We start from the raw sequence: 44,949 nt of genomic DNA, 5'->3' as shown, positions 1-44,949 counted from the left end.
TGGCCGGGCAGATCACTGACGACCAGTGACGAACCCGCCCCGGACTATCGTCCCCGCCGGCCCTTCCCACCGTGACGCGACTCCGAGCACCTCGCCACGTGCACCGAACCCCGGCCCGACCGCGCGTGCGGGGCTTCCCCTGAACGAGTAGTGATCATCTACTGACAGTGAACACTGCCCCGGCAGGGGGCATGGAGGGCTTGGATCGAAAAACCCGTCGCTCCTGCCCAAGACCGGAAGGGGTCGAGATGACCAACTCCCACGACGCCGCCAACGCCGCCAACGCCGTCTCCGCCGATTTCAGCGAACTCTCAAGGACAGGCACGCGAGCGCTAACAACGCAGCTAGCTAGAAGGCGCCGGCTGCGCCCGCATCTTCACAGACAAACTGTCCGGGAAGAACGCCGAGCGGCCGGAGCTGTGGAAGGCCCTCGACTACGCCCGGCCCGGCGACACCCTCGTGGTGCCCTCCCTCGACCGGCTCGGCCGGTCCATCCAGGATCTGATCGCCATCGTCTCCGGCCTGCGCAAGCGCGGGGTGGGCTTCCACTCGCTGCACGAGTCCCTGGACACGCCCCCCCCCGGCGGCAGGCTCGTCTTCCACGTCTTCGCCGCGCTCGCCGAGTTGGCCCTGTTCTCGTATAGCTACCGCCAGGTGGCGTATAGCGCTGAGTAACTACACGGGGCTGAGGTCGCGCTGCTGAAGGGCGGCGAAGTCGGTGTGTGCCGTCTCGATGGCCTCCGGGTACGCCTGGGTCTTCTCGTGCTCGGCGAGCGCACGGTAGATGCTGGCCAGGCCGGGGTTCTGGCCCTTGCGCTTGCCGGTGGGGATGATCAGGTCGAGACGGATCTGCTCGACGGACTCGCCCGCTGCCCGGCGCCGCAGCACGGTGGGCGCGCTGGCGTCCCAGCTCGGCTCGGTCACCGTGTCCGCGGTGCCGGACGAACAGAGCGCGGAGGTCGGCGGCGTCCAGACCGCCGTGACCACCCTCTGTGCCTCGATCGGCACGGCGCTCGCCGGGTCGATCCTGATCGCCGCCATGACGGGGTCGTTCCTGACCAGCGTCGAGCAGAACCCGGCGGTCTCCGCCGAGGTCAAGACCCAGGCGTCCGTCGAACTCGCCAGCGGCGTGCCCTTCCTGTCGGACGCGCAGCTGAAGACGGCCCTCGACGAAGCGGGCACCAGCCCGGAGGTGGCCCAGGCCGCCCTCGACGCGAACGCCGCCGCCCGGATCTACGGCCTGCGCGCCGCCCTCGCCTTCGCCGCGACCGTCGCCCTGTTCTTCACCCTGCGGATCCCGGCCACCCAGCCCCGTGCGACGAAACCGCAGCCGTAGCCCTACGGCGATTCAGTGCTTGACCAGGACCTTCGCGCTCACCAGGGCCAGTCCCATCAGGAGGTTGACCACCGCGGTCACGGCGATCAGACGGCGCGTGGCGCCGGCTCTGACGAGGACCGCGGTGGCCCAGCCGATCTGCTGCGCGAGGGCGACGCACAGCGCGACCCATCCGGTGCCCTCGGGCCCGAGCCCCAGGGAAGGGCACACCAGCACGGCGATGGCCGGTGGGATCGCGACCCCGGCGATCGGCCATTCCTTGTGCGCTTCGCGGCGGACCAGCTCCCACGACAGCCCCTGGTGCGCCAGCCGGTCACCCACGACGTTGGCGTAGACGTGCGTGATCCAGAAGACCAGACCGGTGGTGAGCAGCATGACCACGAGCTGGAGCCGGGGGAAGGGACCGAGCGTTCCCGCCGTCGCGATGACCGAGGCGGCGAGGAGCGAGCCGTAGACCGCACCGGTGTAGTCCCGGGTCGGCGTCCTTGCCCCTTCGGAGCTGCTTTGATCCATGGCCTCAGCATGCCGAGCGGTCCGGGGCCCACGACGGCACCGCGCCGGGCGGGCCGGGCAGCAGTCAGCACCCCACCGGATCAGGGGCCTGCGGTCCCGGACGGCGAACGTAGCATTCACCAGCTTCCGCAGGGCCGCGCGCATGTTGGCGCGGTTGAGCTTGACTCTGTCGGGGATCTTGGCGTTCCCCGGTGCGGCAGCATGATCAACGGGCATGCTCGGGCTGTTCCAGTGACCGATGGAATCGTCGAGGTGCCCGTTGTCGCTCCGCCCCTGTTCCGGTGAGCAAGTCCCTTCTCTGACCGCGCAGATTGCGCGAGCGAGCAACTCGGGTGGCACGACGGCGATGTGGGTGAGAGACCGGCTGGACGGCTTGTGGCACGATGAGGATTTTGCTGATTGGTACCCGCGAGACGGGCGCCCGGGTCTGTCACCCGCCCAGTTGGCCACCGTCTGCGTGCTGCAGTTCCTGCTCGGCCTGTCGGACCGGCAGGCCGCCGAGGCGGTCCGCTGCCGCATCGACTTCAAATACGCCATGGCCCTGGAGCTGGACGACCCCGGATTCCACCACAGCGTGCTTGCCGATTTCCGCAACCGGCTCACCGAGGCCGACCGCGCGGACCGCCTCCTCGACCTCGCCCTGGTCCGCCTCCAAGATGCCGGCCTCGTGGGCCAACGCACCACGCAGCGCACCGACTCCACCCACGTCCTGGCTGCGGGTACGCGACCTGACTCGCCTGGAACTGATCACCGAAGCGGTACGTGCCACGTTGGAAGAGGTCGCTGGCTCCGCCGGGCACCTGCTGGACGGCCTGGTCGACGAGGAGTGGGGGCACCGATACGGGCGACCTGTCCGCCTGGGCAAGAACCCCACCAAGCCCAAGACCAGGATCCTCGCCACCGGAAACGACGCCTCCCGACTCCTGGAACACCTCTACCGGCATGGGACGGACCGTGCCTCCGGCCTCCGGCCTCCGAGTCCAGGCCCTGCGCCAGATCATGGTGCAGAACTACCACCGTGACGCCGAGGGCTGCCTGCGCTGGCGCACCGACGAGAACGACGGACCGGGGCTGCCGCCCTCCTCGCGGGCGATCGTCTCCCCGTACGACACCTCGGCCCGCTACGCACGCCACGGACACATCATCAGCTGGAGAGGGTTCGCCGCTCATCTGACCGAGACCTGCGCTCCGGACACCCCCAACGTGATCACGGATGTGGCCACTGCCGCGGCCACCACCCACGACAGCCAGCTCCTGCCCGGCATCCACACACGCCTGCGGCGCCGCGGCCTGCCGCCCGCCGAGCACCTGGTCGACAGCGGCTACACCTCCCTGGTCCACGTGGAGCAAGCCGCCCAGGACCACCAGGTCACCGTCACCGGACCACAGCCGGCAAACCCCACCCGGCAGCATCGCCAGGGCGCGGGCTTCGCCCGCGACGACTTCCACATCGACTACGACCGCCAGCAGGTCACCTGCCCCCAAGGACAGGTCAGCCACGGCTGGCACGGCCCCTACCCGACCTCCTCACCCACCGCGGCCCCACTGATCGTGGCGAAGTTCACCAAGAGCCAGTGCCAGTCATGCCCCGCCCACACCCAGTGCACCACCTCACGGGAAATCGTCCGCACCGTGTGCTTTCCCCCACGCTCACTCCGCGACCTGCAACTCCGAGTCCGCACCGAGCAGCAGACCCCCGAATGGAAGATCCGCTATGCCATGCGCTCCGGCGCGGAAGGCACGGTCAATGAGTTCGCCCACGGCCATGGCATACGACGGCTGCCGCTATCGAGGCCAGCGCAAAGCCCACATTCAGCACGTGCTGACCGCGATCGCCGTCAACATCGAGCGTCTCAGCGGACTACCGTCGACCGAAGAAAACTCTCCACCCCGAAAATCGACGGCCTTCCAGAATTACCTCGACCAGCGCAAGATCCCCCGGCTCACCTCCTGGCGAACCATCGGCAAATGAACTCGCAAGATCCCCGACAGAGTCAAGCTTACGGCGGGCAGATCCACGGCACGGGGACGGGCTGCGCATGATCGCCCTGCTTGTTGCCGCCGCTGACCCCTTCTGGCCCGGCGGGATGTGCGTCGAGGAGATCGAGAGCGGTATGCACCCCGCGCACATCGTGTTTGCCGCGTCGTTTGCGTGGCGGTGTGACGACCTGGCCGCAGGTCTGGGCGCCGAGGCCCTGATAGCCGGCATCGGCGAGTATCTGCAAATCGATGCTGTCGGCGAGGAGATCGACCAGGCCGGCGTCACGCGCTTGGGTGATGTCGGCGACTGAGCCGGCACGGACTTCGCCGCAGAACAGCAGCCGTCCCTGTTCGTTGGTGATGACCAGGGCCTTCATCGCGTTGATACGGCTCTTGCCGGAAATGAAGCGGCTGCGTCCGCCGCGGTGGGCCGAGGGCCTGCGGACCTGGATTTCGGTGGCGTCCATGAGTGCGGTCCGACCGGTGGCGCCGATGTGGGCGATGACATCGGCGAGGGTTCGGAGCCTGAGGCCGTGCTCGGTCCGGCAACCGCGGTCGGCGAGCAAGGGCCTGATCTCGGCGACCGCCCGGGTGATGGTGGAGCGGTCGACTTGGAACCAGCAGGCCAAGACGTCGTGCGTCACGCCGTGCCGCAGATGCACCAGCGTGGCCAGCAGCCGGTCGACGAAGACCAGCTTGTACTTGGCTCCCGCACCGACCGCCCGCCGGCGCGGCCGGTCAAGCAGCTCGGCATCTCTGCGGGACTGCCAGACCGGCCCCAACTCCACTACCAAGTCGGCGATCACGGATGTCGAGAGTCCCGTGATACGACGCTCAGCCATGATCAGTCTTCGTGCTGCGATCCCCACCACGAACAGCCCAACGACCCAGCCCAACCGCCGTCACGCCAACCATGCACGAGGTCGTTAGGGCTCGCAGAGAATCAAGGTGTTACTTCCCGTTGTTCGGCTCGTTGGTGTGATATGCGCATATCTGGCGAGGTCCGTGATCAACTCGTCCTGAAGTTTGCGGTGTTGTTCCCGCATCTGGACGAGCGGCAGCGTCATCTGCTGATGGGGGCCGAGGCCAGGATCCCGGGACACGGCGGGATCCGGGCGGTCCCGAGCGACCGAGGTCAGCGAGACGACCGTCCGTAAGGGCGTGGACGAGTTGGAAGCGGGAGTGGAACCGCTGGGCCGGGTTCGCCGCTCGGGCGGCGGTCGCAAGCGGGCGGCCGAGGTGGATCCAGGGCTGCGACCTGCACTGTTGGCGCTGGTCGAGCCAGGTGTGCGTGGGGATCCGATGTCGCCGCTGCGCTGGATGACGAAGTCAACACGCAAACTCGCCGCCGAGCTCACGAGGCAGGGGCACCGTATCTCGGCGGACACTGTCGCCGACCTTCTGCGGGAGGAAGGGTTCAGTCTCCAGGCCAACGCCAAGACCCTGGAGGGCGGGCAGCATCCCGACCGGGATGCCCAGTTCCGTTACATCAACGACCGGGCCAAGGAGCATATGGGTGCCGGTGATCCGGTGATCAGCGTGGATACGAAGAAGAAGGAACAGGTCGGCCCCTACAAGAATGGAGGCCGCGAGTGGGAGCCGAAGGGAGCTCCGGCCCAGGTCAAGACCCACGACTTCCTGGACCGGCAGGGACCCGGCAAGGCGATCCCGTACGGAATCTACGACGTCGCCGCGAACACCGGCTGGGTCAGCGTCGGCTCCGACCACGACACGGCAGCCTTCGCCGTTGCCTCCATCCGCCGCTGGTGGCAGGTCCGTGCCAGCCACGACTACGCGCACGCCACCCGGTTGCTGATCACCGCGGACGCGGGCGGCTCCAACGGATACCGCACCCGCGCCTGGAAGACCGAACTCGCCAACCTTGCCGCCGAGACGGGCTTGGAGATCACGGTCTGCCACATGCCGCCGGGCACCTCGAAGTGGAACAAGATCGAGCACCGGCTGTTCTCCCACATCTCCATGAACTGGCGTGGCAGGCCCCTGACCAGCCACGACGTCATTGTGAACAGCATCAAGGCGACCACTACCCACGCCGGGCTGAAGGTCCACGCCGAACTCGATTCGGGAACCATGACACAGGCATCAAGGTCACCGACACAGACATCGACGCCCTGCCCATGCACCGGCACCTCTTCCACGGCGATTGGAACTACACCCTCCACCCACGACACCACGAGACGGCCGGCGCCGCCGACGACCCGCGGCCGGCTGAGGATCTGTCACCGCAGTCCCGCGTTGACGGTCTGCGCAATCCGGAACTGACCGGCATGACCGAGTCGGCGCTGGACGCACTCGTCGACCAGCTGTCCCGGAGACTCGACGAGCTACGTGAAAACGGACGGTTTCAGCAGCGAGGAAGCGACCGCGTCCGTGCTCGCGGCGCCGGCGCCAAGGACAAGCTGACCACTGCCGACAGAGTCCTGGCCACCGTGCTCTACCGGCGCAAACTCGGAACCCGAGACCTGATCGCCCAGCTCTTCGGCGTCAACGGCAGCACCAGCACCAGGGCCGTTCAGCACGTCCAGCCCCTCCTTGCCGAGTACGGCCACACCATCCCACCCTCGACAGCCAGGTTCCGCACACCCGCCGACGTCACCGCGTTCGTCACCACCAACAGCCCCACGGAGATCAAGTCGGCATGTTGATTCTCTGCGAGCACTTAGGACCTGCCGTTGCCGCGGTGCCAGCCGCGAGTGACCGCCTCCGCGGTCGGCTACCTCACCCGCGACGGCCTGCTCGGCCGCCCGTCCGGGCAGCTTGTACGGCGCCGTTGCAGGCACGGGCAGCTCGGGTTCGATGGCCACCTCGGCCTCCCCGGGTCGCACGGACCTCCGCACCGCAGCGATGCGGAGTGCCCGCACCGGCGGGTCACCCAGAGCTGGAGCCGCCTTGCCGGAGGGCGGTCATGCAGGTGGAGGCGATGGCGGTGAGGCCTTCGTGGTGTGCACGATACGCGGGCAGATCCGGCAGGCATCTGCGCCGCCCTGGGCCCACCAGCGGCAGGTTGGGCGGATGACGCACGGCGGCGGTGCGATCGCAGCCTCCACGGCGTCGCCCTCGGCGCGGCCCAGGTCGGCCACCGCGTCGCCGAGGGAGCACCGGTCCTCTGCCCACTGACGGCATGCCGACTCGACACACGGACCGGCGAAGCGGAACCGAGCCTCGGGCGGGCGCAGCCCGGGGGCCGCCGCGCGCTCGGCGAACCGGGTACTCACCGGCAGCGGCGGGTGCAGCGCGGCGACGGTTCCGTCCGGCCGGACGATGCCGAGCAGCAGATGGCCAGCGGCACAGGAACTGCTGGGGCAGGTTGCTCCGCCCCCGGTGTCGGCCTGGTGACTTTTTTTGGCCACTACGCTTCCGGCTCGAGGATGATCCCCAGGAACGGAAAGTGCATCAGCACGTCGGCCGGCTGCCCCGGCTCAGGAGCCTGCTCGGCGGGGGGCACCTCACGCAGCGGGGGTGCAAGGTCGAGTTCGGCGACTTCGTCGAGCACCGTTCGCCGCACGGCGTCCGCGATCCGCTCCAGCGTCTTCGGTGGCAGGTCGCCCTCGACGGTGACCTGCAATCCTGCCTTGGGCATGTCCTTTTCCTCTCCCGGCCCCGTTCGCCAGTGCCGTTTCGCCCGGCTCCCGACGATGGTGTGTAGCTTCTGAGGTGCGGTGATACGGCGGCTGATCGTCTCTGGTCGTGTTCTGCGAGGGTCCACCGGGAGCCGCTTTCCCGCAGGTCGCCACGATCACTGTTCACCGCGAAGAGTCGACCAGGCATTACATCCCGCTGACCAGCGGGATCACGGCCCTGCAGCACGCTTCTCCCGTGCTCCGGCTGCCCCCTGCTAGAAGAGGTGGATGGAGATCTGCCCACAGTGGTCGTTGATGCAGACCTGGATGCCGAGGGGGCTCTTCTTGAAGAACTGCACATTCCACTCGGGCGGCAGTTGCAGTCCCTTGTCACTGAGGAACGTGCGGGGGTCCGCGTTCGCCGAAGACAGCTTGTCCGCATCGTTGTCCAACTCGTCCACGATGTCGGGTAGGCGGGGGTGGCTCACAATGTGTGCCATGGCCAGCTGGAGTTCCTGAACTGCTGCCGATGCATTCTCTGGCATAGGATCTTCCGATCTCTCGAGTTTTCCCTTGTCTTGATCTACAGGGCGTGCGGTTCCCGTTCGGTAATGCGGAGACCCTTTGACGTTCATCTGCTGCACCGAATAACCCCGCACCGGGGTTTTCGCGATCAGGCCGACGAACCTCTCGGCCAGGGTTTCCTTCGGCCAGGGTTTTTTGAAATCCGCCGTGGTGTCGGAGACGGGCATAACCGGAGGGTGCGAGCCAGACGCTTGTCGAAGGGGCTGGCGGCGGGCCATGGGTGTGGATCCCGTCCTCGATCATGGGGAACCCATCACGCACGTTAGTCGATCACCCCCGCTCCACTCAGGCATTTGATCCCTGTCGGCGTGGCCTTTCGGTGTCGGTGTCGGCACCAGCCGCCGGCCTCCCGCTGACCTGCATCGATCCGACCAGCGGCTTCGCGTACTTCTCCCTGCTCACTGGAAGAAAGATCATGCAGCTAAGGCGTCAAGCGGAGGTCGGTCCTCGGCGGAAGTCGGGTGCTCGCTGCGGACACGGCCTGCGAGGCTGTGGAAATGACTGCGACGACCCCGTATGACGCCGACCGTGCCCGATTCACCCGCCAGGCGCTGGCCCGCCTCGTTCTGTGCGATCACGCAGCGGACGTTGCGGATGGCGCATCCGGTCTGGTCTCCACCGAGAACGACCCTGACACCGGTTCCGGGGGCCGGGTAAGCCAGGCATTCCAGCTCATCGAACTTGCGGAGCGCGCTCTGGCCCCGGCTGTGATCTACGAGCGCGAGCGAGGCAGCTCCTGGGCAGAGATCGCCCCGTATCTGGGCATCAGTCCAGCAGAGGCGGAAGAGCGGTTTGCCGTGAACCCAGACGGCTGGAACACGGCCTTCGACGTCCCCTATCGGCTCGACGACACCGGTCGAAAGCGCGTACCGCAGCCGCCCACGGCAGCGTACGACCCGGCCTGGGCCTGCGACCGGCTCGATACCTGGGCCAGGAGCCAGCTCGTTCTTGTCAATGACGCGCGGCCCGTCAGCTCGGGTCTCGTCAAGGTGCCGGAGAAGGAGTTCCCGTCAGTGACCCCGTAGCGGCGTCTGCTGGAAGGCGATCGCCTCGTCGAACAGACTGCGCGCCTGAGGCGCAGGGCTGGTGGTAGGCCGATTCCTCGAGCAGGGTGCGGTGGAAGTGTTCGACCTTGCCGTTGGTCTGTGGTCGCCAGGGCCTGGTCCATCGTGGGCTGATGCCGAGGTCACGGCAGGTCTGTCGCCAGGTGTTTTTGCTGTAGGCCCAGGCGTTGTCGGTCAGGACGCGTTCGACGGTGATGCCGAGGGATGCGAACCAGGCGGTGGCCCGGGTCAGGAAGCCGGCGCAGGTCGGGGCGGTCTCGTGGGGGCGGTCTTCGGTGTTGGCGAGGCGGGTGTGGTCGTCGAGTGCGGTGTGGAGGTGGGCCCGGCCTGTCCCGGTCTTGTTGCGGCGGCCTTCGGCCCGGCCGAGGGTCTTGTGTTCGCCCGGGCGGGCGCGTTCGTAGTGGCGGACGGGCTCACCGGTGGCCCGGTCACAGGCAGCCAGCGGGGGCAGGCCGTGGCGGGTGAGGATGCGGTGGGCGGTCGAGGGTGCGATGCCGCATCCGGCGGCCAGTCGTAGCGGTCCGATCCGGTGTTCACGCTGCGGCCGCAGCACGTGTTCCTCGACCGCGGCCGCCGTTCGTCGCGGCTGGTGGTGGGGGCGGCTGGATCGGTCACTCATTCCGGCGACGCCCAGAAGCCGGTAGTGGGTGGCCCAGCGGGCCGCGGTGGTTATGGGTGACCTGGAAACGTTCCGCTGCCCACCGCAGCAGCCGACCGTCGTCCACGACACAGAGGGCCGGCCGCAGGCGGCCGGTATCGGTCAGCGGGGCACTGCGGTGGGGCACGAGGGTCTCCTGGAGTCGGTCGAGACGTCGCAAATCCCCACCGAGTCAGGAGGCCCTCACCCGTTCAAGCACCCAGCGCGCGTGTCACCAACTTCCCCGGACGACATGCCCAGGGGGCTACTGGGGTTCGTACCGGCGCTTCTCCACCACCAGCGGCAGCCCGTCGATCTCCGCTTGGCTCAGCTCGGGCGGAACCTCGGCGTCCGGGTCCACGTCGACCGCCAGGACCAGCCTGCCGGAGCGGAGCTTCACACCGACCCCGGTGACGGAGGGCAGCGCGAGGAGGCGGTCCTCGTGCCGGCGCTGCACCTCCCGTGCCTGCTCCTCGTTCATCTCCATGAGGTCATTGTGCCCGGGCGGCGGGGGATCACCCCGCTGCCCCGCTCCCCGGGCGCGCCCCGGAGCCTCGTGCGAGCGTGAAATCCACGACCGGGAGGAGACCGCAATGCCGTCAGTGAAAGAGCTCAACGCCGTCAAGCAACAGGTGGAAGAACGTTTTCTCGAACAGGCGAACGTCACGGGGATCGACGTCGGCTTCAAGGAAGTGGGCGGCGAGCTCACGGACCAGATCGCCGTACGGGTCCACGTGGTGCGCAAGACCGACGACGTACCGGACGCCGACCGGGTGCCCGCCGAACTCGACGGCTTCGTCACCGACGTGGTCGAGCGCATGTACGTACTCCAGGTGGCCTCACGCCCGGTGGGCATGACCCTGGAGGCCGACACCCGGCATCTGTCCACCCTCAAGGGCGGCATCAGCATGGGGCCCAGCCGGGACATCAACGGCAGCATCTTCGCCGGAACGCTGGGCGCCATCGTCGTCGACGACGCGACGCAGGCCAAGGCGGCCCTGACCAACTTCCACGTTGCGGCCGTCGACGACACGTTCTCGATCGGCGACCGCATGGTGCAGCCGAGCCTCATCGACACCGGTGTGGCCCCTCAGGGCGAGTTCGGGGCGCTCCTGCGCGCCACCCTCTCCTCGGCCGTCGACGGTGCCGTGATCTCGATCGACCCCGGCAAGGCCACCTCGTGCGAGATCGACCAGATCGGACCGGTGCGGGGCACCCGGAAGGCCAAGCTCGGCATGGCGGTGCGCAAACGCGGCCGTACGACCGGACTGACCCACGGCGCGGTCGACGGGGTCTCGGGCACCATCCAGGTGAACTACGGTGACGGGCTCGGCGTCCACACCCTGACCAACCAGGTGAGCATCACGGCGGACCCGGCCCGCAACGCCATCTTCTCCGACCATGGCGACTCCGGTTCCGTCATCGTCGACGACGAAGGATTCGTCGTGGCCCTGCTGTTCGCGGGTGCCGGATCGAGCACCTCGGCCAACCCCATCGCCGCCGTGCTGTCGGAGCTCGGCATCTCCCTGTGCACCTCCGGGCCGCAGGCGTCCGAGAGCGGGGTCCCGGCGGCGCACGGAAAGTCGCCGGTCAAGGACGCCACGGACCACAAGCCCTTCGTCAAGGACAAGGAACTCCTCAAGGAGATCACCAAGGACAAGGAAGTCAAGGAGTTCACCAAGGACAAGGAGGTCAAGGAGTTCATCAAGGACAAGGAGCTCAGCAAGGACTTCGTCCTGGACGGCAAGCAGCTGAAGGACATCGTGGACGTCCCCGTCCTCGAAAGGCCGCCCGTCGGTCCTCCCGGCCCCGTCGGCGGCCACTCCTCGCTCGAACAGCGACTGAGCGCCGTCGAGGCCCGGCTGGCCGGGCTGGGCAGCTTCATCGCGCCGGAACAGCGCCCCGACCTGCGCGGCGCGGCCTTCTCGGGAGCGTCGCAGCAGGCCGCGGACGAGACCTCGCAGCTGCGGGCGGAACTGGAACGCCGGGTCGCCGAGGCCGTTGCGGCGAAGACCGACTTCGACACGCCCCAGGCCTGAGCCGGCCGCCCGGGAAGATCTGAGGGGAACCGCCGTGCTCCTGGTGCTGTGTCCGTTGAACGACCCCCACGCCCTGTGGTTCGCCGAGCGGGCCCGCGCCGAAGGACGGCCCTGCACCGTGCTGCCCACCGAGATGCTCTCCTTCCCCCGGCGCCGCTCGCACCGGCTGGGCGGTCCCGGGGGAGGCCGGGCACGCACGGTCATCGAACTGACCGACGGAACGGTGGTCGACTGCGCCCGCGTCGGCGGCGTGCTCAACCGTACGGTCGCGCCGCCGGCCCACGCCTGGGAGTACGCCACCGAAGCGGAGCGCGCGTACGCGAACGCCGAACTTCACGCGTTCTCCCTCAGCTGGCTCTCCGCACTGCCCTGCCCCGTCCGCAACCGCCCCACCCCCCAGTGCCTGGCGGGCCCCGCCCCCGACCCGCTCCGGGCGTGGGCCGCCGCACGGGCCTGCGGACTCGACTGCGCTCCCGTGTATGCGGGCACCGGGTACCCGTGGCACCCGGCCGAGGCGGTACGTGCCGCCGCGCACCGCGCAGCGGGTCCGCACTCCCGGCCGGTGCACACGGTGTGCCTGGACGGAAGGGTCGTCACCCCGGATGTCCCGGCCCGGGTCGCGGCCGGGGTGTCCGCCCTGTGCAGGGCGGTCGGCGCGGACCGGTGCCTGTTCGGCGTCGAGTTCCTCGTGGACGGCGGCCGCTGGCACTACGCCGGCACCTCGCCGCTCCCCGGCCTCCGGGCGGGCGGGCACAGGCTGTACCGGCAGCTGCTCGGCGCCCTGGGGCAGCGATGACCGTCATGGTGTGGGGCGTGCCGTCCGAGCCCCCGACGGCCATGGTCACCGGCGCGCTCGCCGCCCGGGGCGCCGACGTGCTGGTGGTGGACCCGCAGGCCTTGGCCGGGGCCACCGTCAGCATGGAGCTGTCCGGCACGGATCGGGGCGGACCCGCCGGCCTGCTCGCCGGGACGATCCGTACCGGCGGGCGTTCGACCGGACTCGGGCACGTCACCGCCGCCTATCTGCGGCCCGTGGAGCCCGATGCGGTACCCGGGCTGACCCCCGAGGAGCGGACTCGGGCGAGGCGCGTGCACGACACCCTGCTGGGCTTCACCGAGGTCGCCGACGCCCTGGGCGGCTGCCGGCTGGCGAACCCCTTGTCGGCCATGGCCTCGAACATGTCCAAGCCGTACCAGGCGCAGCTCATCGCCCGCCACGGCTTCTACATCCCGGAAACCCTGGTCTCCGACGACCCCGACGAGGTCCTCGGCTTCGTCTACCAGCACCGGGGGGCCGTCTATAAGTCCACCAGCGGCATCAGGTCTGTGGTCGCGGCCTTCGATCTGGAGCGCGACGGCGGCCGACTGGAACGCCTGCGGTGGTGCCCCGTCCAGTTCCAGGAGCGCCTGTACGGCCCGGACGTACGGGTCCACGTCGTGGGCGAGCGGACGTTCGCCGTCCTCGTCGACTCCGCCGCGGTCGACTACCGTTACGCGCGCCTCCAGGTGGGGGCCGACGCCCGGCTGCGCCCCCATCGGCTGGACGAGGACGTCGCCGAGCGCTGCGTCGCCCTCGCCGCCGGTCTGGGACTGCCGTTCGCGGGCGTCGACCTCAAGCTCCTCCCGGACGGCCGGATCGCCTGTTTCGAGGTCAATCCGTCGCCCGGCTTCTCCTGGTACGAGACCGAGACCGGTCTGCCCATCGCGGCGGCGGTCGCCGACTGGCTGACGGGGGTCGGTATTCGGCCGGATGGCGGGTAGACGCCCGCCCGCCGGGGCGCCGGGCGGCAGAATCCACCCGTCGGTATGGAGTCGAGGGGGCGGCGGCCATGCGAGTCGGGACGGGTATGGCGACGGGTGCGGAGGTTCCGCGCCTGGAGGGGGTGCCGCTGCTCGGGTCGTGCCTCGACCCGAAGGCGGACTCCGGCCCGGCGGCGCCACGGTGACGTCGTACGGCTCGACGCGGGCCCGCCCGGGCTGCGCATCGAGCTGTACTGCGTCTTCTCCGCCGAGGGCGCCCAGCGGGTCCTGGCCTCCGAGTCGGCCAACTTCCGCAAGGACAACCCCTTCTACCAGGAGATCCGGGACTCCTTCGGCAACGGCCTGCTGACCAGCCAGGACGAGGACTACCTGCGCCAGCGCCGGCTTGTGCAGCCGCTGTTCACCCGCAAGCGGGTGGACGGCTACGCCCGGGCGGTCGCGGCCCAGACCGAGGGCACCCTCGCAGCCTGGACGCGGGCGCGGGACGGGATCCCAGCACAGCCGGACGACGACAGCGACGACTTCGACCACGTAGTCGAAGCCAGCCTCAACCTGGCCTCGGGACGACTCGTCGTGCTTGGCTGCACCGACTATCTCCCCGAGGCAGCGCGCTTTGACATGCCCGCCGGCTGGATTAGGATCCGGGCCTCTCGGCGGAACCTGGCTGCTGCCGTCGACGCAGACATCGACTCATCCGAGGCGCCCGAGACCACCGAGCAGCTTCGACTCCAAGCCATGTCGTCGCGCACCAAGCGCATCTCAGAACGCAGCCCCTTCGTGAGGCCGTCTCCACCCAGCGCCACGGCAATCCAGTGGTTCCTGCTCATACAGAGCGTCGCTCAACACCAAGCGGCTCAACACCAAGCGGCAGCTACAGCCTCCCATGTGCCCTTCCGCACCCGTTCAGTGCATAAATATTGGCACTCCCCTCTCTTGCCGAAATAATTTCTTATGTTCGTCCGGACCCTGAGCCCCGGACCTGATGGAGAGCGGTGAGAGACATGTGGCGAGTCCCATTTCGCAGGTGCCTGCTGGCACTCGCCGGCGGCCTGATCGCCAGCAGCGTTCTTCTGCCGTCTTCGGCTGAAGCTGCTGCGCTAGTGACTACGAGGTGGTCTTGCAACGGAGGGCCGGTGTTCACGGTCACCACGACCCCGCAGGCCACCTCCCTGCTCAGGCAGATCTACCCGCAGTACGGCTGCCAGCAGGTGGGGTAGTCCGCACCACCTCGAGCTGCACGTCGCAACCGTCCGACGGCCGAGGTGCCGGCCGACTTGGATCAAACCCACACCCCACCGTGACGCTGCTGCCTTCCGCATCCCCGGCCGCCTACCCGGCCAGCAGTACGCGTCTCGGCCGCGTAAGAGCCGCCCAGTACCTTGGCTGTCGGCGTACCAGGGGGCCACGTGTACGCCCGACACGGACACCCAGGACGGCACTTCCGATCACCCTCGGACCGGCGATCCTCTACTTCCTCAAGATCGTTTACGAACTCCGGTCAGAGCCTTCGCCCGGTCGGAATGGAGTAGTGGGAGGCGTCCGGCAGCCTGGCGACGGTGGCCTGCGGCAGAAGTCGACGGGCGCCGACGGCCACACGCCGCACATCGTGGCCCCGGCTGTGCTCGGCCAGCAACACCAGGTTCGGGACAGTCAAGTTCCTCAGATGCTCCGCCTTGGGGCGTCGCCTCATCACTACCTTCGACCGCGGGGTGCTGGCAGCATTTGCCCAGGAAGTCCTGCCACATGGGGTCTGCAGGAGCACGGCCGACTCCCACTGGGAAAAGGCACGTTCCCGCCGTGCGGTGCACTGGGTGGGCCGTTCAGGTCCCTGGCCAGTGGGGTCCAGAGTGTTGCCGGAGCGGGTCTTCTCGCGCTTCTCACACCCAAGGCGGTCGGTGATCTCGCCCTCGAGGGCAGACTCGAGGATCTTCTTCGTCAGCAGTTGCGGCAGGCCGCCCTCGCCGGTCAGCTTGATCCCGTCCGCCTGGGCCCGGTCCACCAGCTGACTGACCAGCTGGCCATCCAGAACCTCCGGTGCCAGCCTGGCCGGCTGCACTTCCACCACGGCCTCAGCCGAGACGATCACGTCTGTCATCAGGTGTCACTTCCTGTTCGAAGATCCACCGTTGACCGTGCAGACCCACAGTAGGGCACGGCGTGCCTGCGACGGCGTACGGGATTGGATGCCCACAATGCCCATGAATGTGCGATTAATGAGAAGAGTTCATGACACAGGAGTGTGTGCCGATGGATCTGGAGCTCACCGACAAAGTCGCCGTCGTCACCGGCGCCAGCAAGGGCATCGGCCTGGCCGTTGCCGAGGCGTTCCTGCGTGAGGGCGTGCGAGTGGTTGCCGGCAGCCGTTCCGAGACCCCTGAGCTGACAGCGTTGCGCGAGACGTATGGCGTGACCTTCGTCGCCGTCGATCTGGCTACCACCGAAGGCCCCGATGCACTGATCCGGGCGGCGATGGAACGCCATGGCAGGATCGACATCCTGGTCAACAACGTCGGAGCCACCAAGCCCCGCACCGACTTCCTCACCATCGACGACGCACAGTGGCAGCGGGGCTTCGACCTGAACTTCTTCAGCGCCGTCCGCACCAGCCGCGCCGCGCTGCCTCACCTGCTCGCTGACGGCGGAGGCGCGCTCGTCAACATCAGTTCCATCAACGCCCGGCTGCCCTTCCCCACGGTGGTGGACTACTCGGCGGCCAAGGCCGCATTGACCAGCCTTACCAAGGCGCTGTCGGAGGAGTTCGCGCCGCGCGGCGTACGGGTGAACGCCATCGCTCCGGGACCGGTCCGCACCCCGTTCTGGACCGCCCCCGGCGGCTTCGCCGAGGCCGTCGCGGCAGGTGCGGGTACCACGGCCCAAGAGGCCATGGACACGGTTGTGCCCCAGCAGATGGGCATCACCACGGGACGCTTCACCGAACCTCAGGAAGTCGCCGACCTCGCGCTCTTCCTGGCCTCGCCCCGCGCCGCGAACATCACGGGCGCCGAGTTCCTCATCGACGGTGGCCAGACCAAGACGACCTGAACCCTGGGCGACGGTGCCGCGAGGCATCCTGCTCGGAGGGCCTCAGGGCATGGCCACCAACCACTCAGACGGCACGGATCGACTTCAATATGGCCAGGCTCCAGCCGGCGATGTGGTCCTCGCCGAAGTACCCCGGTTACTGCGGACTGCGACCGGCACCCCCTCCCCGACGGTGTGAGCAGGAGCCGTGCGGCCCGGGAAGGTCCGCGGCGCAGGTACTGCGGTCCTACGCAGAAGGCGGCCAGAAAGGTGGCGGATCCGATGCGCAGAAGTGGCGGCGGGAGATGGCCTGAACGGGGCGCCGACTCCCGGAACGGCTCCGGGAGCCGGCGTTTCCGGGGTACGGTGCCGGGCTGGGCGGGAGATGTCAGCACTGTGTCAGCGGCGCCGGTCGAGCGTCATCGTGCGACGGGCGCTGGACGCCTGTTGGGGTGCACACGAGCGTCGAGTGGGCTGTGCAGGGCACGTGTTCGGGACTGGAGGTACGGGGGTGCGGTTCGACATTTTCTGCAGCCTGACGCAGGCTCAGCCGGACGGTGCGCTGCCGGCGCACGCGGTGGTCCTGCGCAACTTCCTCGAACAGGCCGAGGTCGCGGACCGGTTGGGTTTCCGGACGGTGTGGGTGGCGGGGAGCCATTTCAGCAGCGAGCTGCAAAGGACGCACCGGCGACCGGTGATCCCGAACTGGCGGGGCGAGATCGGGCTGAACACGGACTTCTGCCAACTGGCGGGCCAGGTCCTGGCCCGGACCCGGCGGATCGAGGTCGGTTCCGCGATCATGAACATCGTGGGCCAGGGCGGCCCGCTGGCCGCCGCCGAGCGCGTGGCCGCACTGCTGGGCTGGCACGGCCTCGACCCGGACGAGCGGCGGCGGATCCGTGTCGGTTTCGCGGGCGGGCGTTTCGACTACGTCAGCCGGCTGAGCGGCGTGACCCCGCGTGCCGCGTGGGAGGAGGAGGCCTGGCCGCAGGTGCGCTTGGCCGTCGCCGCCGAGGCGGCCGAGATCTTCGTACGGCTGCTGTCCGGTGAGACCCTCTCCAGCGACGACATCCCCGAAGCGCAGCTGGGCCCCGACCACTTCCAGGACCCGGACACCTATCAGCGAGCACGGAAGGCGAGCGGGGCGGCGGGCGAGCGGATCACGGTGCCCCGCCGGTGGGAGTTCGAACCGGTCCGGGCCATACCGGAGATCGCCCGCCCGGACCTCCTCGACCTCCTCGTAGGCACCCAGGACACGACCCTGCAGGCCCGCCTGAACCGGTTCCACCCGGTGAAGGTGTTCAACCTCAGCATCACCCCGCCCGAGGTCATCGAGGCCACCCACACCCGCCTCGAACGGGAGTACCACCCGGCCGGAGGCCCCTGGCGGCGCGGGCACATGCCCCGCACCGTGTTCGTCTTCCTCAACGACGGTCCCGGCCGGTCCGCCGACTTCAACCGGTGCGCCGCACGCACGGATGCCGAGGTGCGGCTGGCGGCGTACTGGCAGGCTCTGGAGGGCACACTGGACCCCGCACGCGTAGCCTCGGCGGCCGACAACGCCCTGATCGGAACCGCCGCCGACATCGCGGAACAGATCACCGGCCGGTTCCACCCCGAGGACCGGCTCATGCTCTGGTTCGACTTCTTCACGCACGACAGCCGACGGGTGTGCCGGCAGATGACCTCGTTCATGACCAGCGTCGTGCCCCGCCTCCCCGACCGTTACCGCAGTCCCCACGCAGCACGGTGCCCCACACCCGCGGCCCGCCCGGCACCGTGAAACCGTACGGCTGCCAAACTCACGTCGAGCGCACCACAGCGCAATGCTGACCGAGGTGTGCGCCTTTCTCGGCGAGAGCCACGACGACGCCATGCCTGGCAGGACCGCCTGGGCCCCGAGGAGCTGCGGCTCGCCGAGCACGTCCTCGGCAGCCGCCTGGAGGCGTACGGCTACGAGCTGACCGGCCAGAGCCGCCCGCCGGCCCGGCTGCTATCCCCCACTACCACCGGACCGCCCTTCCTCCGACGCCGCTTCACCACCCGCTGGTGACCGGCCGTTCGGGGCCGGAGGCCGGACGGGCCGCGGCTCAGACGACCAGGACCCGGCGCCCCCGGGTGTGGCCGGCGCGGCTGTCAGTGTGCGCCGCCGCTGCCTCGGTGAGCGAGTACGACCTCTCGACCGGGATGCGGAGCCTGCCCCGGGAGATGAGGTCGACGGCCTCGGCGAGCGCGTCCGGCACACTCCCGGCCACGCCGGAGAACCGGACGCCCAGCTGCGGCGCACCGAGGTCGGCGATGGAGACGACCTTGCGGGGGTCCCCCGTCAGCTCGACGAGTTCGCGGATCACGCCCGAGCCGGCCAGATCGAGGGCCGCGTCGACCCGGCCCAGGTGCCGCACCCGTTCGACCCAGCCCTCGTGGTAGGTCGTGGCGAGGGCGCCCAGGCCGCGCAGGTAGTCCTGGTTCGCAGCCCCGGCCGTGCCGATCACCGTGATGCCGCGCGCGCGGGCGATCTGCAGCACCGCCGACCCGACGCCGCCGGACGCGCCGCTGACCAGCAGCGTCTGCCCGGGCCGCACGCCGACCTCGCGGATGACGCGCAGCGCGGTCTCCACCACCGACGGGTACCCGGCCGCCTCCTCGAAGGCCAGTCCCTCGGGCATCCGGGCCCAGGCCGACAGCACGGCGAATTCGGCGTACGTGTCGGCGCCTTCGCCGAACACGCAGTCGCCGACCTCGACCCCTTCGACGCCCTCCCCGACCTCATCCACCACCCCGGCGGCGTCGAGTCCGACCCCGGCCGGCAGCTCGACCGGATGGGCTCCCAGGACCTGGCCCTCCCGGATCCTCCAGTCGACGGGGTTGACACCCGCCGCCCGTACGGCGATTCGTATCCGACCGGGGCTCGCGTGGGGCTCCTCGGCTTCCACCAGTTGCAGGACCTCGGGACCGCCGAACTCGGCGAAGCCGATTTTCCTCATGCGGTCAAGATAAAACTAACCGTTAGGGTTTCACAACGGTTAGGAATTCCTACTTGGTAGCATCAGGGCATGACCGAGCCGTCCGGACGCCGCGAACGCAAGAAGGCCGCGACCCGTCAGAAGATCACTGACACCGCCCTGCGCCTCTTCCTGGAGCGCGGGTACGAGGCCGTGGGCATCCGTGACGTGGCGGCCGAGGCCGACGTGGCCGTCACCACCGTCTTCGCCCACTTCGCCTCAAAGGAGGCCCTGGTGTTCGAGCGCGACCAGGACTTCGAACAGCGCCTCACGCGGGCGGTAACCGACCGGCCTCCGCACGAGCCGCTCATCCCGGCGCTGCACCGCGAGGTTCAGGCCCTGGTGCGGCACTGCACGGCGGAGGGCAGTGCCCCCGTCCGACGCCTGATCGAGGGATCACCCGCCCTGCGCGAATACGAGGAGTCGATGAGCCTGCGTCACTCGCAGGCGCTGGCAGCGGCGCTGGCCGCCGATCCCCACCTGTCCCGGAGTGCGACGGCCTGCCGGGCGACCGCGCGGTTCACCATCGACGCCTACGCGCTGGCCTGCCGGGCGGACGATCCCGGGGCCACGGTGGACGAGGTCTTCCGGATGATCAAGGCGGCCTGGGAAGCCACCGCGCCCTGAGCGGGGGACGCCGGCGCGCTGCGGCCAGCGCCGGGGCCGGGGCCGGGGTCGGGGCACGACACGTGCAGGTTGCCCTGGGCGGCCCGTACCGGACATGTTCGCCCGATCATGTGGCTACCCCCCCCCGTTAACCTTTCCGCCGAGCAGCCGGGCGAACTCGGCCGGCGGCAGCTGCCCGGCGGTGTTCCGGTCCTGCCTGCGCCGCAGGCCAGGGCCTCAGGCGGCGAACGGGTTGGGGTGGCCGGGCAACTGCTGCCCCGGGCGTAGGAACCGCTGGCGGCCCTGTTCGTCGCGCACCGCGAGGAACCCGGCGGCCGACAGCCGCTGTGCGATCTTCCCGCGGCGGAACGCGCCCACCTTGAACGCCACGGTGAAGAGCAGCGCGACCGCCCCGCCGGAGGCGACCGCTTCGACCGGCGACCTGTCGAAGAGCATGAGGACGGTCAGGACCGCGCAGGCGAGGTAGCACTTCACCTTCTGGCTCCGGTCGGCGACGTACAGGGCCATGACGTCGAAGGTGATGAGGTCCTTCAGCACGGCCACGGCGCCGACCGCTTCGGGGAGCGGCTTCAGCGAGCCCTGCTCCAGCCCGGGCACTGTCCCGCCGTTGCCCGCCAGCGGATGGGCGGTGATGGTGGCGGCCTCGCGGACGCGCGCGTCGGGCCCCGGCTCCCGGTACATCCGGACCTGGACGAGCGAGTTCTTGAACCCGGTCCTGTGCGCCATGCCGTACGTGTAGCCGTACTGCTCCGCCACGTGCGCCAGGGCGGCCGCCTTCGGCGTGGTGCCCTGGGGGGCGGTCTCGACGATGTCCTGCTGGCGGGCGATCTGCTGGAGCATCCCCGCTATGTGACGTTCTACGGACATCGTGTTCCCCGCCCCCTGGGACCCCGCGTCTGGGGCCGGCCGGCGCACAGCCTAGGGGGTGCGCCGCCGATCGGAACACGCGCGGTCCCCCGGCCACGGACCGGGAAGCCTCGCGTCCGGCTGGGTCAGGCCCCTACGGCAGGTTGCGGGCCATGACGATGCGCTGGACCTGGTTCGTGCCCTCGGCTCCAGTCGCAGGATTTCGGGGAGCCGTCCCAGAAAACCCTTGTGCAGGCCCGGAAGCGCCTGTGCGATGTCGGCGAGGGTGTGCCGCGGCTTGGCTGCCTCCTGAGTCGACACCGGCGCGCTGCGCTGCAGCGCGATCAAGGCATCGGTCTTCCCGTCAGGCGCGAACCACGTCACGCTCACGCTCACGCTCACGCTCCAAAGCAACACGACGCGGGACCTCCCGCACAACGCCTTTCTCACGGCGGGTCTCGGACAGCAGAGCGAGGCCGAACCGTCGTGTGCCGAAGCACGAAAACTGTCACCACGGTCGGTACTGACCTGGGGTTGCACTTGACCGAAGCACGGCAATTGCTGCCACGGCAGCGCGCTACTTGTCACCCCGTCCACGACAGCACGCCTGTTGTCACTTGAGGTCCGGCTGACAGTGAGGGTTGAGCTACCCGCCGTCGCGAGGGACAGCGCTCAGAGTCGCGGGCACCCCGTACGCTCCAAAGCCTTACGGGCGGCGAGGTAGCCCGCGATTTTGAAGGCCAGTTCGTGAGAGCCGAACGGATCGGCGCGGGCGCGCCGCAGCACCACCCGAGTGGCGATCACGACTCCGTGCTCGGGCAAGCTCAGCTGCTCCTCGATCCCCACGGCGGCAGCCGCGAAGAAGCGTGGCAGATCCTCGGCAGGTTCGTAGTCCACCGTCAGCTCTTGAGCTGCCTCGAAGGCGAAGCCCTCGGCTGCGGGCTCGAAATCCACCTCTATCTCCGCGAAATGTGGCGCGCAGTTCTGCTTCTGATGCAGCACGCATACGCCGCGGATCGGATGCGGCGGAAACCGGGGCAGCGCTGACGTCATGCCGGAACGCTACCCCCTGCCCGGCACCCCGCCTCCGCCGTCGACCTGGGTGACAGGACACCTGCCTCTGTGACAACCATCGTGCTTCGGCTCACGTCGTCGGCTCGGCCTCGCGCTGCTGTCCGGGTTCCCACAGGTCGAACTCGATGTGCTCGACGTCGGTGAACTCCATCAGGAGGCCGCCGGCGCGGCGCCCACGGTCCTTGAAGTAGACCTCCTGGATGCCCTCGGCGGCGATGACACGCAGCTGCTGCTCGTTCGCCCCGGCGTCCTGGGCGGCGAAGAGGCGGGCGGCGAACTCAGGCGGCAGCGCCACGGTGAGATGCCGCAGCCGGCCGTCACCCGTGGTGGACGTCCGGCCGGCCGGGTATGGCGTCACGGGCTCGCATCCCGCCTCATCGAGCTCGCGGGTTGCCCCTGCATGATCGGTCTTGGGCCGCTTGGCCATCAGGACATCAGGACATCAGGACATCATGCCGACCAGCACTGACAGGGCTACGACCAGTACATCGCACGGATCGTCGGCCAGCACCCCGTCACTGTCGGGCAGGACGGCGCCGAGCAGCGGGTGGCGTTCGTCGAGGGGTTACGGGCAGGGCGCCGTCGCCGATCGGGCGGACCGGATCTGCTTCGCGCAGACCCGGTCCCCTTCCCCTTTACGACAGCGGTCATAAAGTACTGCGCCGACGCCAAGTGGACCGCCAGACGGGGCCCCGGGCGAATGCCGGACAGGACCCCGCGCGAGCGGTCAGCCGAACCACTTCGGGTCGAGGGCGATAACCTTGATCTGCTCCATCGTCAGGACAGGCTTGGCCCGGGTGGCCGCCTTCGACTGGTCACCGGTGTTGAAGGCCGACACGACCACCCGGCGCCCGTCCGGCCGCAGCGTGTCGACACTCCACCAGACAACACCTGAGCCGCCCTTCTCGCCCGACTTCTGCTCCGCCAGCACCCGGGTGCCGTCGGGCAGGACGACGACGCTCGCGCCCTCCATACGGTCCTTGAGCAGCTCGCCCATGCCCTCCTGGACATTGACCTGGACCAGCGAGGCACCCTTGCCGTCGTCAAGCACGAGGGAGCCGTAGCCGGGCTGTCCGGACCTGCGCAGGATCGTGATCCCGGACTTCGGGACGAGGGACTCCAGCACCGCGACCGTACCGCTGTGGCCCGAGCCGCCCTGGCTCGCGTCTTCCGGGCCCGTGCCTCCCTGGTCAGGCGTTTGGGCCGTTCCGCCGGACGGCTGCGGGTCGCCCGCGGTGGCGCCGCCGGTGCCCTTGTCCCTGGTCGTGCCGGTGGTGTCGCGCGTGCCGGTACCGGTACTCGTGCCCGCGGAGGCGCCGGTGCTCGCCCCGTTGCCCGCGTTCGCGTCCGCGGCATCCGCCCCCTCCGGCGCCTGCTGGGGCGCGGGCAGCCGGCTCAGGACCTGGCGCCACAGGGCCGAGGTGGTGAAGGACTTCAACTGGGCCTTGTTCAGTGGAGGGTTGGGCCGACTGACGGGCTGCCCCTTTTCGGCGGGGGCGTTCCACTCCGACACATCGACCTGGTAGCCCTCACGGGTGACCAGGACGGCCCGCCAGAGCTTGGTGGGCTCGCGCTTGTCCGGGTACTCGTAGCCCTGGAAGAGGTTCAGCTTGCCGCCGTCCGGCAGCGTCTCGACCGCGCAGGAGTCGTAGGGGACGAGCTTGCGGTCGGGGCACTTCAGCATGTCCTCGGCCGCCTGGCCGTGCGGATCGGTGCGGGCGAGGCCGACGGAGATCGCCGCGCGGCCGTTGCCGTCGTCGTACACGCCGGCCACCATCGCGTTCGGCGACTGGTCGGCGCCGCCCGGCACGTTGGCAGTCGTGTCGTTCACCCGGCCGCCTGACAGCAACTGCCGGTAAATCTCGATCAGTCGGGCTGCGCTCACCCCACCGGCCGACTGCACGGTGGTCGGGGTGGAGGCGGCGGCCGGCTCGGTCGTGGCGACGGGGGCGGCGGCGACGTTCGGCATGCCGCCACTGCCGGTGCCGACACCGAGCAGACCGCTTCCGTAGGCTCCGACGGAGCCTACGACGGCCAGGGCCAGCGCCGAGCCGCCGACGACGGCGGCCCGACGGCGGGCCACCAACCGGCGTCCGCGCCGTTCGCCCGCGGCCACCAGGTCCGGGCGGCCGGGGACGAATCCGTCTCCCGTGCGCCGCAGGGCCGCACCGAGTTCATCTTCAAAGGGCATGCCGAATCACCTTCCGGGTGGTGGTGGGGAATCGCGCCGGTGTGTGGCCCGGCGACGAACGTGACAGGGGCGAGGGGTGGGCCGACGGGCAGGAAGGTCCGCCGGGCTCAGGTGGCCACGAACACACTCAGACTCCCGCCCAGTTCCGCGCGCAGGCGGGCGATCGCTCGGGAACTGCGCGTACGTACGGCCGCCGAGGTGACGCTCAAGGCCTCGGCGGTCTCTTCGACGCTGCGGTCCTCCCAGTACCGCAGCACGAGCACCGCCCGGTCCTTGGGGGCCAGGTGGCCGAGCGCCTCCAACAAAGTCAGCCGCAGGACCGGATCGGCTCCCGCGACCGAGAGCGCCGCCGTCCCGCCCGACTCCGCCGGGACGGCGAAGGGCCGTTCCCCCGCGGAGCGGCGACGCTTGTGCTTGAGGTACTCCCGCACCAGCACCGTCTGCGCGTAGGCCGCCGGATTGTCGATGCTGGAGGCCCTCCCCCAGATCAGGTACATCCGACCCAGGGTTTCCTGCACGAGGTCCTCGGCGAGATGGGTGTCCCCACTCGCCAGCAGACAGGCCGACCGGTACAGACTCCCCGCCCGGCCCTCCGCGAACTCGCGGAACCCCTCCCTGCGTGCTTGCCCCATCCCCGTCCCCCTTGCTTTCGACTCACCCCATTGACGCGTCGGGGGTGCGCGAATGTTTCACCTCGAAGGAAGGGAATTGAGGGAACTAACGGAACTCAGGCTTCCAAGCCGTGGAAGCAGACGTAGAACTCCTCGCATTCGGCCTTTCGCCTCATGCTGCGCCTCTGCGACGTCGTTGTCGTACGCGGTCTCCAACTGCACGCCCGCCACCCCGGCCTCGCGGGAAAGGCGCTGCGGCAGATGCTCTACGAAACTGCCGGGTGGTCCGAGAGGCAGGCGTCGGGTCGGTTACCGGGATGCCCAGGCCGTGGCCTGCGGGCTAGATGGGGCGGGTGCGCTCGCCCATGGAAGGTGGCCAGAGTCGGGGTGTCCGCAACGGTGTCGCGGAGCGCGTCGGAGCCGAAGTCGGGGCCCGTCACCTCGATGGTGAGGCCGAACTCGGCGACGAGGTCGTCGTAGTAGGCGCCCCACTCTGTACCGGGGGCGATGCCGCGCGTCCAGATCCGGTGCCCGGCGAGCTCAGCCAGGGGCACCGACCGGGCGCTCGCCAGCACGTGGGCGGGGCCGGTGAGGAGCTGATCGGCTCATCCAGCAGCCGGACGGACTCGATGCCCTCGGAAAGGGGCCGGGCGGGCGCGGCGACGGCGCGGAACGACGCGCCGATCGCACCGGAGCGGATGGCAGTGACGGCCGTCGCCATGTCGAACAGCGTCATCACGTCGAGGTCGATCTTGGGATGCGAGCGATGGAGACCGCGCATCAGGCTCGACTGCGCGCCGCGCGAGGCGATCACGTCGCGCCCAGCGTACGGCGGCCGGGGCGCACCGAGGCACCCGCGCACTCGGCGACGCGCAGCAGCTCGCGGGCGTGGGGCGGGAACGCCTGCCCGGCGATGGTGAGCTTGGCACCACGCGGGGCGCGGGTGAACAGACCGCACTCCGAGGTCGCGCTCCAGCGTGGCGATGCGTTTGGAGACGGACTGCTGGGCAATCGACGGGTCGGCGGCGGCTCTCTGGAACGTGCCCGCTTCCGCGACGGCGACGGCGACGGCGACGGCGACGGCGACGGCGACGGCGACGGCGACGGCGACGAGGCGATCATCGTCAACATGAGCCTGTACACCCCGGTGCTCGCCACCTACCGGCTCGAACGCGCGCCCAAGCACCTCGTCGCCCGCACCCTGTCGGCCTGGTCTATCGGCCGGCAGGCGTCCATCGCCGTCCTCACCGCGCCCGGCGGGCTACTCGCCGACGTCACCGGCCCACGCACCGCTCTCACGGTCGGTGTGGTGTGCTGCGTCGTGGTCAATGCACCGCTCCCGCGAGTCCAGGGGCCCGCCGTGTCGGCCCCGGTGACCGTGCCACTTGAACCAGATTTCAAATCGGGGCGGGCGGTGCGCACATGGCCGATGGCGGGGAACCGCTCGACATCGCGGAGGTGGCCGCGGCGACGGGCGTCGCCCCGTCCGAGCTGCGCCGCTACGAGCGGCTCGGGCCGCTGCTGCCGGTCGGCACGGTCCCGGTCGCCACCACCGTCACCCGGACATACGCTGGCCGTAAGGGGAGGAACGGCCATGGGCCGTCCTTGCGAGAACCCGCGTTAGCGATGGGTCAGTCACCATCGCGCATGCCGGCCGTATTGCCCCCTCCCACGGCGGTTGACGTTCGTGCACCGGGCCGGCACTCTCCGCTGTTTCCATGCGACCAGGGAGTCGCAATGACAAGTCTTTCTCGTGCAAGTCGTCGGGCCATGACCATTGCGGCAACGCTGATGGCCGGAGGAATGGTGTTGGGGGCGGGCTCAACGGCGTCCGCCGCCGTCTGGGCCGGCCATCCCGCCCAGGTCAGCCCCGCCGATCAGGCGGCAATGCTGAACGACACCAATGTGATACGTCAGACGGAAGGCGCTCCACCCATCGCCTGGGACGCGGCTCTCGCCTCCGGCTCGCAGTCATGGGCCGACAACCCCGCTTCCCACGCCGGCGGCCTCAAGCACGACTCGAGCTTCACCAACGGCGCCGAGAACATGTCGGGTGCCGGGCCATCCCAGGCCGTGTCGCAGTGGGCCGGAGAGAAAACCGCCTACGACGCGGCCGGCCCGAACTGGAACACGGATGACCCCAGCTACAGGAACTGGGGCCACTACTGGAACATGGTCCAGAAGAACTACACAAAGATGGGATGCGGTGCTGCAGCCGGCGTCACGGTCTGCCGCTACGCCTGACCGACCGACGCGGGGCGTACCGGCAGCCCGTCGAGCATCCTCCTCGCGGGTGATCTGCTGCGCGAGGATGTCGCGGTCGATGTACGGGGCGACGGCGGCGAGGACCAGGCGCTGGAGTTCGTCCGGCTCCAGGGCTCGTAGGCGAGCGTGCGGTTCGAATCCGCGCAGCTCAGAAGCGGTCAGGACGACGACCAAAGCGGGCGCAACAGGTGTGGTGCACGGACACGCCGCGCGGGTCGCCTGCCTCGACGTACAGGGCCCCACCAACGGCTGGCTCGTTGATCACTCAGCTCGGCAGACGAGGATGCTGTCTGCCCCGCCGAGGCGGGGCAGACAGGTGGGCCGTCAGGTGATCTTGTCGCTCTGTCCGGCGAGCTGGGTGATGGTGAAGTGGACGAACTCGGCGGGGCGCACGGGTGCGACGCCGATGTCACAGATGACCTTGCCGTCGGCCACGGATTCGGGTGTGTTGTTGGTGGCGTCGCAGATCACATAGAACGCCTCGTCCGGTGTGCGTCCCACGAGGGCGCCCTGCCGCCACTGGTCGGTGAGGAACGAGGCGACGGAGTGCCGCAACGTCGCCCACAGCCGCTCGTCGTTGGGCTCGAACACCGCCCATGTCGAGGACTGGCGGATGGAGTCGGAGAGATAGGACACCAGGCGGCGGACGTTGAGGTAGCGCCAGTCGCGGGTGGTCGACCTGGTGCGGGCGCCCCACACGAGCAGGCCCCTGTCCGGGAAGACCCGCAGGCAGTTGACGCCCTTCGCGTTCAGCTCACCGTGCTGGTCGTCCGTAAGGAGGGTTTCGATCTTCAGCGCGCCGCGAAGGTTCTGGTTGGCTGGGGCCTTGAAGACGCCGCGTTCGGCGTCGGTGCGGGCCCAGACTCCCGCCAGGTGGCCGCACGGCGGCACGGTGCGCTCGACGGCGTCGACACCCGGGACCGTGATCCACGGGTAGTACAGGGTGGTGAAGGCGGCATCGTCGGAGTCGGGCGAGGCGAGCGTGTCGGCGAACGTCGCCACCTGGGCCGGGGTCTGGCCGGGCGGCGGGTCGAGGATCGCCAGCCGGTTGCGCCGCTCGGTGCAGTGCTTCACGACCTCGGCCATCCTGCTGACGCCCGAGGCGTGGTCGGGCGCGGGTACCTCCTTCTCGGAGGAGACGTCCGCGGTCATGTCCCAGAGGCTGGGCACGGCGACCATGGTGACCTCGGGAAGAGTCTCCAGACCGGCGAGGCCCGTGCGGGCTTCCGTGTTCCCCTTGAGGCCCTCGGGCGAGACGGCGTCCTGCGGGCTGGTGAAGCCCACCACGTAGCAGGTGCTCCCGCCGTTGGCGAAGAACCCGTTGACCGCCTCGGCCAGGGGGAGGCACCGTTGCAGCGTATGAACGGTGGCCGGGTCGGTCGCGTCCGCGAGGTCCTTGGCGATTCCCGCAGTGCTATAACGGGCGGCGAACTCCCTCCAACTGCCGATCTTCTGCGGGACCGCCCGTTCAGCCTCGGTGAACGGCTTCGGGGTCACGTCCGGACCGTCGTTTGCGGAGGCCTGCGTGTAGCCGAGGAACGCCGGGACCGACGTGCTCGCCCCGTTGATCGTGCGTACTCCGTCGGGGAGCTCCTTCACGAAAACCCCTGGCGGGTTCTGGCTGGACATCCACACTCCTTGAGATGAGAGAGCCGCTGCTTATGAGAACGGCGAAGCCGTACCCACCCCAGCGCAGTGCGCCGCCCCGCCAGCGCTTTGAGCGGGCAAACCACCTCTTTGGGCGAACGCTTCCAGAGACATCCGGTGACTGCGGAAGGAAGGGCTCGGGAACGGCCTTGGGCAGCTGATCGAGCGGCAGGTTCGCATCGAGCGCACCACCTGCGCTCTTCAATGCCGTCGGTCCGAGTCGCGGTTGAGCTGGGCCATGAGTTCGCGGATGGTCGAGCGGGCGGCGTTCAACTCGTCGCCCTGGTCCCGGAGCCTGAGTTCCAGATCGACGACCTGCTGTTCAAGGGTGGTGATCCGAGCCTTGAGCCGCTCGGTGTCGTCGGGGCCGCCGATGCCGGACTCGCGCCAGACTTGCTCGCTCCCCGCGGGCCTCGACCGGCAAATCCCAGTCCTCGGCGACCTCGTAGAGCTGGGCCATCACGACCGACGACACCGCCTTCGTGATGATGCCGTGCACCAGAAACTGCCGGACCCCGGCCGCCACGTTCCCGATCCGGGCCGGCTGCAGAGCACTCTGCGCACCTGGTCCCGCCAGCACCAGGCCGTATCCAGCAGGCTGGTCGATACCCGTCGTCTCCTTCGAGCCGAACTTCAGCCAGACCAGGAACAGCCCGAACTCCTCCGCCGCCACCCGCCAGTCCCGGCCGGTCCGAGCGCACCATCAAGAGGGGGTACATCACCTGCCGCAGCCTGACCTTCAACGGCGCGTACCCGTCCACGATCAGCCGCGCCCGCTCCACCACGACCGTCCACCGGATCCGCTCCCGCGCCATACCGGTACATGTACTCGTGACGGCGCCGCCAGCCCCGGACTCGGGACAGACCTCTTCCCTCGGCTATCGCGAGGAAAGAGGTGTCGATTTCCGAAGGGGGCTTGCCCACGGCATTTGACCTGCACAAACGGAAGATCACCGGGTTCGGGGGTTCACACCTCCGGCACTACGTCCGGTCCCCCGCCCAGGGGGTGTCCGATAGGTCCCGTGGCGGGACCAGCGGGCCAGCCGTCGGCGGCGCGGCAGCCGGGGCGGCAGCCGGGACGGTCGCCTCGCCGGTTTCGACCGGGCACGGTATGCCCAGTCGGACACCCAGACGGTCGAGAAAGTAGAGCCCGCGCGGTGCACAGCAAGAGAGCCCGTTCGGGGCATTGTGGCCGTGATGGCTGCGGCGCTGATGCTCTTCCTGGCGATCGGATCGCGGCGAGGGTGATCGTTCCGTGACTGCCCCTGTCTCCCGGAATTCTGACCCCATGCCGGGAGGGCTCACAACTGCGATTCCGCGAGCAACGTGTCAGCAGGCAAGGCCGGTTGATCGCCCCTCGGTATGAGGATGGCTCTGCGAGGGTAGTAGAGCGGAACACACGAGGGGATTGCCTGTGCCCCGAGACGATGGGAGTAGTTAGTGCGCAAGGCGTTCAAATCTGTCCGGGCCGTGCTGGCCGCGGCACTCGCCGGAGTGGCGCTTTCCACGGTCACGGCGACTCCGGCGCAAGCCGACGGGTGGTGTAACCCCGGGTACTTCTGCGCCTATCAGGACAACGATGAAGGCGGGTGGGCGGTCAGGGTCCGGGATGGCGGGAGCGTGCCGCGTCTCGTGGAATGGCAAAATGACGGCGTGAGCTCGGTTTGGAACCGCACCGACAATCAGTGGTGTCTATTCGAACACCAGGATTACAAAGGACGCCTTTTGGAATCCGTGCCTCCGGGCGCCAAGTACAATCTCCCCATGTTCGACAGCGACAAGACCAGCAGCCTCTTTAGCTGCATCCTCTAAGCGATCTCGGTGATTTGTGGTGCGGCCTGGGTAGGTGACCCGGTGGGAGGGGTCGCCATGGTGATGACGCCGCTGCGCGTGGAACTGTCACCGGCCCAAGTCGCCGAACTGCGCTCGCCGCGGGCGAGATGCGTGCGGGTGACCCTCACCCCAGGCGAAAGCGTGGGGCTACGGTGCGTCCGGCGATTCAAGGACGGAGCCAGAGCCGGATCGCTGCGACGGTGACCGTGCCCTGGAAGACACAGGCCCGCTGGTCGAAGCGTGTCGCGGCAGCGCGCGATACCTTGAGAGCGTTGATCGTCCGCTCGACTTCGTTTCTGCGAACGTACCGGGCCCGGTCGAAGTTTGCGGGCCGACCGCCTTTGCTGCCGCGGCGTTGGCGGTGGGCCCGCTGGTCCTTGCGCTCGGGGATGGTGTGCTTGATCTGTCGGCGCCGCAGATATCGGCGGTTGCGGCGGGAGCTGTACGCTTTGTCACCGCTCAGATGGTCTGGCCGGGTGAGGGGATGCCCGCCGGCCGGGCGCGGCACACGGATACGCTCCAGCACCGGGATCATCTGCGGCCCGTCACCGGCCTGCCCCGGCGTGATCAGCACCGCCAGTGGGCGCCGCCCGCCCTCACCGGCCAGGTGGATCTTCGTGGTCCACCCGCCTCTGGAGCGGCCCAGCCCTTCATCATCCCGATGGTGGGCAGGCCGGATTCGCTTGCCGGGAATGCGCGGAGGCCGCTTCGGGGCTCCGGCCGCGTGCTGGTGCACCCGGCAAACCGTCGAGTCCACGCCCACGATGGACCAGTCGATGCGGCCTTCCGCGTCCGCGTCGGCCTGGACGGAGCGCAGGATCCTGTCCCACGTGCCGTCCGCCGACCACCGGCGATGCCGATCATGGCATGTCTTCCACTTCCCGAGCCTTGCCGGAAGGTCCCGCCACGGGATACCGGTCCGCTGTCGGAACAGGATCCCGTTGATCACTCGGCGGTGGCACGACCAACGCCCGCCCCGGCCCACGTCCTTCGGAAGGTTCGGCTCCAGACGAGCCCACCCCGCATCAGAGTGGTCACCCCGCCCCACATTGCCCAGAACGAACTACTCACCGCAGCTGCGGGGAGACGTCCACGGCCAACACCAGCCGGCCGTCGCTCGCACGGGACAATGGCACGCCCGCCAGCGCGCGACGAAGCCGGGCAACGGCGATCCGGCCCCGGTTGATTCCGGCGTACAGGGCTCCGTGCCCGCGTCGGTGTTCGGGCGCGAGCGCCAGGTCCACGAGGGTACGGACAGGTCCGTCGGTGCACAGCAGCGCGTCGCACACGCCGAACAGGGCATCCGCCCGCGCTGTCAGGCACGCATACAGCTCCGACCGGAATCCCGACACCATCGCGAGCGCATCTCGGCGGACGCTGTACTCGACCAGTCCCACGATCCCGGCCTCCGTACTGAATCAACCCTGAGCACGGGATCGGGGCCCGGCCTCTCGCACGTCCGGTGATGTGGGGAAACCCGAACATGTTCGGGCTCGGTGCGACGCAGGTGGATAAACGGCAAGCTCAGTGCACGGTCAGCAGGACGCAGCCGTTGCCGCCCCGGCCCCCGGCGTAGCCGTGTCCTCCCCAGCTGCCGCCGCCACCGCCGCTGCCGCCGTTCCCGGCACGGGGGCACCTTTCATCCGTGCGGTTCGCCTTGCCGCCAGGCTGGCCCAGTCCGCCCTCGCTGCCGTGGGCACTTGAGCCGTTGCGTCCGTCGGGGCCGGGCGCCAGGTTGCCGCAGCCTCCGCTGCGCTCGCCGGAACCATGCTCTCCGCCGGTGCGCTGTCCCCCCTGGCCTCCTCCGCCTCCTTTGCCGGACACCTGGGCTCGGAGTTGGGTGCTGCCGTTCGGGGCGACTTGGACGGACTTGACGCCCGTGATTCCTCCTCTCTTGCCGTTCGCACCGCTACGGCCGCTGCTTCCGCCGTCCCCGCCGTCACCGCCCCGGCCCACGTGGACCTCGATCCTGTTTCCGCTCCCGCCGGGGATCGCGCAGTCAGCATCGGCACCGGCTCCCCCGCCTCCGCCCCCGTACCCGCCGGGGCCGTCATACACCCCGCCCGCGCCGCCGCCACCACCGCCACCGGCCCCGATGAAGAACAGCTCGTGATCGCGGGTGCCGGCGGGCAGGACGCAGTCGTCATCGCCGGGCGTGCTGTACGCGGTGGTTCCCTTGGCGCAGTACGTCACCGACGGCTGTGCGGCGGCATCCGAGGCCACCATGTTGCCCAGGACGAGCGCGAGAACAGATCCGCCGATCATGGCGGCCCTGTGCATCCTGGTCACGAAATGCATCCCCTTCTTCTTCGTCATTGGTACGTCCGCCCGCGCCATCAGGTGCCCTGGGCCGTGCTCTGCCTCGCCGCATCGGCCTCCGGCGTGGGGGTCAGGGGTGCCTTGGTGTCCACGAACACGACCTCGCTGTCGATGCGGTCGCCCGGCTTCAGGTTCTTGGACACCTGCTCCTGAAGTCCGGCGGGCAGGCCGTGGTGCAGGCCCTGCGGTACGAGGGACATGGTGGCCGGGGCGATGGGCATGCCCAGAACCGTCCCGTTGTGGAAGAACGTGAACTCGTCGTAGTCCGCGTTGCGGTGGTACGGCGGGAAGGGCTCCGAGTCGGGCGCCGACTCGAAGGGACGCGGTAGGAAGTTCCCCACCATGAACGTGGACGTGGCGAAGACGGCGTACGCGGACGGCATGATGTGGATGCGGTCGCTCATGACCGGCCGGTAGTCGCGGATGTTCAGCTTGAACGGGAACAGATCGCCCGACCACCCCTCGACGTCGATCGGGTCGGCGTCGAAGACGACGGTGGCGTATTCCCCTCGGATCCTGATCCGCACCGGCCAGGTGCCGTCCTCGTCACGGCCGTCACCCAGCTCGTCCAGTGCCGGGGACGGTACGTACAGCAGCCCGGGGTCGAAGGGGGCACGGCGGCCGAACGCACCGGTGTCGGCGAAGCCCAGCTCCTCGGCCGACTCGACGACCAGGAAGTAGTTCACCGGGCCGGCCGGACGGATCCGGTAGGTGACGCCCTTCGGCACCAGGACGTAGTCACCGGGCTCGTACGGGATCGGCCCGAACTCCGTGTAGAAGGTGCCGGTGCCCTCGTGCACGAAGTACAGCTCGTCCCCGTCGACGTTGCGCACCGAGTAGGGCATGTTCGCGCTGCGCCGGCTGACCCAGATGGACAGCGCGGGGTTGTGGAACAGGCGCAGCGGGCCGCCGCCGGGCAGGGTCCGGTCGGTGGGCTCCAGCGACTGCCCGTCGTAGGTGCGGTTTCCCGCGCCCGGCGCCGCGTGCTTCCAGCCGGTCGGCTCGTTGCGCCGGTACAGGTACGCGTCGCGCCCTTCGAAGCCCTGCCGTGTGAGCATGTCCTCGTACAGGCCGCCCAGTTCGTGCCGTCCGGTCACGGCCTGGCGCAGCACCCTTCCCCGGCTGTGGTGGATCCAGGATCGCATCGGCCTGAGTTCCATGGGCCCTTCCCTCTCGCTCCGTCGGACTCCCTGCCCCGACCATGCGCGCCGAAGACCCCGTACAGGAACGCCCTGCCGATACCCGTACCGGCAGGGAGACGATGCGCCGCGGGCGATAGCCCGTGAGCCGCGCCGGACCGGTCGTCCGGCGGGCTACGCCTCGGGCACGGGAACCGCCTGCGGGCGCGGAAGGGAGTCGAAGGCCGCGGCGGTCTCCTCGTCGCCGGGCAGCCAGAGTTGGAGCCAGTGGTTCGCCTCCCCTACGAAGAGGACCTCCAGCCGGATGTTCAGGTGCCCGGCGTCGGGATGCCAGAAGCGCTTGCCGCCCGGCAGTCTGGAAGCCACCGCGTGGGCCGCCCACCGCGACGCGAACCCGGGGACCGCGGCCACGTCCTCGACCAGGGCCCGGAACGCGTCGTCCGAGCCCCAGTCCGGCTCGGCGGCCCGTAGCCAGCCGACCGCCTCGTCCGCCGTCGCCGCCCATGACGCCTCGTCGAGGATGCGGTGCGCCATGGGGTGCAGGAAGTGGTAGCGGATGAGGTTGGGCGGGTCCGTGTCCAGCACACCCAGCGGTGTGGCCACCGTCTCCCACGACCGGTTCCATGCCACGACGTCGTAGACCGGCCCGAGCAGGCATGCCGGGGTGGGATCCAAGCGGTCCAGGAGGTCGCGCACGCTGGGGCGGGGGGCGTCACCGACCGGCTGTGGTGCGGGGAGGAGCGTGGCGCTGTGCTGTCTCAGGGCGAGGCGAGCGAGGTGCCGCTTCTCGTCGCGGGACAGGCGGAGCGCGTCGGCGAGGGCGGCGAGCACCGCGCCGGAAGGGTTGGTGTCCCGGCCCTGCTCGAGACGCTCCAGATACTCGACGCTCAACCCGGCGAGCGTGGCGAGTTCGCCCCGGCGCAGTCCCGGGGTACGTCGCCGGCCCTGGGAGGCCAAGCCCACCTGCTCGGGCGTGAGCCCCTCCCGGCGCGAACGCAGGAACGCGGCCAGACTGTTTGCGTGTGCCGTCATGCGTAACGTAACCCCACTGATTTCGGCCCTATGCCGCCCAGGGGCGTGGACCCCATGGCAGCGCACTACCCCAAGCCCTGAGCGGACGGCCCAAAGCCGCCGGTTTCGGAATCTTCAATTCCGGGGACGGTGTCCCCGCATCGCCGTGACCGTACCCCGCGCCATGACGGCGCCTGACGCGACAGCCGAGGGAGACCATGGGTTGGAAAGGCACACGCAAGACGGTCACGTCGGCCGCTCTTGCCGGAGTGGTCGCCCTCGTCCTGGCAGCTCCGCCCCCAGTCGGCACCGAGCCCCGGACCGGGACCGCGCCGTCGTTCGGGACGGTGGCCGCACGGCAGGACGCCTCCCCGACGCCGCCTCCGCCCCGCCTCCCCCGCGACTTCCGCGGCAAGGGCAAGTGGATCGTCCAGGACCTGGACATCACGGTGCCGTTCACCTGGGAGGGGAGAGACGGCGACAGCCAGATGACCGCGGGGGGCCCGCAGTACCCGATCTGGTTCACCAACCTGATCTACCATGACACGCTCTACACGCTGACGTACAAATGGCCCGGTCTGAACGAGCATCCCTGCTCACGCATCCCGGACTTCAACCTGGAGGCACTGAACCAGGGGTTCGAGGGCGCCCGGTTCGTCGGGCGGGAGACCCTGCGGCGCACCCGCCCGGAGCGGCACGTGAACCACTGGAGGGTGGGCGTGGTCCTCCCCCAGCTGCCTCCCGGGAACTATCCGCGTCTGCCGCTCGCGCTCGGCGACATCTACGTCGACGAGCACAACCGGGGAACCTTCTGGCAGGTGCTGCAGTTCGGCGTCCAGAACCTCTACGACCCCGAGCTGGACGAGTGGCTGGTCATGGACACCTTCGAGCACCGGCCCGGGACCGTGACGCTTCCCCGGCGGTGCGAGCCGCCCCGGTGAGCGTCGCCCCTGCGCCGGGAGGCGCCTCGCCCGGTGCTGGAGCAGCCGACCGCTCGTGGATCGGCGACAGCACAGGGGGCCCGTACGGCGGCCGGGGGGTTGGCGGCCGACCCGCGGGCGCAGCCCGGGCGGGGCGGGGCAGGAGCTGATATGTCGTCATGTGTCGCTCGACCGCCGCCCATCGAGAGGGATCCGATCCATGCCGCGCACGCCGACGACCCGACGACGTCTTCACCGGCTGTTCACCACATGCCTCGCCGGCCTCCTGGCGCTCGCCGTCGCCGCTCCCGCCCGGGCCGACGTGGGGGACGTGACGGAGTATCCGGTCACCACCCCTGACAGCTTCCCGGCCGGCATCACGGCTGGACCGGACCGGGCGCTGTGGTTCACCGAGTCCGGTGTCGGCCGCATCGGGCGCATCACCACCGGCGGTTCTGTGACCGAGTACGCCCTGCCCAGCGCCGACGGCTTCCCCTTCGACATCACCCAGGGCCCCGACCGCGCACTCTGGTTCAGCGAAGGAGCCGCCGGGGCGATCGGCCGGATCACCACGTCGGGCCGGATCACCGAATTCCCGCTGCCCTGGACAGGCAGCTTCCCGCTGGGGGTCACAAGCGGTGCCGACCGCGCGCTGTGGTTCACGGACTCCGGTACGAACTCCATCGGGCGCATCACGGTGGACGGCCGCGCCACCTCGTACCCGATCCCCACGCCGGACAGCCTCCCGTACCACATCGCGGCCGCCCCCGACGGCTCGATGTGGTTCACCGAGATCATCGCCGGCAAGATCGGCCGGGTCGACAGGTCCGGCACCATCACCGAGTTCCCGCTGCCCACCGGCTTCGAATTCCCGTCCGACATCGCGTTCGGCCCCGGCGGGATGTGGTTCACGGCGACCGAAAAGATCGGGCGGATCCGCCCGTCGGGCGCCATCACGCTGTTCCCCCGGCCGAACCCGGGCGGGGCGGCCGACGGGATCACCCGCGGATCCGACGGGAGCATGTGGTACGCCGACCAGTTCGGCAGCATCGGCCGGATCACTCCGAATGGGAAGATCACCGAGTTCCCGGTGGCGGGCGGCGCGGACAAGGTGCCCTTCAACATCGCCAAGGGGCCCGACGGGAACATCTGGTTCACCGAACTGATCGGCAACGCCATCGGCCGCCTCCAGACCAGGGCCGGCCACTGGGGCGGCCCGCGTACCCCCGCCGCGAGCCCGGCCCAGGCTCCGCACCACCACCAGCTTCCCTTGCGGTGGCACCCCTGCGGCCCCGGTGGATTCCTCAAAGCACCCGTGCCCTGCCGCTGATGAAGAGATGACACCCCGTGCCCAGCACCGTCACCCCCGGGGTCCGGCGGAGCCCGGCGACATCTGCCCGTGTCGCAGTGATCGAGGTAACGTGCTTCTGCCACACGTGACTTGATGACCAGTCAGGGGGGACTGTCGCATATACCTGAGCCTGCCTTTCGAGAACGGCGAGACCATGGTCGTCGAACTGCCCGAAGGGCAGGGCTCCGGAGTCATCCGGGCGAACCGAGGCGAAGGACTCGTGGAGTCGTCGGCCGAGACCTTCGAAGCAGGCCTGGGGCGGGTCCGGCGCGTGGCCGAGGCCATGCTGCACCGGCTGACGGACCTGCCTCGCAGTCCCGACCACATCCGCGCCACGTTCGGCATCAGAATCACGGCCGAGGCGGGGCTGGTCGTCGCCAAAGGGTCCGGAAACGCTCATTTCGAGCTGGAACTGGAGTGGACCCGCCCGCAGGGTGATGAGTGACCTCGCCGGGCGGGCCGGGGGAACTGGCCTGGGAGCGCGGGACGGCACGTGTACTGCACGGCGGACAGCCGGTCGGGGTCGCGTTCCTGATCCCCGGCCGGCTCCTGCTGACGTGCGCCCACGTCATCTCCACCCTCGCGGGGCTCCCGGACGACCGCCCCCTGCCCGCGCGCTTCCCGGTGAACCTCGACTTCCCGCTCCTGCCCGGCCGCCCGGCGGCGGAGGCCGCCGTGCACTTCAGAGTGCCGGTGGCCGCCGACAACAGCGGTGACGTCGCCCTACTCCAGCCGGCCGGCCCACCGCCGCCCGGCGCCGTACCCATGCGGACCCTGGAGGCCGACGACCTCGCCGGACACCGCTGGAGGGCCTTCGGCTTCCCGAGGTATCCGGGTGCGGACGGCGGCAAGGACGCCGGCGTCTGGACCCGCGGCACCATCGAGGGCCGCGGGGGAACCGGATGGTGGCAGCTCACGTGCGACGAGCGGGCCCCCTTCCCCCCTGGCCGGAGGCTTCAGCGGGGCGCCCGTGTGGGACGAGCAGTACCAGGGGGTGATCGGTATCGTCGTCGCGGTCGAGGGGGACCAGCGGCGCCGCACCGGCTACGCGCTGACCGTGAAGTCGCTCGCCCGCGAGTGGCCGCAGCTGCGCTCACGGCTGCTCGCCGACAGCCCCTTTCGCAAACTGTGGCCGTTCACCGAGGCGGGGCTCCCGGCATGGCCACTGTCCGCCCAACGATACGGAGCGCCGACCGCGGGCGCCGTTCCGCAGGGGCGATGCGGGAATCAGTCATCGGCCGGCGATGAGGCCGGTGATGAACTTGCGGCAGCGACCACGGTGGACGGTGTTGATGCCGTGGATGAGTTGGGCCCCGTAGACGGTGGCAGTGCCGGTTTCGGCGGGCAGGACCCTGGGGCTGCCGGTGACAGCGTGGATCCAGGACGTGTCCGGCTCGCCTCGGGAAATCCTGTCGTGGGGCGCGATACGGGTGAACCGCATGCCCGGCTCGTAGCCGACGTGGGGTCCGGCATCGAGCCGTGTGTCCCAGACACCGTCGCCGGGGCCGCTCTCGATGAAGAATTCGCCTCCGGCGGTGGCGTCCTCGATGGTCACGCCGATCCGGGCGACATGACGCGGATGGGCCAGCGGGTCGGGCCCGATGCCGTCGAGGTGACGGACCGCGCCCTCGCCGGGCCCGAACTCGATGAACTGCCACGGCGACGCGCCCCGCGCAGACGGGAACACCTGACGGATCTCCGGAAGATGCCGGGCGACCGCTCTGTCGAGTACCTCGTGCACGTGGGCGGGCAGGTCTTCGAGTTCCTCGCCCACATAGGCAGGCCGCCAGCCCGTGGCCGCGAGATGATCGTCAAGGAGCGCGGTGAGATCGGAGATCTCTTTCGGGTCCAGGAATCCGGACACGGTGCGGACGGCGAGCGTCTCGGTCAGGGTGATCACGGTCATCCCTTCGGGTCTGCGACGGGAGCGTCCGGCCGCATGAGGCGGGCAGGCAGGCCTCATCCTCGAACAGTGTTCGGGAGCGCGGCGGGGCGCGGCAGCGGCGCACGGGGGCACATGCGCGGCAGCCGCAAGCCCTTCGTCGCCCGTTTAGTCTCGGCTCTCTCCCAGCCGTGACGACCGACGAGGTTTCCTGTGAGTGAGCTCGACGACTACGCCGCCAAGATGGCGGCCCGCTTCCATACCTTCGACCAGGACGGCGACGGCCAGGTCACCCGCCGAGACTTCCGGCTGATGGCGGAGCGGGTCGCGCGGGCCTTCGACGTCGCCGACGGAACGGACCAGGCCGCCGCCCTGCAGGAGGCGGCCGACCGGTACTGGGAGGGCATGGCCGCCCTCGCAGACGGCGACCTCGACGGCCGCATCACGCGCGGGGAGTTCGTCGGCGCCGCCGTTGCCGGCCTGCACCAGGACCCGGAAGCATTCACCCGGATCGCCCTGCCCTGGCACCGGGCCGTGTTCAGGGCCGCCGACCACGACGGCGACCGCCTCGTCACCGTCAACGCGGTCGACCTCATGCTGGTCGCGCTCGGCGCGGAACCGGACCAGGCCCGCCGCGTCGCCGCGGAACACCGCACCGACCCCACCGGGCACATCACCGAGGAGGAGATCCTCGCCGCCGTCACCGCCTACTACACCACCGGCGAACCCCAGCGGGCCTTCGCCGTACCCGCCTGCCGCGTCTCGTCCGGTACCGCCCGCCACGGCCGTGCCGGATCCCCCGGTGCACCGACGCTCTCGAACGGACCTCCGGCGCCTCCACGGGCGCCGGCCCACGTCGGCCGTAACCGCGTTTCGCCGCCGGCACCCTCACCACCAATCAGGAGTCATACATGACCTTCTACATCCAGAACATCAGCTCGGGACTGGTCCTCGACGTGCAGAAGGGCCGGGCTCTGGTCGAAGAACTGTCCTCGCGTGAAGACGTTCCGGCCGACCTGCGCCAGCGGGCAGCGGAGTTCAAGCCCTCTCTGGAACTGATCGAGACCTCGCTCACGACCGGCACGCCGGCCGAGCCGACCCCCAAGCCGTAGGCCCCTTCCCGCGCGTGCGACGGGGCGGGTCGTGACCGGTCCCATCGCACTGCTCAAGCCCTCACGGGCTGCCGACGGCGCTAGGGGATCGGGGGTTGGTCTTTGTGGAAAGCCCAGAGGGGGGTAGCGCGACGGGCTACGACCGTGCTCGCGTGACGGCCCCGCGTTCACCTGGTGCGGAGTTGGCAGTGGAACCTGGCCTTCCGGTGGGAAGAGGGTTCCTGTCCGGGTGGCACGGGGCCGTCGATGTGCCGTACGGCGGCTGCATGCTCGACATCTCGCCGTCGGTGTCGGCGCGCTCGATCGTGACCTCGGTGCCGTCCTCGAGGGTCGCGACGGTGATCTCAGTGCCGTCCTCGGCTGTCGTGGTGATGTACTGCTCGCTCATGGGTGTGCTCCATCTCGCGGTAAGGGGTCGGTCAGCGTCGCCGTGATCTTGCGTGGGACGCCGCTATGGGACCCTCCTATGCAGGTCGGCCGCGGCGCGGCGGGGTCAGGCCCGCCTCGTGGGCGGCGACGGCCGCCTCCACTCGGTTGCGGGCGCCCAGCTTCGCCAGGACGGCGCTGACGTGTGCTTTCACCGTGCCCTCGACGAGGTGCAGTCGGCTCGCTATCTCCGCGTTGGAAAGCCCTGCGGCGAGCCCGGCCAGAACGTCGCGCTCCCGTTGCGTGAGCCGGTCCAGGGAGCGGTGGGGGTGTGCCGTGCGGTGGGCGCGCATTCCAGCGATGACCCGGCCAGCGACTCGGGGGGAGAGGTAGGCGCCGCCGGCGCCGACCGCCCGTACGCCGTTGAGGAGTTCTCTGGGGTCGTCCGCCTTGAGCAGGAAACCGTCGGCGCCTTCCTCGAGTGCTCGGGTGATGTACTCGTCCTGGCCGAACGTCGTCAGCATGATCACACCGACGGTCGTCGGTTCTTGCCGAAGCCGGGCTACCGCCGTCAGCCCGTCGAGGCCTGGCATCTGGATGTCCAGCAGGACCACGTCCGGCCGGTACCGACGGGTGAGTGCGAGGGCCTCGTTGCCGTCTCCCGCCTCGGCGACCACGTCGACGTGCGGGTCCCGGGCCAGGATGGCACGTACGCCGGCCCGGACCATTGCCTCGTCGTCGGCCACCAGGACGCGTACGGGCCGACTGTTCGGTGTCGTCTCTTCCACGCGAGGAGCCTACGGCCAGCTCACTGCAGCGTCGGTGGTGAGCCCCGCAGTTCCGTCCCGGGGCGGAGTGCGTCCCCGACCAAAGGCAGGATGCCCCTTCCTTTCGGCCCATGGGCGTCGGCTGCGTGCGCTCGTAGCGTCGCTGCCGTACGGGAATCGCGGCGGGCTTCCGTGTTCCGTAGGCCTCGCTCCGCGTCCCGTGCGCCGAGCCTTCTGACCGACAGCGAAGGGAACTTTGTGATCAGCCTCCGAGGAGTGACCAAACGTTACGGCGACACGCTGGCCGTGGACGACCTGACGTTCGACATCCAAGCCGGCCGGGTGACCGGCTTCCTCGGCCCCAACGGGGCCGGGAAATCCACCACGATGCGCATGATCCTGGGTCTCGACCACCCCACGCGCGGACGGGCCCTGATCGCCGGCCGACCCTATGCGGACCTGCGCCGGCCGTTGCGGGCGGTCGGAGCGATGCTGGACGCGCGGGCTGTCCACCCGGCCCGCTCCGGCCGCTCGCACCTGCTCGCCCAGGCCCGGGCCAACAGCATTCCGGCACGCCGGGTGGACGAAGTGCTGGAGACGGTGGGCCTGGCCAAGGCGGCCCGCCGGCCGGCCGGCACGTACTCGCTGGGCATGAGCGGACGACTCGGAGTGGCGGGCGCGCTGCTCGGCGACCCGCCCGTGCTGATCCTGGACGAACCGGTGAACGGCCTCGACCCCGACGGTGTGCAGTGGATCCGCCGGCTGGTGCGGGACCAGGCGGCGGAGGGGCGCACCGTGTTTCTCTCCAGCCATCTGATGAGCGAGATGCAGCTGACGGCCGATCACCTTGTCGTGATCGGGCGGGGACGGCTGCTGAGCGACTCCGCCCTGGCGGAGTTCCTGGCCGCCGCGTCGCCTGGCTCGGCACGGGCCTCGGTGCCCGACCCGGAAGGGCGGTCCACACTGGTCCGCTGTCTGACGGCGGCCGACGGCGTGAGCGTGGAGACGTCCGCGTCGGGGGAGCTCGCCGTGGGCGGCATGAGCGCGGCCGAAGTCGGTGACCTCGCCCACCACTGCGGGGTGCGGCTGCACGCGTTGAGCGACGTAAGGGTTTCGCTGGAGCAGGCGTACATGAACCTGACCGCGCGGAGCGTCGAGTATGCGTCCGGCGCCACTGAGGAGAGGGGACAGCAGTGATCATCGCGACGTCATCCGGGAAGCGGACGATTGCGCTGCCACGGGAGGAGCACGAGGCTCCAGGACGGGGCACGCCTGGTGGTTTCGGCGGGGCCGTGGCATGCGAGTGGACGAAGCTCTGGTCCGTCCGGGCCTCTTACCTTTGCCTTCTGGCGGGGCTCGCGGTCACCGCCGTGTTCACGTTCTACTACGCCTCGATCGCCCGCATCAACGAACACACGGTCCAGGCCGTGGGGAACGCGGCGGCCGCCTCCGTCGTCGTCACCCAGTTCGCCGTCGTCGTCCTGGCCACGGTCGCGGTGACATCCGAGTATTCGACGGGGACCATGCGGGCCTCCCTGCTGTGGGTGCCGCGGCGGCATCGGGTCCAGGCGGCGAAGGCGCTGGTAGCGAGCATGGTCGCGTTCCTCGGTGGTGCCGTGTTCGCGGTCGTGGGCACTGTCGTCGCCTGGGTGGCGTTCGACGGGCGGGCCTCGTTCGACGCCGGCACGACCGTCGGTCAGATCCTCGCGATCGGGGTCTACCAGGCGCTCGTCGCCGTACTCACCGTCGGTGTGGCCTTCTCCGCGCGGCACCCAGCCGGCACGCTGTCGATTCTCGTCGCACTGCTGTGGGCGCTGCCGAGCGTGCTCCTGGGGCTCGGCGGCGACGCGCTCGCGGCCGTGAACGACGCTCTGCCGTACGGAGCGGGCGACCACTTCATGCGCGTCGGCGGCGACGCCCCGTACTCCTCGGCGACAGCCCTCCTCATCGTGGCCGCGTGGACCGCGGGGGCGCACGTGACCGGCCTGTACGTGCTGCGCCGCAGGGATGCCTGACAGCGCGTCGGCGCCGTACCGGGCACCTCCAACGGTCGGCATCGGCGGGTGCCCGGTGCACGTCCCGGAGAATCGACGCAAGCATGTCCCGACACCCGGCCGAAAGGACTCCACGCACGATGTGGCACCCTCGCCTCCCCCCGACCAGGCTCGTTCTCGCCAACGGGGCGCTGTGGGCCGTGCTCGCCGCCGCCACCGGATACGGGTTCCGGGACGCGGGCGGGGCGGCCTCGCCGGTGGTGGATCTGCTGCTCCCCCTGGCCGTGCTGGCGGTGGCCGTACCGCTGTCCCGCAGTCGGCCGATGGTGGCGGTGCTCGTCGTCAACGGGTTGTGCGCACTGGGCCTGGCCGATTCCGCGACCCCGGCCAACGCCCATGTCCTGTCGCTGGCCGCGCTGAGCTGTCTGCTCGGTGTGCGGGTCGCCCGGGCCCGGGGATCGCTGGTGGTGCTCGCGGTGTGCCTGGGGGTCGACATCGCTGCTTGCACCGTGCTGCGGGTGCCGGCCGTGTGGTGGTTCTACACCCTGACGGTCATCCCCGCCGCCCTCCTGCTGCCGTGGCTGGCGGGACGCCACTGGCGCGGCCGGCGTGAACTCGTGCGGGACGGATGGAGGCTGGCCCAGAGCCTGGAGGAGCGCCAGCACCTCGTCGCGGAGCGGGCCCGGCTGGCCGAACGCGCGGACATCGCGGCCGACATGCACGACTCACTCGGCCATGTCCTGAGCCTGGTCGCCCTGCGCGCCGGTGCCCTGGAACTCTCACCCGACCTCACCGACCGTGATCGCGCCGACCTCGTCGAGCTGCGCGAGACAATCGCCGACGCCGTCGAGCAGCTGCTGCAGACCATTACCGTCCTGCACGACCCACGGGAAGCGGAAACCGAGACACCGGCGGGCGCAGGCAGGCCGTCCGTCAAAGGCACGGTCACGGACCTCCTCGGCCGGGCGGCCGCCTCCGGGGTGCCAGTGAGCTGGGAACAGCGTGGAGCAGTGCCCGCGCTGCCACCGCTGGTCGAACGCGGCATGTACCGGGTGGTGCAGGAAGCCCTCACCAACGCCATCAAGCACGCCCCCGGCCGCGCAGTCAGGGTAGGAATCGACCACGCAAGCGACCACACTCGCGTGAGCGTCGTGAACGCCGCCGCGCAGGAGGACGGGCTGGTCAGGCAAGCCGACGAGCAGGCGCCCACAACCGGAGGCCGGGGACTGACAGGGCTTCGGGAACGGGTGATGGTCCTGGGCGGCACCTTGCACACAGGTCCGCACCAGGGCGGCTTCCGTCTCATCGCCGTCCTCCCCCACCAGGCCCCGGCCCGCCCCCTGACGCAGGCAGCCGCCACCGGGACAGACGGGCACACCGATCCCCGTGCTGCCCCGGAATCCGCCGAACGGCTCGCCGCGGTGCGACGCGCCGCGCGGCGCCGCACCGTTGCCGCATTCGCGGCGCCCGTCGCC

42 protein-coding genes and 9 pseudogenes are annotated in these 44,949 nt (G+C 69.8%); 26 read left to right on the top strand and 25 right to left on the bottom strand.

Features of this window, described 5'->3' with window-relative positions:
• Positions 1-372 precede the first annotated feature (372 nt).
• Complete coding sequence (locus tag ACFV0Q_RS07025; protein ID WP_385001633.1) at positions 373-675, top strand: recombinase family protein; 303 nt, start codon at positions 373-375, stop codon at positions 673-675.
• Here the strand turns inward: ACFV0Q_RS07025 and ACFV0Q_RS07020 are convergent, their stop codons facing one another.
• Positions 676-924 carry a hypothetical protein gene (locus ACFV0Q_RS07020; protein ID WP_385001630.1) on the bottom strand — a complete coding sequence of 83 codons (249 nt, stop codon included), beginning with the start codon at positions 922-924 and terminating at the stop codon, positions 676-678.
• Between ACFV0Q_RS07020 and ACFV0Q_RS07015 the strand changes: the two are divergent.
• Positions 890-1,336: pseudogene (locus tag ACFV0Q_RS07015) on the top strand (MFS transporter); the annotation flags it as partial. The gene ACFV0Q_RS07020 and the pseudogene ACFV0Q_RS07015 overlap by 35 nt on opposite strands.
• Before the next feature lie 12 nt (positions 1,337-1,348).
• On the opposite strand, the gene ACFV0Q_RS07010 reads toward ACFV0Q_RS07015, so the two are convergent.
• Entirely contained in the window at positions 1,349-1,849 is a 501-nt protein-coding gene (locus ACFV0Q_RS07010) for a hypothetical protein (protein WP_385001627.1), read from the bottom strand.
• 238 nt (positions 1,850-2,087) lie between these two features.
• Here ACFV0Q_RS07010 and ACFV0Q_RS07005 point away from each other — a divergent pair.
• Positions 2,088-2,420, top strand: a pseudogene (locus ACFV0Q_RS07005) (transposase); the annotation flags it as partial.
• 428 nt (positions 2,421-2,848) lie between these two features.
• Positions 2,849-3,892: a transposase gene (locus tag ACFV0Q_RS07000; protein ID WP_385001624.1), complete on the top strand. Its 1,044-nt coding sequence runs from the start codon at positions 2,849-2,851 to the stop codon at positions 3,890-3,892.
• Here the strand turns inward: ACFV0Q_RS07000 and ACFV0Q_RS06995 are convergent.
• A complete protein-coding gene (locus tag ACFV0Q_RS06995) occupies positions 3,850-4,635 on the bottom strand; it encodes a transposase family protein (protein ID WP_385001621.1) in 786 nt (261 codons plus the stop codon). The two genes, ACFV0Q_RS07000 and ACFV0Q_RS06995, sit on opposite strands and share 43 nt — an antisense overlap.
• 267 nt (positions 4,636-4,902) lie before the next feature.
• On the opposite strand from ACFV0Q_RS06995, the pseudogene ACFV0Q_RS06990 reads away from it, so the two are divergent.
• Positions 4,903-6,495, top strand: a pseudogene (locus tag ACFV0Q_RS06990) (ISAzo13 family transposase).
• Between the two features lie 704 nt (positions 6,496-7,199).
• Here ACFV0Q_RS06990 and ACFV0Q_RS06985 read toward each other — a convergent pair.
• Both ACFV0Q_RS06985 and ACFV0Q_RS06980 read right to left on the bottom strand, forming a co-directional pair.
• Positions 7,200-7,430: a hypothetical protein gene (locus tag ACFV0Q_RS06985; protein WP_385001618.1), complete on the bottom strand. Its 231-nt coding sequence runs from the start codon at positions 7,428-7,430 to the stop codon at positions 7,200-7,202.
• Between the two features lie 255 nt (positions 7,431-7,685).
• The gene (locus ACFV0Q_RS06980; protein WP_385001615.1) at positions 7,686-8,162 is read right to left on the bottom strand and encodes a hypothetical protein; all 477 of its coding nucleotides are present in this window, start codon (positions 8,160-8,162) and stop codon (positions 7,686-7,688) included.
• 330 nt (positions 8,163-8,492) lie between these two features.
• Here ACFV0Q_RS06980 and ACFV0Q_RS06975 point away from each other — a divergent pair, with 330 nt between their 5' ends.
• Positions 8,493-9,020, top strand: coding sequence for a hypothetical protein (locus ACFV0Q_RS06975; protein ID WP_385001612.1), 528 nt, complete (start codon positions 8,493-8,495; stop codon positions 9,018-9,020).
• 46 nt (positions 9,021-9,066) lie between these two features.
• On the opposite strand, the pseudogene ACFV0Q_RS06970 reads toward ACFV0Q_RS06975, so the two are convergent.
• Both ACFV0Q_RS06970 and ACFV0Q_RS06965 read right to left on the bottom strand, forming a co-directional pair.
• Positions 9,067-9,844: pseudogene (locus tag ACFV0Q_RS06970) on the bottom strand (IS481 family transposase); the annotation flags it as partial.
• 117 nt (positions 9,845-9,961) lie between these two features.
• On the bottom strand, positions 9,962-10,183 hold the full coding sequence (locus ACFV0Q_RS06965) for a hypothetical protein (protein ID WP_042818333.1): 222 nt from the start codon (positions 10,181-10,183) through the stop codon (positions 9,962-9,964).
• Positions 10,184-10,289: 106 nt separating this feature from the next.
• On the opposite strand from ACFV0Q_RS06965, the gene ACFV0Q_RS06960 reads away from it, so the two are divergent.
• The 4 genes and pseudogenes from ACFV0Q_RS06960 to ACFV0Q_RS06945 form a co-directional block, all read left to right on the top strand.
• Positions 10,290-11,735, top strand: coding sequence for a hypothetical protein (locus tag ACFV0Q_RS06960; protein WP_385001609.1), 1,446 nt, complete (start codon positions 10,290-10,292; stop codon positions 11,733-11,735).
• 55 nt (positions 11,736-11,790) lie between these two features.
• On the top strand, positions 11,791-12,531 hold the full coding sequence (locus ACFV0Q_RS06955; RefSeq protein ID WP_385001606.1) for a hypothetical protein: 741 nt from the start codon (positions 11,791-11,793) through the stop codon (positions 12,529-12,531).
• A complete protein-coding gene (locus ACFV0Q_RS06950; RefSeq protein ID WP_385001603.1) occupies positions 12,528-13,496 on the top strand; it encodes a RimK family alpha-L-glutamate ligase in 969 nt (322 codons plus the stop codon). Before ACFV0Q_RS06955 ends, ACFV0Q_RS06950 begins: the two co-directional genes overlap by 4 nt.
• An 86-nt stretch (positions 13,497-13,582) precedes the next feature.
• Positions 13,583-13,985, top strand: a pseudogene (locus ACFV0Q_RS06945) (cytochrome P450); the annotation flags it as partial.
• Positions 13,986-14,994: 1,009 nt separating this feature from the next.
• Here ACFV0Q_RS06945 and ACFV0Q_RS06940 read toward each other — a convergent pair.
• A complete protein-coding gene (locus ACFV0Q_RS06940; RefSeq protein WP_385001600.1) occupies positions 14,995-15,591 on the bottom strand; it encodes an alpha/beta fold hydrolase in 597 nt (198 codons plus the stop codon).
• A gap of 152 nt (positions 15,592-15,743) precedes the next feature.
• Between ACFV0Q_RS06940 and ACFV0Q_RS06935 the strand changes: the two genes are divergently transcribed.
• The 3 genes from ACFV0Q_RS06935 (at position 15,744) to ACFV0Q_RS06925 (ending at position 18,570) form a co-directional block, all read left to right on the top strand.
• Positions 15,744-16,538 carry an SDR family NAD(P)-dependent oxidoreductase gene (locus ACFV0Q_RS06935; protein WP_385001598.1) on the top strand — a complete coding sequence of 265 codons (795 nt, stop codon included), beginning with the start codon at positions 15,744-15,746 and terminating at the stop codon, positions 16,536-16,538.
• Between the two features lie 490 nt (positions 16,539-17,028).
• The gene (locus ACFV0Q_RS06930; RefSeq protein ID WP_385001595.1) at positions 17,029-18,300 is read left to right on the top strand and encodes an LLM class flavin-dependent oxidoreductase; all 1,272 of its coding nucleotides are present in this window, start codon (positions 17,029-17,031) and stop codon (positions 18,298-18,300) included.
• Between the two features lie 57 nt (positions 18,301-18,357).
• On the top strand, positions 18,358-18,570 hold the full coding sequence (locus ACFV0Q_RS06925; RefSeq protein ID WP_385001592.1) for a hypothetical protein: 213 nt from the start codon (positions 18,358-18,360) through the stop codon (positions 18,568-18,570).
• 37 nt (positions 18,571-18,607) lie between these two features.
• On the opposite strand, the gene ACFV0Q_RS06920 is transcribed toward ACFV0Q_RS06925, so the two are convergent.
• The gene (locus tag ACFV0Q_RS06920; RefSeq protein ID WP_385001589.1) at positions 18,608-19,501 is read right to left on the bottom strand and encodes an NADP-dependent oxidoreductase; all 894 of its coding nucleotides are present in this window, start codon (positions 19,499-19,501) and stop codon (positions 18,608-18,610) included.
• A gap of 69 nt (positions 19,502-19,570) precedes the next feature.
• Between ACFV0Q_RS06920 and ACFV0Q_RS06915 the strand changes: the two genes are divergently transcribed.
• Positions 19,571-20,146 (top strand): TetR/AcrR family transcriptional regulator, encoded by a 576-nt coding sequence (locus ACFV0Q_RS06915; protein ID WP_385001586.1) that lies wholly within the window; start codon positions 19,571-19,573, stop codon positions 20,144-20,146.
• Positions 20,147-20,362: 216 nt separating this feature from the next.
• Here the strand turns inward: ACFV0Q_RS06915 and ACFV0Q_RS06910 are convergent, their stop codons facing one another.
• From ACFV0Q_RS06910 to ACFV0Q_RS06885, 6 genes and pseudogenes are all read right to left on the bottom strand, one after another.
• Positions 20,363-21,013, bottom strand: a complete 651-nt coding sequence (locus tag ACFV0Q_RS06910) for a hypothetical protein (RefSeq protein ID WP_385001583.1) — start codon at positions 21,011-21,013, stop codon at positions 20,363-20,365.
• Positions 21,014-21,664: 651 nt separating this feature from the next.
• The gene (locus ACFV0Q_RS06905; protein ID WP_385001580.1) at positions 21,665-22,045 is read right to left on the bottom strand and encodes a hypothetical protein; all 381 of its coding nucleotides are present in this window, start codon (positions 22,043-22,045) and stop codon (positions 21,665-21,667) included.
• Between the two features lie 91 nt (positions 22,046-22,136).
• Positions 22,137-22,394, bottom strand: a pseudogene (gene tpg, locus ACFV0Q_RS06900) (telomere-protecting terminal protein Tpg); the annotation flags it as partial.
• A 399-nt stretch (positions 22,395-22,793) separates the two neighbouring features.
• The gene (locus ACFV0Q_RS06895; RefSeq protein ID WP_385001577.1) at positions 22,794-24,257 is read right to left on the bottom strand and encodes a hypothetical protein; all 1,464 of its coding nucleotides are present in this window, start codon (positions 24,255-24,257) and stop codon (positions 22,794-22,796) included.
• A gap of 107 nt (positions 24,258-24,364) precedes the next feature.
• Positions 24,365-24,889 (bottom strand): SigE family RNA polymerase sigma factor, encoded by a 525-nt coding sequence (locus ACFV0Q_RS06890; protein ID WP_385001574.1) that lies wholly within the window; start codon positions 24,887-24,889, stop codon positions 24,365-24,367.
• Between the two features lie 322 nt (positions 24,890-25,211).
• A pseudogene (locus ACFV0Q_RS06885) lies at positions 25,212-25,946 on the bottom strand (LysR family transcriptional regulator); the annotation flags it as partial.
• Between the two features lie 36 nt (positions 25,947-25,982).
• Here ACFV0Q_RS06885 and ACFV0Q_RS06880 point away from each other — a divergent pair.
• Together ACFV0Q_RS06880 and ACFV0Q_RS06875 are read left to right on the top strand one after the other, a co-directional pair.
• A pseudogene (locus ACFV0Q_RS06880) lies at positions 25,983-26,213 on the top strand (MFS transporter); the annotation flags it as partial.
• A 425-nt stretch (positions 26,214-26,638) separates the two neighbouring features.
• Positions 26,639-27,112 carry a CAP domain-containing protein gene (locus ACFV0Q_RS06875; RefSeq protein WP_385001570.1) on the top strand — a complete coding sequence of 158 codons (474 nt, stop codon included), beginning with the start codon at positions 26,639-26,641 and terminating at the stop codon, positions 27,110-27,112.
• Between the two features lie 345 nt (positions 27,113-27,457).
• Here the strand turns inward: ACFV0Q_RS06875 and ACFV0Q_RS06870 are convergent, their stop codons facing one another.
• On the bottom strand, positions 27,458-28,762 hold the full coding sequence (locus tag ACFV0Q_RS06870; protein ID WP_385001567.1) for a phage tail sheath family protein: 1,305 nt from the start codon (positions 28,760-28,762) through the stop codon (positions 27,458-27,460).
• A 340-nt stretch (positions 28,763-29,102) separates the two neighbouring features.
• Positions 29,103-29,453, bottom strand: a complete 351-nt coding sequence (locus tag ACFV0Q_RS06865; RefSeq protein WP_385001564.1) for a hypothetical protein — start codon at positions 29,451-29,453, stop codon at positions 29,103-29,105.
• Positions 29,454-30,220: 767 nt separating this feature from the next.
• Between ACFV0Q_RS06865 and ACFV0Q_RS06860 the strand changes: the two genes are divergently transcribed.
• On the top strand, positions 30,221-30,592 hold the full coding sequence (locus tag ACFV0Q_RS06860) for a peptidase inhibitor family I36 protein (RefSeq protein ID WP_385001561.1): 372 nt from the start codon (positions 30,221-30,223) through the stop codon (positions 30,590-30,592).
• A gap of 187 nt (positions 30,593-30,779) precedes the next feature.
• On the opposite strand, the gene ACFV0Q_RS06855 is transcribed toward ACFV0Q_RS06860, so the two are convergent.
• The 5 genes and pseudogenes from ACFV0Q_RS06855 to ACFV0Q_RS06835 all read right to left on the bottom strand — a co-directional run bounded on the left by ACFV0Q_RS06855 (position 30,780) and on the right by ACFV0Q_RS06835 (position 35,103).
• Positions 30,780-31,661 (bottom strand): IS5 family transposase, encoded by an 882-nt coding sequence (locus tag ACFV0Q_RS06855; protein ID WP_385001558.1) that lies wholly within the window; start codon positions 31,659-31,661, stop codon positions 30,780-30,782.
• A gap of 22 nt (positions 31,662-31,683) precedes the next feature.
• Positions 31,684-31,968: pseudogene (locus ACFV0Q_RS06850) on the bottom strand (transposase); the annotation flags it as partial.
• A gap of 169 nt (positions 31,969-32,137) precedes the next feature.
• Positions 32,138-32,902, bottom strand: coding sequence for a hypothetical protein (locus ACFV0Q_RS06845; RefSeq protein ID WP_385001555.1), 765 nt, complete (start codon positions 32,900-32,902; stop codon positions 32,138-32,140).
• A gap of 47 nt (positions 32,903-32,949) precedes the next feature.
• The gene (locus tag ACFV0Q_RS06840) at positions 32,950-34,092 is read right to left on the bottom strand and encodes a homogentisate 1,2-dioxygenase (protein WP_385001553.1); all 1,143 of its coding nucleotides are present in this window, start codon (positions 34,090-34,092) and stop codon (positions 32,950-32,952) included.
• Positions 34,093-34,245: 153 nt separating this feature from the next.
• Positions 34,246-35,103 (bottom strand): helix-turn-helix domain-containing protein, encoded by an 858-nt coding sequence (locus ACFV0Q_RS06835; RefSeq protein WP_385001551.1) that lies wholly within the window; start codon positions 35,101-35,103, stop codon positions 34,246-34,248.
• Positions 35,104-35,300: 197 nt separating this feature from the next.
• Between ACFV0Q_RS06835 and ACFV0Q_RS06830 the strand changes: the two genes are divergently transcribed.
• The 4 genes from ACFV0Q_RS06830 (at position 35,301) to ACFV0Q_RS06815 (ending at position 38,601) form a co-directional block, all read left to right on the top strand.
• Entirely contained in the window at positions 35,301-36,023 is a 723-nt protein-coding gene (locus ACFV0Q_RS06830; RefSeq protein WP_385001548.1) for a hypothetical protein, read from the top strand.
• Between the two features lie 199 nt (positions 36,024-36,222).
• Entirely contained in the window at positions 36,223-37,332 is a 1,110-nt protein-coding gene (locus ACFV0Q_RS06825; protein ID WP_385001545.1) for a hypothetical protein, read from the top strand.
• Between the two features lie 175 nt (positions 37,333-37,507).
• Positions 37,508-37,798, top strand: coding sequence for a CU044_2847 family protein (locus tag ACFV0Q_RS06820; RefSeq protein ID WP_385001542.1), 291 nt, complete (start codon positions 37,508-37,510; stop codon positions 37,796-37,798).
• Complete coding sequence (locus ACFV0Q_RS06815) at positions 37,795-38,601, top strand: trypsin-like peptidase domain-containing protein (protein ID WP_385001539.1); 807 nt, start codon at positions 37,795-37,797, stop codon at positions 38,599-38,601. The genes ACFV0Q_RS06820 and ACFV0Q_RS06815 overlap by 4 nt, the downstream gene beginning before the upstream one ends.
• On the opposite strand, the gene ACFV0Q_RS06810 is transcribed toward ACFV0Q_RS06815, so the two are convergent.
• Complete coding sequence (locus tag ACFV0Q_RS06810) at positions 38,585-39,259, bottom strand: hypothetical protein (protein WP_385001536.1); 675 nt, start codon at positions 39,257-39,259, stop codon at positions 38,585-38,587. The genes ACFV0Q_RS06815 and ACFV0Q_RS06810 overlap by 17 nt on opposite strands.
• A 189-nt stretch (positions 39,260-39,448) precedes the next feature.
• On the opposite strand from ACFV0Q_RS06810, the gene ACFV0Q_RS06805 reads away from it, so the two are divergent.
• Positions 39,449-40,150 carry an EF-hand domain-containing protein gene (locus ACFV0Q_RS06805; RefSeq protein ID WP_385001533.1) on the top strand — a complete coding sequence of 234 codons (702 nt, stop codon included), beginning with the start codon at positions 39,449-39,451 and terminating at the stop codon, positions 40,148-40,150.
• Entirely contained in the window at positions 40,147-40,347 is a 201-nt protein-coding gene (locus ACFV0Q_RS06800; protein WP_385001530.1) for a hypothetical protein, read from the top strand. Before ACFV0Q_RS06805 ends, ACFV0Q_RS06800 begins: the two co-directional genes overlap by 4 nt.
• A gap of 136 nt (positions 40,348-40,483) precedes the next feature.
• On the opposite strand, the gene ACFV0Q_RS06795 is transcribed toward ACFV0Q_RS06800, so the two are convergent.
• Positions 40,484-40,735: a hypothetical protein gene (locus ACFV0Q_RS06795; protein WP_385001527.1), complete on the bottom strand. Its 252-nt coding sequence runs from the start codon at positions 40,733-40,735 to the stop codon at positions 40,484-40,486.
• 76 nt (positions 40,736-40,811) lie between these two features.
• A complete protein-coding gene (locus tag ACFV0Q_RS06790; protein ID WP_385001524.1) occupies positions 40,812-41,501 on the bottom strand; it encodes a response regulator in 690 nt (229 codons plus the stop codon).
• A gap of 237 nt (positions 41,502-41,738) precedes the next feature.
• Here ACFV0Q_RS06790 and ACFV0Q_RS06785 point away from each other — a divergent pair, with 237 nt between their 5' ends.
• The 3 genes from ACFV0Q_RS06785 to ACFV0Q_RS06775 form a co-directional block, all read left to right on the top strand.
• Positions 41,739-42,677 carry an ATP-binding cassette domain-containing protein gene (locus ACFV0Q_RS06785; RefSeq protein ID WP_385001521.1) on the top strand — a complete coding sequence of 313 codons (939 nt, stop codon included), beginning with the start codon at positions 41,739-41,741 and terminating at the stop codon, positions 42,675-42,677.
• A 95-nt stretch (positions 42,678-42,772) separates the two neighbouring features.
• On the top strand, positions 42,773-43,495 hold the full coding sequence (locus ACFV0Q_RS06780) for an ABC transporter permease (protein ID WP_385001518.1): 723 nt from the start codon (positions 42,773-42,775) through the stop codon (positions 43,493-43,495).
• 119 nt (positions 43,496-43,614) lie between these two features.
• Positions 43,615-44,949 (top strand): sensor histidine kinase (locus ACFV0Q_RS06775; protein WP_385001515.1); only part of this gene is annotated, 1,335 nt, incomplete at its 3' end.

Source organism: Streptomyces sp. NPDC059564 (genome assembly GCF_042735575.1).
Classification (GTDB): Bacteria; Actinomycetota; Actinomycetes; order Streptomycetales; family Streptomycetaceae; genus Streptomyces.
Note: the sequence above shows the minus strand (reverse complement) of the source record. Positions and strands in the feature narration are given on the sequence as shown.

Coding starts and splice junctions, on each gene's coding strand:
- ACFV0Q_RS07010 (WP_385001627.1), bottom strand. CDS start 1,849: ATGGATCAAAGCAGCTCCGAAGGGGCAAGGACGCCGACCCGGGACTAC.
- ACFV0Q_RS07000 (WP_385001624.1), top strand. CDS start 2,849: ATGGTGCAGAACTACCACCGTGACGCCGAGGGCTGCCTGCGCTGGCGC.
- ACFV0Q_RS06985 (WP_385001618.1), bottom strand. CDS start 7,430: ATGCCCAAGGCAGGATTGCAGGTCACCGTCGAGGGCGACCTGCCACCG.
- ACFV0Q_RS06980 (WP_385001615.1), bottom strand. CDS start 8,162: ATGCCCGTCTCCGACACCACGGCGGATTTCAAAAAACCCTGGCCGAAG.
- ACFV0Q_RS06975 (WP_385001612.1), top strand. CDS start 8,493: ATGACTGCGACGACCCCGTATGACGCCGACCGTGCCCGATTCACCCGC.
- ACFV0Q_RS06965 (WP_042818333.1), bottom strand. CDS start 10,183: ATGGAGATGAACGAGGAGCAGGCACGGGAGGTGCAGCGCCGGCACGAG.
- ACFV0Q_RS06960 (WP_385001609.1), top strand. CDS start 10,290: ATGCCGTCAGTGAAAGAGCTCAACGCCGTCAAGCAACAGGTGGAAGAA.
- ACFV0Q_RS06950 (WP_385001603.1), top strand. CDS start 12,528: ATGACCGTCATGGTGTGGGGCGTGCCGTCCGAGCCCCCGACGGCCATG.
- ACFV0Q_RS06940 (WP_385001600.1), bottom strand. CDS start 15,591: ATGACAGACGTGATCGTCTCGGCTGAGGCCGTGGTGGAAGTGCAGCCG.
- ACFV0Q_RS06935 (WP_385001598.1), top strand. CDS start 15,744: ATGGATCTGGAGCTCACCGACAAAGTCGCCGTCGTCACCGGCGCCAGC.
- ACFV0Q_RS06920 (WP_385001589.1), bottom strand. CDS start 19,501: ATGAGGAAAATCGGCTTCGCCGAGTTCGGCGGTCCCGAGGTCCTGCAA.
- ACFV0Q_RS06915 (WP_385001586.1), top strand. CDS start 19,571: ATGACCGAGCCGTCCGGACGCCGCGAACGCAAGAAGGCCGCGACCCGT.
- ACFV0Q_RS06910 (WP_385001583.1), bottom strand. CDS start 21,013: ATGTCCGTAGAACGTCACATAGCGGGGATGCTCCAGCAGATCGCCCGC.
- ACFV0Q_RS06905 (WP_385001580.1), bottom strand. CDS start 22,045: ATGACGTCAGCGCTGCCCCGGTTTCCGCCGCATCCGATCCGCGGCGTA.
- ACFV0Q_RS06895 (WP_385001577.1), bottom strand. CDS start 24,257: ATGCCCTTTGAAGATGAACTCGGTGCGGCCCTGCGGCGCACGGGAGAC.
- ACFV0Q_RS06890 (WP_385001574.1), bottom strand. CDS start 24,889: ATGGGGCAAGCACGCAGGGAGGGGTTCCGCGAGTTCGCGGAGGGCCGG.
- ACFV0Q_RS06875 (WP_385001570.1), top strand. CDS start 26,639: ATGACCATTGCGGCAACGCTGATGGCCGGAGGAATGGTGTTGGGGGCG.
- ACFV0Q_RS06870 (WP_385001567.1), bottom strand. CDS start 28,762: ATGTCCAGCCAGAACCCGCCAGGGGTTTTCGTGAAGGAGCTCCCCGAC.
- ACFV0Q_RS06840 (WP_385001553.1), bottom strand. CDS start 34,092: ATGGAACTCAGGCCGATGCGATCCTGGATCCACCACAGCCGGGGAAGG.
- ACFV0Q_RS06835 (WP_385001551.1), bottom strand. CDS start 35,103: ATGACGGCACACGCAAACAGTCTGGCCGCGTTCCTGCGTTCGCGCCGG.
- ACFV0Q_RS06830 (WP_385001548.1), top strand. CDS start 35,301: ATGGGTTGGAAAGGCACACGCAAGACGGTCACGTCGGCCGCTCTTGCC.
- ACFV0Q_RS06825 (WP_385001545.1), top strand. CDS start 36,223: ATGCCGCGCACGCCGACGACCCGACGACGTCTTCACCGGCTGTTCACC.
- ACFV0Q_RS06820 (WP_385001542.1), top strand. CDS start 37,508: ATGGTCGTCGAACTGCCCGAAGGGCAGGGCTCCGGAGTCATCCGGGCG.
- ACFV0Q_RS06810 (WP_385001536.1), bottom strand. CDS start 39,259: ATGACCGTGATCACCCTGACCGAGACGCTCGCCGTCCGCACCGTGTCC.
- ACFV0Q_RS06800 (WP_385001530.1), top strand. CDS start 40,147: ATGACCTTCTACATCCAGAACATCAGCTCGGGACTGGTCCTCGACGTG.
- ACFV0Q_RS06795 (WP_385001527.1), bottom strand. CDS start 40,735: ATGAGCGAGCAGTACATCACCACGACAGCCGAGGACGGCACTGAGATC.